Below are 57,671 nucleotides of genomic sequence, written 5' to 3'. Positions count from 1 at the left end.
ATCGACGATTCGTTTCCGAACGCGACCAAGCGGGAGGGCAAAGCGCTTATTCAGTCGGTAAAAGATGCCGCCTACAAAACGCTCCGGCTCAATCCCGAGATTCCGCAGGAGGCCCGCATTGCCCTCGACAACATCGAGAGCCCCATGTTTTTGCTGCACTTCCTGTCGTCGAATATCAACGCCGAAGTAGCCGACAAGCAACGCCTGCTCGAAACCCTGGAGGGTGCCCCGCAGGCTCAACTGCTGCTGGAGTACATGCTCCGGGAGATTCAGTTGCTCGAACTCAAACGCGAGATTCAGTCGAAAGCCAGCTCGGACCTCGATCAGCAGCAGCGCGATTTCTTCCTGCGTCAGCAGATTAAGGTGTTGCAGGACGAACTGGGCATGGACAGCCCCGACCGGGACCTGGAAGAGATTCGGGTCAAAGCCGATCAAAAACGCTGGTCGGCCGAGGTGCGGGCTCATTTTGACAAAGAACTAACCAAGCTTCAGCGGATCAACCCGATGGCCCCCGAGTATCCGGTCACGCTCAACTACATCGAGCTGTTGGTCGATCTGCCCTGGAGCGAATACACCAAAGACAATTACGATCTTAAACGCGCTCAGAAAATTCTTGACTCCGACCATTTCGGGCTGGAGAAAGTAAAAGAGCGTATTATCGAATACCTGGCCGTACTGAAGCTTCAGAACGACCGCCGGGCCGACGAAACTGCGGCCCCAGCGGCCGAAGCCACCCCAGTTCCCCGCAAAGCGGGCAATAGCCGGGCTACAGCCGGGGCCAAGCCCAATCATGCCGAAGGACTGAAAGCACCGATTCTGTGTCTGTACGGCCCTCCGGGGGTGGGCAAAACCTCACTCGGGCGCTCTATTGCCAAGGCACTCGGCCGTAAGTACAGCCGGATGGCACTCGGAGGTGTGCACGACGAAGCCGAGATCCGGGGACACCGCAAAACGTACATCGGCGCCATGCCGGGTAAGATTGTGCAAAACATTCGGAAATGTAGCTCATCGAACCCAGTCTTTATTCTGGACGAGATCGACAAAGTGAGTTCCGATTTCCGGGGCGACCCGTCGTCGGCACTGCTCGAAGTACTTGACCCGGAGCAAAACTCCACGTTCATGGACAACTATCTGGAGGTTGAGTACGACCTCTCGAAATGTCTGTTCATTGCCACGGCCAACACCCTCGATACCATTCACCCGGCCCTCCGCGACCGGATGGAGATCATCGACATTGCCGGGTACACCGTTGAAGAGAAAGTACAGATTGCCAAAAAGTATCTGTTCCCGAAGCAACGCAAAGACCACGGCCTCAAACCGAAAGACCTTCAGATTGAGGATAAAGCCATTCTGCGCATCATTGAAGGCTACACACGGGAATCGGGCGTGCGGAATCTGGAGCAGAAAATCGGCGCACTGGTACGGAAAATTGCCAAGTCGATTGCCATGGAGGAGGAATACCCCCGGACCATCAAAGCCACCGATGTGCGTAAGCTGCTGGGTGCCGAAATTTTCGATAAAGACCTGTACAGCGACGACGACATTGCCGGCATTGTAACGGGCCTGGCATGGACACAGGTTGGGGGTGAAATTCTGCTGATCGAGTCGAGCCTGAGCCGGGGACGCGGTACGCTTACCCTTTCGGGGCAACTGGGCGACGTAATGAAAGAATCGGCCATCACGGCGCTGTCGTACCTCAAAGCCCATTCTGACGATCTGAATATTGATTATCGGCTTTTCAATCATTACGATCTCCACGTACACGTACCGGCGGGTGCCGTTCCGAAAGATGGCCCCTCGGCGGGTATCACGATGGTCACGTCGATGGCTTCCATCTGTACCCAACGCAAGGTAAAACCGTTTCTGGCCATGACCGGCGAGGTAACGCTCCGCGGTAAAGTACTGCCGGTGGGAGGTATCAAAGAGAAAATTCTGGCGGCCAACCGGGCGGGCGTGAAAGAGATTATCCTTTGCTCGAAAAACAAAAAGGATGTCGACGAGATCAATGCCAGCTATATCAAGGACCTTACGTTCCATTATGTCGATAATGTAGAACAGGTGCTGGCTATTGCCCTGCTGCCCAATCAGGTGGGTAAGCCCATGAAATTTGTTTTTCCCGATGAAGACAACAACCGGCGCGACCGTGAAGCGGAGCCGCGCGGTGTAGTTACCTATTAAATGGGTTTATGGTTTCGGGGGTAAGTCTCCCGAAACCATGAATCTGATTCCACCCCATGCTTGACTTCCGCAACCTGTCTGCCGTGTACCAGGATAGCTTGTTGGGGAGTCTCGTACCCTTCTGGCTCCGGCACAGTACCGACGAGCGGTGTGGGGGGTACTTCAACAACCTGACCGACGACGGGCAGCCGATCGAATCCGACAAATCGGTTGAACAACAGGCCCGGCATACGTGGGCCTACGCGGGCCTGTACAACGCCCTGGGGGGCAGCAATGCCTGGCTCGAACACGCTCACCGGGGTGCTTCGTTTCTGTACCAGTTTGGCCACGACGAGACATTACGCTGCTACGCCACCGTCGACCGGCGGGGCCGCCCGGTAGCCCCTACAACCGATGTTTGTACCGATGCAGCCGTGGTAAGCGCGTATTGCCAGATGCACCGCGCTACCGGCAACGACGAGTGGGCCATGCTGGCCAAACAAACACTGGCGAGTTTGCTGCAACGCCGGGAGCAGCGCCGGGCTGCACTTAGCCGCACCATAGATGGCTACCGGCAACTCCTGCACCTGAGCGAGCCCGTAGCCGTGATGCAAGCCTTACTCGAGGCCAAACCCCTGCTCAACGAAGAAGACTGGAAAGACGCTGTCAAAGCGTTGCTCGATGAGTTGCTGGACGAGTTTCTGGACAAACGTCAGGATATTCTGCGCGAATGGATTCAGCCCGAGGGGGCATTTCTGAATACGCCCGAAGGTCGGCGCTTGAGTCCCGGCCTCACGTTCCGGGCAGCCGCTACCCTGCACGACCTGGCAAGCGAAACCGGTAACCGAAAGGTAGCTTTACAGGTGGCTAACTGGACTATCCGGCTCTGCGAATGGGCCTGGGACGATGCTGTTGGCGGGCTCGACCTCTGGGTCGACATCAAGACCCAACCCCTACCCTACCCCGACTGGAAACAACGCTGGGCTCCGGTGCACCTCGATTGCCTGGCAGCCCTGACCAAAGCATATTTCTATACCCGCCACCCCGACGCCCCCAAGTGGCTTGGACGCGTGCACAACTACACCATTGAGCACTTCCCCGACACTCAGCATGGCGGCTGGCACCTGGCCTTAAATCGGCAGGGGAAACCCCTTTTCCCCGCAAAATCCACCCTCACTTGCGGAGCCGGCGACCTCATAAAGCCCCTGCTCGATGCCTGGCACATGACCGAACAATGCGCCAAAATGCAACCCCTTGGCAGTTTCGGCCGGGGAATGCGGGTTGGAGGGATGTAGGAGGAGGCAAAGTGGCTAATATTGTTTTTCGAGCAACGTAAATAGGTTACGTTCTGACGGGTTTATACTTGTGATACAGTTTTCAACCTGTTTGGCCCTCACTGTTATCGTTCTAACCTATGAAGTGCGAGATACCTTACAAAGGACAAAGGGATCGCCAAACCACAACTGGCAAGGGTACCCTCACCCCTTCTCCCCCGCCCGGATACTCGCTGTCAGTAAGTCGTAGATAGCCTGCAAGCGGGGTTGGTGTCGTAACATGTCCAGATGCGTGTCGATGGTTTTTTGGTCGCCACGACGGGCCGGGCCAGTTTGTACGGTAGCCGGGTCGGCGGCGGCCATGCCTTTCCGGAACGTCTCGCGGATGAGGGGCTTGAGCAGGTCAAACTCGAGGTCGTGCGCATCGGTCAGCCCCTTGGCAATGGCAAACAAATGGTTGGTGAAGTTGCAGGCAAACACAGCCGCCAGATGAAGCACCCGCCGTTCGGCCGAGTCGACGAGGTACACAATCGAGCTGATTTCCTGCCCAAGGGCCACCAGTTGGCTTTCGGTTTCAGGGTCAGCCGCTTCAATACACAGCGGAATCTCCTCGAAATCGAGCAAACTTTGCTGGCGGCTGAACGTTTGCAACGGGTAAAACACCCCCGTATGCACGGGTACATCGCTGTACACCTGCATCAGTTGGGTCAGGTCGCCCAGCGACCGGGTACCCGAGGTATGCACCACAATGGCCCCTTCGGGTAGTACCAAACGGGCGCATACGTCAGGCAAAGCGTCGTCGGGAACGGTCAGAATAAACAGTTGCGATACGCTCTGAGCCAGATTAAAATCGGAGCGCGGCCGGGCATCGTACAATGTATTGCTCACCAACTGCCGGGCGTGACTCAGCTGACGACTTACGACCTCGTTGACATGGTGACCGGCGTTTTCAAGAGCAGGCGCCAGATGCCAGGCCACATTGCCAGCCCCAATAAAGGTTATTTCCATTACGTTTACCCATTATACCCACTTACCGGGTCGGCATTGGTCCGTTAATTGTTCCAGTCGACAAGATAAGATGCTTCCCGCAAAGCAAGGGCGTTTTCGCCCAAATGTCTGCCGAAATGGCAGTAGCCTTGCTTTATGGTGTAAATTTTGAACAAAGGATTAATTTTTGCAGTACCTCTTAGAAAACTTGTTGCTACACCATTTGTAAAGTCCCGCGCACGCTTGCAGAATTTTATCTTACTTACAATCAGGCAACTACTCGGAAGCTACACAATCACTATAGCGATTGAATAGTAGTTTATCAGAAAGGCGCTGACAGTAAACGACAAAAACTCCTTAATTTTATGGCGACCATACACGAAGTTATGTCAGATACGCCGACTCGCGACGAACAGGACCGTCCCAACGGCCCTACAGGACCAGACCAAACGCTGCCAGAAGGAGTTTCTGCCGATGGCACGCCGACGGAAGCGCCGGTACGTCGGTACACCGACGAGCAGAAATACGCGGTATTCAACAAGGAGTTTATGCCCCACATCGACTCCATGTACAATTTTGCCTTTCGGTTAACGATGGACGAGGACGACGCCAACGACCTCGTGCAGGATACCTATTTGAAGGCATTTCGATTTATTTCGTCGTTTGAGCAAGGAACCAACGCTAAGGCATGGTTGTTCCGCATTCTGAAGAACAGCTTCATCAACGATTATCGGAAGAAAAGCAAGGAACCGGCAAAAGTAGATTATCAGGACGTTGAAACGACCTACAACTCTGAAGATGCCGAGACCGAACACACGATTGACCTCCGGGCCGAATCGGTTTCTGACTTAATTGGTGATGAGGTGGCCACGGCGCTTAATTCGCTGCCGGTTGATTTTCGGACGGTAATCATCCTTTGCGACATCGAAGGCTTTACGTACGAGGAGATGGCTAAGATTCTGGATATTCCAATCGGCACGGTTCGGTCGCGTTTGCACCGCGCTCGCAATCTGCTGAAAGAGAAGCTGCGGGATTATGCCGCTTCGATGGGGTATCGGGAACAAAATGAAGAGTAGCCCGAACTTTTCTGAACCGAATAACGGTTCTCCTATCAACTTAACGTACTAATATTTTTGGAATAAATTGAATTTTTCCAATGCAAACGTCGTTGCCATCGTCATCTCCGGGCAGTATGAAAGAGCACTGTGACCATCAGGTAGATTGCCTCAAAATGATTCAAGTCATTCTCGACGGGCAAGCTACTGAGCAGCAAATCGAGCGGCTGAGAAATAACCTCCACACCTGTCAGCCCTGCATCCAGATGTATAATCTGGAGAAAGAAATCAAGCAATTGCTAAATGGCAAAATGGAGAAGAAGTGCTGCCCAGAGCAGTTGATAGCCAGCATTAAAGCGCGGATTTCACAGTTTAGTTAGTAACCTGAGAAGCGGAGAAAGTCGGCCCTGAAAGCCCGGTTTTCTCTGTTTTTATTTTTAAGATACATTGGACGGTAAGCTTATCATTTTCTCTGCCCCTTCCGGATCGGGCAAGACGACCATTGTCAGACATTTATTAGCCGAGAACAACAATCTCGGCTTTTCTATTTCGGCCTGCACCCGCGACCGCCGGGGCCGCGCTGAGGAGAACGGGAAAGACTATTATTTTCTGACCCCCGAAGAATTTAAGCACAAGATTGACCTTGGCGAATTTGTCGAGTGGGAAGAGGTGTACGTGGGGGCTTTCTACGGCACGCTCAAATCGGAAATCGAACGGCTGTGGGCCAGCGGGAAACACGTTTTGTTCGACGTTGACGTGCAGGGCGGCCTTAAACTGAAAGAATACTACGGCGACAAGGCCCTGGCCATTTTCGTGCGGGTTCCTGACGAAGAAACCCTCCGTCAACGCCTGATTGGGCGCGGCACCGAAACCGAAGATAGCCTCTCGAAACGCCTGTTTAAGGTACATTTCGAAATGAGCTTTCAGGATCGGTTCGACGTGGTTTTGATCAACGACGACCTCGAAACCTCGTACCAGAAAGCCCAACAGCTTGTCGACGAGTTTACGAAAGAAAACAAGGTTCCGCCAAAGGGAGCGATCCTTTAAAAGTAAATAGGAGCGGGGGAGTGGAGAGCCGATACATGGCCAGGCCGTTACTCCGCACTCCTCTCTCTCCTACCCACCTAAGATGAAAATCGGTCTTTTTTTCGGCTCGTTCAACCCCATTCATGTGGGGCATCTGATTATTGCCAATACAATGGCTACCGCTACCGACCTCGAACAGGTCTGGTTTGTGGTTTCTCCGCAAAATCCATTCAAAAAGACAAAGAGCCTCCTTCATGAGTTCGACCGGCTCGATATGGTGGAGCGGGCCATTGCCGACAATAGCCGACTGAAGGCGACTGATGTGGAGTTTAGCATGCCCCGGCCAAGCTATACAATTGACACATTACGGAAACTTCAGGAAAAATACCCACAGCACAGCTTTACGCTCATTATGGGCGAGGATAATCTGGAGCAGTTTGCGAACTGGAAATCGTACGAGACCATTCTGAACGAATTTACCCTGTACGTGTACCCACGCCCGCGGGCAGTGGCAAGCCCCTTCCGGGAACACCCAAGCGTTCGGCTGGTTGAAGCCCCCTTACTCGATATTTCGGCTACGTTTATTCGCGAGAGTGTACGCGCCAACCGGTCTATCCGGTACATGGTGCCCGACGTGGTTGAAGAGATGATTGAGCGCAAAAAGCACTATTTGTAGTGATGAGAGATAAGTGATGAACGATGAGTGTTTATGCATCAGTCTGCTCATCGTTCATCACTTATCTCTCATCACTAAGTTACGGTGTTCCGTTCTGGAAGGTAATCTCCGTAACAAGTCCGATAGCACTGACCCGAAACGCTACCGAACGAGCTTTGGATGGCTGCTTGGCGTCGTCGCAGTGGATACCTTTTTCTAAAAAGTAAACGTAGTACTTCTGGTTGCGGTCGGCAATCATGTTCACATCGGGCCGCCCCAAAATGCCGCCCAAATCGTTGACATGTACGCCCTTGAATTCCTGTCGGCTGGCGTTAAAATCAGTAAGCAGCGTAGCCCGCACACCATTGCACCCACCCCGGTCAGAGCGCCACTTGGCTACGTCGAGCTTACCGAAGGTATCGGGCTTTGCGTAACAGCCAGCCAGGCTAAGCAGCAGTACCAAAAAGACCAATGCTCTTTTACCGTTCTGCGTTTTCGCGTCTCCTCTATTCATTGTAAAGCGTTTGTACGAGGGTTTGGCCCACAGCCTTCAGCGTATTCCGGTCTATGTTAGCCATTGTATCGTCGTTGGTATGCCAGTCTTTAAAGAAACCGCCCGTTTGGGGGTTCGTGTGGATGATGTCGATCATCGGAATTTTAGCAATCACGTTGGGGGCTACGTGGTCGTCAGTGATTTGGCCACCCGGCGTATCCACAAAATACTGACTGTAACCTAACTGACTCGCCGTTTGCCAAACCTGATTCACAATACTCGGAGCAAACTGCATCGAAAGCCCTTCTTTGGCAAATGTAGCCCCTTTGGCCCCGACCATGTCGAGCAGAATACCGTAATAGGCTTTGTAGCCCGGCACATGCAGGTTTTTCGACCAGTATCGCGAGCCGAGGCAGAAACCGATAAAATCAAAGTCGGTACCTGGCTCTTTATCACCCACGGCTTTTTCACCGTCTCCCCAGTCTTCAGCATCGAAAAAGATAATATCGATTCCGACGTTGGGCTTGGCCTGCGCCTGCTGAATGGTGCGAGCCAATTCGAGCAAGACCCCCACGCCCGACGCCCCATCGTTGGCGGCCGGCACGGCGTCGGTCCGGTCCGTAGCCACACTATCCTGATCCGAACGGGGGCGCGAGTCCCAGTGCGAAGCGAGCAGAATCCGCTTGGTTGCCTGCGGGTTTAGGCTGCCAATAATATTACGGGCATTGAGGGTTTTGCCATCCCAGGTTTTGGCCTGAAAGGTTTGCTCCGTCACAGCGAAGCCAAACTGCTTTAGCTTGGCCACCAGATAATCGCCCGTGCGGACATGGGCGGGCGTGTTGGGTACGCGCGGCCCAAAGGCTACTTGCTGCGCAATGTAGGCATAGGCCGAGTCGGCATTGAACGCCGGGGCTGCAGCCATCGTTTGCGTCGTTTCGGTTGTGCCCGACTCGGTTTTTTTATCGGTTTTACAGGCTGCGGTGCCGATCACCAGTGCCCACGCAAAAATGAGTATGTTTTTCATGCATAGACCGACCGCTACCGACCGGGCTTTTAGCGTTTGTAGACTAAACGAAAATGAGGCCAATTATTCTTCGTACGCCCAATCAATTCGGTGCTTCATGTCTTTGATCACCAAACCCTGCTGCTTAAAGTAAGCCCGCACCTGATCCACTTTGTCGTAAAGCTTTTGCTCTTTGTACTCGCGGTAGAGAGCCAACATCCCCTCCACAACGCCGTGGCCTTCGGTTTTCTCCTCGAGCAGCCCCAGCACGTTCTCCGTAAAGTCGACAAATGAATGCTTGAGCAACGCAAACGTTTCTTCGCCCAAAGCAGCCGGTTGGAGCTGATTCATGTACAGCATGTTCACGTATTTGAGCAACGTAAACAGGTTAGCAATCCCCACAGCGGTATTCAGATCGTCGTTGAGGGCATCGTGGAAACCCTGCACCGCCCCCTGAATATCAGCCTGCTTTTTAGCATCGGGCGCCACCGACTCATCGGCCGTGTACGCCAGTGTTTTGATTACACGAAGCCCATTTGCAAGCCGACGGTACCCTTTTTGAGCCGCCCTGAGCGCTTCGTTTGAGAAATCGAGCGTGCTGCGGTAATGGGATTGCAACATGAAGAACCGCACGGTCATGGGCGAGTAAGCCTGCTCAAGCAGCGGGTGGCTACCCGTAAACAACTCACCCGGCAGAAACGAGTTACCGAGCGATTTCGACATTTTCTGCCCGTTTACGGTAAGCATATTGGCGTGCATCCAGTAGCGCACGGGGTCTTTACCGGTAAGGCCGTTACCCTGCGCAATTTCGCACTCGTGGTGCGGAAACTTGAGGTCCATGCCGCCCCCGTGAATATCGAACTGAGCCCCCAGATACTTGGTACTCATGCACGAACACTCCAGGTGCCAACCGGGGAAACCGTCGCCCCAGGGCGAAGGCCAGCGCATAATGTGCTCAGGCGAAGCATTTTTCCAGATCGCAAAATCGAGTGGGTTTCGCTTTTCGGCCTGCCCGTCGAGTTCGCGGGTTTCGTTGAGCAGGTCGTCCAAAATGCGGCCCGACAACTTGCCGTAGCCGCCCCCCTGTTCATTATATCTCAGAATATCGAAATACACCGACCCGTTCGACTCGTAAGCCAACCCCTTGTCGATGAGCGTTTTTACGGCTTCGATTTGCTCCACCATGTGCCCCGTGGCCGAGGGCTCAATACTGGGCGGTAAGGCGTTGAACGTAGCCATTACCTGATGAAAATCGAGCGTGTAACGCTGCACAATTTCCATAGGCTCCAGCTTTTCGAGCTTGGCCATCCGCCCGATTTTGTCTTCCCCATCGTCGCCATCGCCAACCAGGTGCCCCACATCGGTCAGGTTGCGTACATACCGGACTTTATAACCAATATGCGTCAGGTACCGGAACAGCGTGTCGAACGTCAGGAATGTCCGGACGTTGCCCAGGTGAACATAATTGTAGACCGTTGGTCCGCAGACATACATGCCCACATAAGGCGGGTTGATGGGCTGAAAAACCTCTTTCTGGCGGGTAAGCGTGTTGTATAATTTGAGCGGTTGCGTCATGGTCGTTACAGCACTGCGCAAGCGGGCAAGTTGGCCTTTTTCAAACGCTTGCGGGTCATTTTGTGGACGCGAAATTACAGAAACTTGCGGGAAACGAGTGCAGGGAAAATGGGCTGAAACTAAACGACAAATTTCTTTGTTTAACCAAACAAATGTCGCCTATTCATAATGACTGCCATTAACCAAACAGCGCTTGTTCTGGCTGCTTTCAAAGGCATTCCGGCCAGTTTGTTTTCAGAACTGGTCACACTGACTGGATACGGGCGCGAACAACTGGCCGAATTATTTGGGCTGTCGTTACGAACGTTTCAGCGATATGAGCGTGAAGGGCGCAACCTGAGTCCGCAAGACGGTGAACGAATGCTTAAACTCAAAGCTCTCTTCGAACAGGGCACCGATGTGTTCGGCTCGGTAGAATCGTTTCGGCGGTGGCTTGATAAGCCCGCCTACGGATTGTCAGGCCAACTTCCCTTTTTGCTACTGCACACGTCGGGGGGTATAGACCTTATTATGGACGAACTGACCCGTATTGAGTACGGTGATTTGGCCTAAAACAGGCTACTTGCCTAACCGCCCAATTAATGGACGTTTACCGAATTGCTAAAGCCCGTTATGCCGACACCCTGATGGCCTCGGGTGCCCCCGCCCGCTGGAACCTCCGGGGCCAGTTTGTCCTTTACACAGCCTCCTCGCGGTCATTGGCCTGTCTCGAAAATATCGTTCATCGAAGTGCCGAAGGTCTTCTCGATGACTTTAGGACGATGGTTATTTACGTTCCTGACGCCATTTCTGTCGAGCAGATTGCACTCGAACAACTCCCTTCTGACTGGTTTTTACCCGAACAATACAGCCTTTGTCAAGCACTCGGAAGCGCCTGGATACGGAGTATGCGCTCAGCAGTGCTGCGTGTACCATCGGCCATTATTCCGCAGGAATGGAATTATCTGCTCAACCCAGCCCACCCCGACTTTAGTACCATCCAACTCACCAGCACCGAGCCGTTTTGGTTCGATGGCCGATTGAAAGAGTAGCGTATCTTTGCCCTATGCACGTAATTGAAGTTACCACCCCCGCTCACCGCTCTGAGTTTATTCAGTTGGCCGTTCGGCTTTACCAGAACGATTCACACTGGATTCGTCCATTAGACGCTGATATCGAGAACGTTTTCGACCCGGCCAAAAACAAGCTCTTCGAACAGGGCGAGTGCATACGTTGGCTCCTGCTCGATGACCAAAAACAGACCATTGGGCGGGTGGCAGCTTTTGTCAACCGAAAAACCACTAACGACAAAAAAAACGATCAGCCTACGGGGGGGATGGGCTTTTTCGAGTGCATCGACAATCAGCAAGCGGCTTTCCTACTGTTTGATACCTGCCGAAACTGGCTCGCTCAACGCGGTATGGAAGCCATGGACGGTCCTATCAACTTCGGCGACCGCGACCGTTGGTGGGGTCTATTGGTCGAGGGGTTTCAGTACGAACCCAACTACGGCATGCCCTACACCAAGCCGTATTACGTGCCGTTTTTTGAGCAATACGGGTTCCAGACGTACTTTGAGCAACACACGTTTTTTCTACCCATCGAAAAAGACCGCGTATTGGCCGGTATGAATCCGGCCGTACTGGACCGGGCCGACCGAATCCTGAACGACCCGGCTTTTTCGTTCGAGCATATCCGCAAAAACCAGCTCGAAAAGTTCGCCGGTGACTTTGCCACGATTTACAACAAGGCCTGGACAAAAATTCTGGGTACGCCCGACATGAGTAACGAGAAGGCCCTGAAACTGATGAAGCAGATGAAGCCCGTTATGGACGAAACGCTCGTCTGGTTCGGGTACCACGGCCCCGAAAAACAACCGGTGGCTTTCTTCATTATGCTCCCCGAGCTGAATCAGTACTTCAAGTACGTAAACGGCAAAATGGATTTGTGGGGCAAACTAAAATTCCTGTATCACAAAACGTTTCGGACCACGCGCAAAGCCTTTGGCGTTATTTTCGGGGTTATCCCGGAGTTTCAGGGCAAGGGTGTCGAATCGGCCATTGCATTGTCGTACCCTATGCGGGTCGGTTGGAACAGCCAACACCCGTACAAAGACCTCGAACTAAACTGGATTGGCGACTTTAATGTAAAGATGATTCGGTTCTCCAAAATGCTCGGCGGTGTAGTGGGCAAACGGCACATTACCTACCGCTACCTCTTCGACTGCACCAAAGAATTTAAGCGCCACCCGATAATTTAAGTAAGCAGTAGGCAGTAGGTACGGCTGTTACCGAAGTACTGCCCACTGCCACTGCTTACTGCTACTGCCTGCTAATCATTCCACGCCCTGCACCTGCATTGGCAAGACAAACACCGATTCCGACGCGGTGATAAAGAGCGTTTTGCGGTCTTTACCCCCAAAACAGACGTTGGCCGTCCAGCCAGCGGGCACCGGAATATTGGTTAGTTTTTTACCGGAAGGGTCGTACACGGTCACTCCTCGGCCGGTCAGGTACAGATTGCCGCGCTTATCGAGCGTGATACCATCCGAACCCTGCGCGGCAAAGAGTTGCCGATCGGAGAGCGTGCCGTCGGGGTTGATAGTGTACTTGTACGTTTTACTGTCGCGAATGTCGGCCACGTACAGGTAGCGGCCGTCGGGTGTACCCACAATACCGTTTGGCTGCTTCAGGTCAGTGGCTACGAGTACGGCCTGCTTAGCGCCTTTGGGGAGATAGTATACGTTTTGAGCCGTCAGAAAAGGCGTTTTATGGCTCCACCAGGGGCGCGGATAAAACGGGTCGGTGAAGTAGATACCCCCTTTTCGGTCGGGCCAAAGGTCATTGGGTCCGTTATGCTTTTTGCCCTCGTAATCGGTGAGCAGCACCTCTACTTTTTTGGTTTTGGGATGAATACGCCAAAGCTCGTTTTTCTCGTCGGCGCACGACAGAATATTACCCTTCCGGTCGATGTACAGGCCATTCGAACGCCCGGCTTTGTCCATAAACATCGACAGTTTCCCCTCGGTATCGTATAGCCAGATTTTGTCGTTTGGCTGGTCGGTAAAATAAATATTCCCTTTTTTGTCGACGGCCGGGCCTTCGGTAAAGGCAAACTGACCCGATACTTTCTGGAGGGCCGCACCGGGTGCAATGAGCCCGGTTGAATCGGTTTGTGCCAGCAGGGGTTGGGCGGCAATCAGCAAACAAACAACGGTCGATATAGGTCGTAAAAACATAATGGGGGCAGCAGTAATGTTCGCACCTATAAGCAGGAAGGGGTGGCATTTTAACCACCCCGTCAGTCTGTCAGTTCATCATCTTCGTACTCCCCGGACTCTTGCCGACGGCCATCGGCGTGATACAGTACCCCGAAACCGTTACGTTTCCCGTCGCGGAATAAACCCACAAACCGGTCGCCATCCGAAAAATAGTACGTGCCTTTACCATTGGGGGCGCTATCGGAAAACTGCCCCACGTAGCGGTCGCCATTACGGAAATAGTACGTACCGAAACCAGCCCGTTCGCCCTCGGCAAAGGCTCCCTTGTATTTGATTTTTCCGTCGGGATAATACTCAATGCCCTGCCCGTGCCGGGCCCGCTCGGCAAACTCACCCACGTATTTCTCGCGCGTGGTGCTGACAAAAACACCAAACCCATTCTGACAGTCGCCCGACAAACAACCCACCCGACTCGCAGCCGACGCGGCCGGTTTAGCGGGTACGGGCCGGGCCGCCGGGACCGAGGCATCGGGGTTACGGGTTGCTACAGAGGGCGCGTTGGTTGTTGGGGCAGCTACCGGACGCTGAGCTACTGGTCCGCTGGTCTTTGGCTCGGCAGGCTTGCTTACACGCCCTGAACCCGTGAGCCGGGGATACAGTTCTTCGGCTTCGAGCCAGCCTTTCCGAATGGCCTCCATACGAGCCGCCCGCGCCGGGTGCGTAGGGGTTGGGTGCTCACTACCCAGCGCACGGATAGCCGCATACGACTCTTCGAGCGAGGCTCCGAGCTGATGCAGCACAAAGCCCGAAAACTTATCGGCTTCAATCTCTTTCTGGGGCTGCCCGCCCTTACCATCAATGGTATGGCCCTGCAAATGGTGCCCAATTTCGTGGGCCATAATACTAATAGCCGACCAATCGGTGTCGGTTACGGTTTCGATGCGTTGCATAAACGCACCATCGTAAATAATGAACCGTTGCCCCTGCAAAACCGTCGCAAAGCAGTTTTGCGTGTTGGTGCACTCCATAATCTTGAAATTCCGCATGAGCCCAATCGGCTTCAGAATCCGGTCGACTACGCGCTCGGCATGTCCATTGGAGCGACTGATGAGCTGATCGCAAACCACCTGCGGAGCCCGTGCCCCGGTGTAGTTGCAGGTAAAGGAAGGATGGTCTGAATGAGGGTTGTGAGACGAGGGGGAGGCCAACAGTTTTCCGGCACTAACCAACCCTACTACCAACCAAGGAAGCATCCGCATAGCCACAAAAAGAGTGATGATTTCGTTTTGGTTAGATAACGAAAAATCACCCTTAAAATGTACGCCGACCCACGCGCCCTTTGGCCCCAACAGCCCAGCAGGTGTTGCCCTGACAAGAGAGGGCGTGGAAGGCTTCGGTGTCGAGAAGCTGCCAGGTTTTACCCTCATCGGTCGAGAGGCTCGTGCCCGATGGCCCTACCAGCACCCAATGGCCGTTTGTCAGCCGACTCACCCCTTCTTTTAGCCCACCCTCCGGGCCGGTCGAAGCAACCGCCCAGGTTTGGCCACCGTCGCGGGTGAGAGCCACGTTAAGGCCCGGCTTTTTCTCGTTGCGATAATCGCCCCCAACGGCGATGCCCTCACGCGGGTTTTTGAAGTATACCCCAAACACGCCCTTGCTCGAATCGGCGGGGAGGCCCGTTGCGGCCACTGCCCACGATTGCCCACCATCGGTTGAGCGAAAAACGCGGCCGCCACCTACACCACCTGATCCAATCCAGACGTGCCGACTGCCGTGTACAGCAATACTACTCCCACTGGCGGCAAAAGCAGCTTCGCCCCCATGTACGGTCATTCCTTGTGGAGCCGTAATGGGTTGCCACGACTGCCCCCCGTTGTTTGTTTTAAGCAACACATACTTACCCGCCACGGGGTCGCTAAAGGCAATGCCCTGCTTATTGTTCCAGAATGCCATCCCGTCGAAAAACACACCCGGCTGGTTTGTCTGATACGTTAGCGTCCAGGTCTGCCCGCCATCCGTAGTGCGGTAAAAGCGGGCTTGCCCCTGTTCGGCCGGGCCGGCGCTCATCAGAACCGCCGTTTGGGCATCTATGGCCTGTACATCGCGAAAATCGCACGTTTCGGCACCGGGTACCCGCCCCGTCTGCCAGGTTTGGCCCCCATCGGTAGTCCGCAGAAATGTCCCGCCCGAACCACCCACCCAAACAACCCGCTCGCTCACGGCACTCACCGCCCGAAAACTCGCCGTTGTTCCAACGGTTTGAAGGGTCCATTGTGCCCAAACGGGCGTTGTCAGGAGAAGCAGAAGCAAGGTAAGGCGCATAAGAAGCTGTACAGAACGTGTTTGTACGGCTAAAAAACAAAAAAGCCCCGACTTCGCCAGCAAATCGGCCCTGAAACGCCCCCCGAGTGCCGAGTCCGCTCGCATCCTGCCTATTTTTGTCCTTCCATGCACGACAAACTCGCTTTTCTGGATGCCCGTTTGCAGCAACGCCAACAAGCTGGGCTACTGCGAACCTTACGGCCCAATAGCGGCCTAATCGACTTTTGCTCGAACGATTACCTCGGCCTGGCGCGCTCGGCCACGCTACGGGAAGCGATCCGTGAAGCCGAACGCCAATCGCCCGATCTGGCCAACGGGGCCACGGGCTCGCGGCTGCTCGCGGGGCATACACTACTGGCCGACGCCGTGGAAGCCCAATTAGCGGCTTATTACCAAACCGAAACCGCACTTGTCTTCAACGCCGGCTACGACGCCAATATCGGCTTACTCTCGGCCCTACCCGGCCGTGACGATGTGCTCCTGACCGACGAGCTCATTCACGCCAGCATGATTGATGGCGCCCGGCTCTCGTATGCCACGCGCCACCGGTTTCGGCACAACGACCTGACCCATCTGGACGAATTGCTCCGGCAGGCGCGGGCACGCACACAGGTTGGCCAGCAGGTCTTTGTAGCTGTTGAGTCGGTGTATTCAATGGATGGCGACCTGGCCCCCTTGCCTCAACTGGTTCAACTCTGCGAGCAGTACGAGGCCCACCTGATTGTCGACGAAGCCCACGCGACGGGCGTTTATGGTTCAACCGGAGCCGGGCGCGTGGCTGAGTTGGGTTTGTCGGGGCGAGTGCTGGCCCGCGTGCATACCTTTGGCAAAGGTCTGGGCGTACACGGAGCCGCTGTTGTTGGCCCCCGGCTGCTTCGGGATTACCTCATCAACACCGCGCGGTCGTTTATTTATACCACGGCCCTCCCACCCCACAGCCTGCTGGCTATCGGGTGCGCTCACGAGCAGGTATCAGGAGCAACGGCCGAGCGTCAGTATCTGCACAGGCTCATCGAACTATTTCGGCAACAGGCCGCCCAGAAACTCCCCCATGCCCGTTGGACCGATAGCCCCTCCCCCATTCAATGCTTACTAATCGGAGGGAACGAAGCGTGTCGATCAGTTGCCACCCGTGCTCAGCAGGCAGGGTTCGATGTACGGGCTATTCTGAGCCCCACAGTGCCGGTTGGGCAGGAACGACTGCGCATTTGTCTGCACAGCTTCAATACCGAAGCCCAAATTACCCACCTGCTCGACTCGCTGACGATTGGCTAGTTTGCCAGGATAGTAGAACAAGTTTCTTTGACCGCCCGGCAGCCCGGAGGATTACAGGATAAACAGGATGTTCTCTGGCATAAGTAGTCAGACTGAATGAAATGTATAATGGACAATGCAAAATTTACGTTTAAATGACTGATTTCCAGTAGGTAATACAATTGTTCATTATGCGTTTCACATTGTTCATTCGCTTAAATGAATCCTGCTTATCCTGTAATCTTGTCAAAGAAATTTATCCTACTCCCGTTCGCTGTGGGCAAATCCCTAATTTTTCTGAATCATCAACTACCATAGTATTATGAACATCGTTGTAGCCGGTATCGGCACTGAAATTGGCAAGACGGTTGTTTCGGCAGTTCTGGTCGAAGCGTTACAGGCCGATTACTGGAAACCCGTACAGTCGGGTGCCCTCGAAGACTCCGATACCGAAACCGTCCGGAGCCTTATCAGCAATACCCGGTCACGCTTTCACCCCGAAGCGTACCGCCTGCGCGAGCCGCTGTCGCCCCATGCCGCAGCCGACATCGACGGGGTACGTATTGAACTGGACCAAATTGTGGTGCCCCAAACCGACAATCACCTCGTGATCGAACTGGCGGGCGGGCTTATGGTGCCCCTCAATCACCAGCAACTCAACATCGACTGGGTGCAGCAGCAACAGTTGCCCGTTGTGCTGGTCTCACGAAACTACCTCGGCAGCATCAATCATACGCTACTTTCAGTTGAGGCCCTGCGCACGCGCAACATTCCTATCCTGGGGCTGATCTTCAGCGGCCCCACCGTACCGGCCTCCGAATCGGTCATTTTGGGCATCACAGGGCTATCTTGCCTCGGCCGGGTAGCGCAGGAACCCGAACTAACGCAGGCCCAAATTCGGCACTACGCCGAAAAGTTTTTGCCCAGCCTTAATAGTATGCGTGCATAACATCTTATATTTGTCTGTAATTATTCCGGCAGAAAATTGGTTTTAGGTATAGCCATTCGCCTGCCGGAGCTATTTTATTGACATTCTAAAAACCCCATATACATGGACGCATACGTTGTTGCTGGCTACCGTACCGCTGTTGGTAAAGCCCCGCGCGGTGGCCTTCGTCTTACTCGCCCCGACGATATGGCGGCCGAGGTCATCAAGCATTTGCTGGCACAGGTGCCGCAGCTCGACCCCGCCCGCGTAGAAGATCTGATTGTGGGTAATGCCGTACCCGAAGCCGAGCAAGGCATGCAGATTGCCCGGTATATTGCCCTGCTATCGTTGCCTAAAACGGTGCCGGGTATGACTATCAACCGGTACTGCGGTTCAGGCCTGGAGGCTATTGCCATTGCCTCGGCCAAAATTCACGCTGGCCTGGCGGACTGTATCATTGCCGGAGGAACCGAGTCGATGTCGCTGGTGCCAGTAATGGGTTGGAAAACAGCCCTCAACTACGACATTGCCCAGAAAAACCCAGATTACTACATCGGCATGGGTCTTACGGCCGAGCAGGTAGCGCAGCAGTTCAATATTAGCCGCGACGAGCAGGATCAGTTTGCCTACGCATCGCATCAGAAAGCTTTAGCGGCTCAGGCTGCAGGCCGGTTCGACAAGCAAATTGTGCCGATTGCGGTGAAGGAAACCTACTTCGACGCCAACAGTGGCAAGAAGAAAACCCGGGAGTGGACGGTAAATAAAGACGAAGGCCCCCGCACCGACACAAGTGCCGAAGGGCTCGCCCGCCTGAAGCCAGTATTTGCGGCAGGTGGCTCAGTTACGGCCGGCAATTCGTCGCAAACCTCCGACGGAGCGGCTTTTGTAATTGTCATGTCGGAGCGACTGGTGAATGAGTTGAACCTGAAGCCGATGGGCCGGATGGTATCATATGCCTCGGCCGGTGTAGAACCGCGCATCATGGGCATTGGCCCGGTGGCGGCTATCCCGATTGCCCTGCAAAAAGCCGGTTTGCAGCAAAGTGATATTGATCAGATCGAGCTGAACGAGGCATTTGCTGCTCAGTCGTTGGCTGTGATCAAAGAGCTTGATCTCAACCCTGAAATTATTAACCCCAATGGTGGGGCCATTGCTCTTGGGCACGCCCTCGGCTCAACCGGGGCGCGTTTGTCGGTTCAACTCCTAAACGAGATGGCCGAGCGCAATCAGAAATACGGTATGGTATCGGCCTGCGTAGGCGGTGGCCAAGGCGTTGCCGGTATTTTTGAACGGCTCAACTAAAAACGAGTTTAGCCTTTATCGTTTTGGGTTTATCGTTGCCCTCTGATTAGGTAAGCACTCATTGACCAGTGAGCGCTTACCTAATCAGAGGGCTTTTCAATTTTCTACAACTCACCGAAGGCGATGTCGTCGCGCTGAAGTACCTCCCGAATACGGGGGCTATCTTCGAGCACCACATAAAATTCTTTACGCTCCATCAGCTCGTCGTCTTCTACCCACTTCCAGTCTTCGGCGGTGGCGTCAAATATTTGCAGGATACTGCTCAATTTGATAGGGTCACGCTCTTTGCTCACGAAAAGATCGGTAGCGGTCACGTAGAGCACAATTTTCACATCTTCGAGCCATTGCAGGTCGTTGAGCGAGTCATTGAGGGCATCCAGATTATAACCCGAAACCGGAAACTCCAGCACGTCGGCTATTTCTTCGTAAAACTGGCGCAACGTAATCGCTTTCTGCCCGTCGATATGGGCAATGAAGTAATCGTCGCTTCCGAAGCGCTTAGCCAGGGCGTCTTCCGACCGGCTGAGCCAAATATTAGGCGTTGAGGCCATGTATGGGTTTTAAGTTTTGGGTTTATCGTTTAGAAACAGGCCGAGTCCGCACAACTACGACCACAGGGCTGCTCTATACTGCCTCCGCACGGATAAACGCATTGTAAACAAACAGGTATTAAATAAATGAACAATGAATAATGCACAATGGGTATTAAACCATTAATCAACCTGTTCATTGTTCATTGTTCATTGTTCATTGTTCATTGTTCATTTTACACTATACTTTTACTTTTGACTCAGTACTTACTTTATCTCGGTAAACGTATTGTAATGATCGAGGGTGTACCAGGCGCGCCCGTCGGAGCTGGTTACGAGTCGTTCGGCACCTCGGTTCCGGCCGTTTACCCGCGGGTTTACGTCCCATTCGCGGTAATCGATACGGCCACCTTCCAGGCTTTGCCGGGGCAAATGACCCTCAAAATTACCAAACCGTCGACCACCCACGTAGCCTTCGGGCGCGCGATTATACTGCCGGATATGAGCCAGTACCTCCAGCGCCTTTTGGGGAATCCGCCCTGTCTGAGCTTTTGAAGACCGATACTCGTCGCCTTGCTGCTTCGCGTTTTTACGTTCCTTGGCATGGTATTTGTCAAAGGAATTATTGTATCGATCATCGGCTTTACGGGCCCTCCGATCTTGCCAGTTTCGTGAAGGCTCCTGGGTTCGGGACTGATTCTGCTCCTCGCTTTTGCAACACGTGAAAGCCGAACAGAGTAAAACTAAAAGCAAGTAAAAAAGTCGGGCAAACGATTTTGGCATCTGTTAGATCTGGATTAAAAAGTGAACACTAAGTCTATTGGCCAATCAGAGAAATAGGGCTTACTGTTTGAAAATTACGCATCTGGACTGCTTAAGGGACTTAAATAGCTAAAAACTATATTAAAAATCCCGGCGTTAACTTGGCATTGTATAATATCAAGTTTAACTTTGAATATCATGAGAACAAAAAAGAGACACAATCTATGATCTGTTTTCCCTTTTTATTCTCTGATCCTAACTGAGAGAGTAATTTCAACCATTGTTAAAGGGTTCAACTTAAAGATGAGAAAGTTTCGCTTGTATATGCTGTTTCAATGGGCTTTCTTCCTGCCCATCATTCTTCCCGTGTGTCTCGCTTTCGGAGCAATTCAAGGTGCGGTTAACATGGCTGAGCGGGTGTTCAATCAAATGATGACCGATGTTGCCGATTCGCAGCAGGCAGAAACGAGTGCTTCGCTGGAGTAAACTTACAAGACATGAATCATACAGTACACAAAAGGCCCCGGCTTTTACCACTTGGTACAGCCGGGGCCTTTTTGTGTATATCAACGGTTTGATCCCCTACTCGTACAGGAAATCAATATTCTTATCTTTGATTTCTTCTTGATCAAGCTCCAGAAACTCCTCCCAGAACGGATCGCGTGGCAAACCCGCTTTGCAAATCAGGGGCTCCTTCTTAACAGGATGCTGAAAGTAAAGCCGACGGGCGTGCAGGTAAATTTTCTTATCGGGCGTGGGCCGGTCGTAACCATACTTAATATCACCCCGAATCGGGCAACCCATCTCGGCCAATTGCGCCCGAATCTGATGCGGACGGCCCGTAATGGGGTCTACTTCGAGCAAGTAATGCTCATTGATTTTGCCCAGTACGCGGTAGTTTAGTTCGGCCCGCTGCGACCCTGCTACCTCGTGGGTGTAGGTAGTCACCTGATTTTTGGCTTCGTCTTTTACCAGCCAGCTTATCAGTTTACCACTTTCTTCAGGGGGTTTGCGCCGAACCACAGCCCAGTAGGTTTTTTGCACCTGCCGTTTCCGGAAAATCTCCATCATCCGCTCCAGGGCTTTTGAAGTGCGGGCAAACACCACCAAACCACTCACCGGCCGGTCGAGTCGGTGCACCGGGTGCAAAAATACATCGCCCGGCTTGTTGTATTTCTCCTTGATATAGTCGCGCAGGATTTCGACCAGCGATGCGTCGCCGGTGCGGTCACTTTGCACCAGAATCCCCGGCTCCTTGTTGACAATGAGCAGGTGGTTATCTTCGTAAACGACCTGATAAGGAGGCAGTTTCTTTTTCATAATATGTAATGATGAATGCGAAATGCTACCGGGTTTAACCAGAAAGGTACGGGCCTTCAGCACGACGCATTACTCACTAACTTAGTAGGCTTCTTTTTCGTTCGGGAAGTCTTTGGCCTTTACATCGTCGACGTAATGAGCGATGGCTTCCGTCATCACCGTGTTCAGGTCGGCATACCGACGCAGAAACCGGGGCTTAAACTCCTTGGTAATGCCCAACAAATCGTGCAGAACCAGAATCTGACCGTCGGCGTCGGGGCCTCCGCCAATCCCAATTGTTGGGATAGAAAGTGCCTGGGAGACCTGCCGGGTGAGAGCGGCCGGAATTTTTTCGAGGACTACCCCAAAGCAACCCACCTCCTGAAGCATCAGCGCGTCTTCCATCAGTTTGGCGGCTTCGGCATCTTCTTTAGCCCGGACGGCATAGGTACCAAACTTGTAAATCGACTGCGGAGTAAGCCCCAGGTGCCCCATAACCGGTACGCCCGCGCTCAGAATCCGAACAATCGACTCCTTGATTTCCTGACCCCCTTCGAGCTTGACGGCATGTGCCCCCGACTCTTTCATAATCCGAATGGCCGACCGCAGGGCTTCTTCCGAATTGCCCTGATAGGACCCAAACGGCAGGTCAACAATAACCAATGCCCGCTTAACCGCCCGCACCACCGAACTGGCGTGATAAATCATCTGGTCGAGGGTGATGGGCAGGGTAGTTTCGTGCCCGGCCATCACGTTGGAGGCCGAATCGCCCACCAGAATCATCTCGACACCGGCAGCATCGACCACCTGCGCCATGGAGTAATCGTAGGCTGTGAGTGCCGTGATTTTCTCCCCTCGGTTTTTCAGTTCCTGAATGGTATGCGTGGTAACGCGTTTGATATCGGGGTTGTGAATGGACATTATATTGAAGTTTACGGTTTACCGGGGTGCCAGCCACGTTTCAGGGTTCATTTTGGCAAACTCTTTCCAAACCTGAAACTGGAGTTCTGAAATCCCTTTGGCGTCGGTAGCCACCACACCGATAGGTTCGCGGGCTTTGACCCGCTGCCCCACCCGTACCGACACGCTTTTGAGCTTGGCGTAAATGGTGAAATAGTCGCCGTGCTGAATAGCTACCACGTTGTTGCTCCCCATTACGTACTCGACGTTCATGACTACCCCCTCGTACACCGACCGCACGGTTTCTCCGGCGTTTGTCTGAATATCAATTCCTGGATTTGAGATGTTAATGCCCAGCACCGGGTGTTTGTGCACCCCAAACCGGTCCGACACAAACCCGCGCTGTACGGGCCACGGCAACCGCCGACGCGAAGCCGCAAACGACGACGCCAGGGCCATTTCGGCATCGTTGAGATTGTTATCCCGGCGGGCATCCACCTCGGCTTTCTCGGGAACGTCGACCTTAGCGACCTCTTTCTCGGGCGCGGGTTCGGTAATGGGACGGTCTTCGGTCGGTTTTTCTCGGGCGGCAGCCTCTTCAGCACGTTTGCGTTCGGCGGCTTTTCGGGCCGCTTCAACGCGCGCCAGTCGTTCGCGCTCGGCCCGTTCGCGGGCTTCACGCGCGGCTCGTTCGCGGGCCTCCCGCGCAATAATGCGGGTAATCATACTCTCCAGACGCGCCACCGACCGACGGCTTTCGGCCAGTTCGTCGCGGAGCTGACTTTCTTTCTGGCTCAGTTGCTTAACGACCTTATCCTGCTCGCCTTTGAGGTTCTCCAGCTTTTTCGACTCGCTTACTTTGGCAGTAATCGTGGTTTTCTGCTGGCGTCGCTTACGCTCAGTAGCAACCTGTTTACCCTTAATCTGGGCCTGTACCTCTTCAATTTGTTTGACCTGCCCCTGCCGGGCGTTGGAATACTGCTTGAGGTACCGGTAGCGGGCAATGAGTTGGTTGAAGTTATCGGCCGCGAACAGAAAGCCGAGCGGGTTGAGTTGCTGCCGACGCCGGTCGGCGCGGACAATCATATCAGCGTACTGCTTTTTCAGCCGGGTGAGGTCGCCGGTTAGTTTCTGACTTTGCTGACGGAGTTCGGCAATTTCAGAATCAGTCAGTTGCAGATCTTCGTTGAGCAGTTCAATTTGCTCTGTTTGGGCCTTAATCTGCTGGTTGAGTGCTTTCAGCTGCCCCAACGTCACTTCTTTCTCCGAGGTGGTCTTTTTCAGCACCGACCGGATTTCGGCCATTCGTTCCAGATTCTGCTTTTTCTCCCGCTCCAACGCCTGCCGATTCCGTTGCTGCGCCTGGGCAGGCAACACCATTGCCGGCAAGAGAAATAAGCCAAGAACGAGAAAACGCAACGTACGCAAAATAGTCAATAGTTTAGGGTTTGTAGGTTCCGGGTAATGGCGGGAATACCGTTCCCAGCCAACCGCATCAAACCAGAAACAGCACTTAGGGCCGCCGGGTATATTTGGGCGGAATGCTAAACGGAAAACCGGGGTCTTTGTCCACCAGCTCTACTTTGTTATGCCGAATTTGCAGCAATTTCTGGTAAAACTGCCCATCGGCATTCGATTTATAATCTAACGTAATCAGACTGGTGTACGGAAACAGAAAGCTATTAAGGGCTTTAAAATCCGCATAATCAAGCCGGAGCGTGTTTTTGGTGGGCTGTTCGGTAACCATCAGCTTTTTCAGTTTCCGGTCTTCCTCACCAATATAATTTTCGAGCATCACCTTGCCTTCGCTCTGCCGCAACAGAAGGTAGTCTCGCTCATTCTTGATTTTCTGAGCAGGCCGTTTAGGCAGGGGCAAGTTACCCACAATGAGCGCCTGAAGCAGATCGAAGTTCAGTTCGAAATTAAACTGTCGGCTCAGACTCGGAAAGTCGTACACCGAGTATTCACTGTGAATCTTATCCAGAATAATGATACTGTCGCGGGTGGCAATGCCCCGAGCGGCTTCGATACCGAGTTTCTGCACCGAGAACCAGATAAGGCTGTCTTTCCGAACCCGGATATTCATGTTGGCATTGTCGGTATTCTCATCCTGACTCTTAATGCTCACTTTCGAGCGGGCGGTCAGGTATTTGAAATCGATTTCGGCGACATTGGCGCGGGCTTCCTCAATACCGGGTCGGGGCCGGGGTGGCTCGGCAGCCGACACACTCGCGGGTGCAGTGGCACGGGCCGAATCCGGGCGGGCAGCGGTCGTATCAAGCGGGATTGGCTTCTTGACGATGGCTACCGAGTCGGCCGACAAAGACGGGGGGACTTGCTGCAACATTCGCCGTCGGCGGCACCCTTCCGAACTCAGAAGGGACAGCATGAGCAAGCCGGGCAAGAGTACTTTATTCATATAGTTTGCCAGAAGCGATTTTCTTATCCAGCTGCTGGCTGTTTTCACCTTTTTGTTTTGCCTTTTTCCACTGCTCAACGGCCTTATCTTTTTCGCCTAACTGAAACAACACATCGCCGTAGTGTTCGAGAATAGTGCCACTTACACCGTTGGGATCGGCGGCAACGGCCTTCTCCAGAAACGTGCGGGCCTTGGCGTATTCCTTCCGAACATACAGCACCCAGGCATGCGTGTCGAGATAGGTAGGGCTGTTGGGGTTACGCTCAACGAGCATTGTCGACATGGTCAGGGCCCGGTCGAGTTTGTCTTTGCGGAGCGACAGAAAATAGCTGTAGTTATTCAGAACGTGCTCGTTGCGGGGGTCGTCTTTGAGTACCAACTCGTAGGCCTCGTCGGATTTGGCATGGTCGCCGATGCCATTGTAGGCATCGCCCAACTGCGCATTCACGGCTTTCATCAGGCTTTCCAGCTCGGCGGTGGTGGCATTAGCCAACAACTTGCGGCTTTCTTCGAGCGACTCAACAGCCTCGGGGTACTTCCGTTTGTACAGGTTGGCCGTTCCGTTGGAATACCAGAACAAACCCTGATTCGGAAACAGTTCGAGGGCTTTCTGCGAGTGTACCAGCAAACTATCGACCTGGTTAAGCTCGCCATCGAGCTGCAGCAAAGCGCCCCAAATTTCGTACGTAGAGCCATCGAGCTGAGCGGCCTTAGCGTACAGATCGCGCGCTTCGGCTTTTTTGCCCTGCTGCACCAGCAGGTCGGCCAGCATCAATTGCGAGCGGGCATCGTTCGGATGCGCTTTGGCCAGTTCCTGCGCCAGTTTGAGGGCATCCTGTTGGGCATTGGCGCTGTTATCCGACAACCCTACGTAGCTCGACAGAATCCGGGCTTTCAGGCCCGCTTCGAGGTTGGGGTTGGCAAACACAAAATCGAGCTCTTTTCGGGCCCGGGTCATATCGCCTTTTTTCCGGTAGATTTCGGCCAGCAATACGTGTGCCTGCGGTAGTTCAGGGCTGAGTTTGAGCGCCCGTTCGAGCCAGCCAATGGCCTGATCGTCGCGGTCGTTAGCCATGAGCAGTTCGGCTCCTTCAAGCAGGTAGTCGGGGTCGCCGGGTTCGTAGGCCACCAGCTTCTCGGCTTCTTCTACAGCCTTATCTATTTTATTCTGCTTCAGATAGATACGCTGCTTTTGTCGCGTAATCTCTTCATTGAGACCCAGCGCCTTTTCTACCCGGTTGTACGTTTCGAGGGCTTTATCGGGCTTCTCGTCGAACAGGTAGATTGCCGCCAGCTCCACCCCGTACTCCATATTCTCGGTGCTTTGCTTGAGCAGGTCTTCGTACAGGCGTTCGGCTTCGGCGTAGCGTTTCTGTTTTACGTACAGTTCGGCCAGCAGCAGATTGTAGTATTTGTTTGTTTTTTCGGCTTCGTACGCTTTCAGGGCATACGGGATGGCCTCAACCACCTTGCCGGTTTTCATCAGAGCCTGCGCGGCTGCATACCGGGCGGCCGCGTTGTTGGGCTTTTTTTGAAGGAGTTTCTCGAACTGAGCCAGGGCTTTGGTTGGCTCGTCGGTCATCATAAACTTCATCCCATCGGCAAAGAGCGTTTCCTCTTCAAGCCGGGCACGGGTTTCATCGACGGGAACCGGGGCGGTAAGCGAAAGCGGGGGTGCGGGGTTCTGCGCCTGCACGGGTGTCAGCACCAGGCTTGCCATCGTGCCCAACAGTCCGGCAAACCATAAACCATACCGCCCGGAGTGGGTTCTTGGCGAAGGAAGAAGGGACAGAGTCGGTTGCATATCAATTTATTACCTGAAACGTTTCTGCTGGCGTTCTATTGCCAGAAACGACCCATTTTGGCGCAATAGACAAAGGTAATACAAACCGTCAGCTTTCGCTTAGGTTTCATAGCCATTGGTACCTAACCCGCTCGGCGGCAGGGTGTCTGCGGGGCGCACTGGTACTTCTATACCGGCGTACTTTGGGGCACTGGAAACGTCATCTCAAAATCATCAACCACAAAGGTGCTCAGCACCCGCCCCTGGCTAATATCAGGAAAATACGCCGGGTTTACCTTCACCTGTTTGAGCGACCCCAGCCGGGCGCGGCCGGTAGCCTCGGGCTGGGTCAGCAACCAGGTTTTTCCGTCGTGCTGCTGCATAATCCGAAACGGGGGCAACAGCCGGGTCTTGACGGGTAAACGCGGCCCCCACGGCTTTACTTGGGCCGAAAAGAACGGTTCGCCCTGCTGACTTACGGCAAAATGCCGTGTGCCGTCGGGTCGGGTGGTCAACTCAAAATCGGCCAGTTCTTTCGGAATCCCCCAATTCTGAATGCCGTTCCAGACGCTGTCGTAGGTGGAAACGTAGATTTTAGAGATCGAAAACACCGTTTGCCCGTTCAGACGAAACAGACCGGGAATAAAGAGCAGCTCACGGTACGGCCCCACCCCCGATGTTCGATAGTCGACCAGCATCACCAACCCCACGTATCCCCGGTAGCCCTTCTGCTGGGTCGGATTCAGAAACCCGTGCTTGCGAACGAACGATTCCGAAAAATGGGCAACCATCACGATACCCTCACCGTGCAGGGTCCAGGGCGGGGGGGCTATTTGAGCAGGCGTTGTCACGGGGTATATTGATTTTGGAGCGGCAAAACTGGCTGTTTATCCATAAACCCAATGAGCAGGTCGTGGGTTATACGGGTATTACTCAACACTCGTTATGCGCGCTTTTCTCTTCTTTATTCTGCTGACCGGCTTCACCGGGCGGGTATCTGCTCAATCGGAGTCACCTCCATCGGCGGCCGACACGCTGCAACCGGGTGAAAACGAACGTCCTGAAAAGCCGAAGTTCATTGCCGAGACCGACCAACGGTTCTTTTTCTTCAAAAACCCCGCCACAAACGTACGGGCCCAAACCAACGTATGGGGTGCCCGGGCGGGCTTTCTGTTGCCCATCAACGTGAAAGTAGGCGTTGGCTACTACTTTACCAATCAGCGTACCCACGGTAACTGGGACGGCTACAACCTCCGCGCCCGCCGACTTTCGTACGGCACCCTGTACATTGAACCGTACTATTTTCGGCGAAAATACTGGGAGTTGAGTTCGCCACTTGAAATAGGGGCTGGCACCGCCCGCTACGAACTCGACCGGGGGCTGGCCGACGAAAATCCGGCGGAAATCCGACGCATGCTGGCTTTCCCGCTCGGGCTGGGGGCTTCGTTCTCCGTTAAGTTCCCACCGCTATGGGGGTTCAAACCCACCCGTTGGTTTGGTATCAATTTCATGACCGGCTACCGCTGGACCATTCAGCAACGGGTACCAAGCAACCCGAATACGTTCAACGGATTTTACTATTCCATTAGCCCGGCTATTTTCCTCGATCGCTTTTACGAAGACTTCAAGGTCTGGCGCAACCGTAAGTGAGGCTTACCACCAGGTTTCGTAACCAGCCACGGGTTTCCAGTTCGACTTTGGCTCAAAATGTTTCCAGAGCCGGGCCCCCACCGCACGGAGCAACGCGAAACCTTCATTATTACGCTCCCAGCTTTCATCCTGCGCGTTTTTGGTCATCAGGCAGTACACGTATTCGCCATGGGGCGCGTGTACCAGCACCACCTCCGACCGCGACCGGTTTACGGCCCCATTCTTACTGGCTACTTTAACCTCAGGCGGCAACTGCGAAAGCCCGTCGCCATCCCAGTATTGCCGGCACAGATTACGATACATGCGGTCGCTGGCATCGGGCGAAACAGCCCGGCCCGCCCGGATGTACGCCAGCAACTCGGCTAGTTCGCGCGGGGTGGTCTGGCCCCAGCCGTACTGTTTCTGAAAAGCCGCCCGGCCCGGTGTTCGTGAGTTGACGCGGGTCTGGGTAAAGCCGTTGGCGTTGAGCCAGGCGTTAATGGCCGCCCCGCCCCCAGCCATGGCCTGGCACCACAGACTGGCCGTATTATCAGAGGTGGTTTCCATGAGCATGACCACCTGCGAGAGCGGCAATCTGGCTCCATCTTTGAGTTGGCCCACAATGCCATCGTCGTAATGCAGCGAGTCTTTGTACACCAGCTCTGCCCCGTATTTGAGTTCGCCCCGGTGAATCTTATCGAACAAACCGCACTGAATCGGAATCTTGATCGTGCTGGCCGTCGGGAACAAGGTGTCGGCATTAATAGCAACGGTCTCGCCCGTACGCAGGTTGCGAACATACACGCCCACATCGCCCCGAAAGGCGCTCAACATAGCACGCAAGTCGCGCTCAAGAATGGTTCGTTTCTGGGCATCTGCCGTACCGAAGCTCCCCAATAAGATCAGACCGAGTAGAATGGCTTTTTTCATGATTTTGCGTTACTTGCCCGAAAGATACTTGTTCGTATGCGTTTGCCCGCTTCTTCCCACGCCTTGCTGCCATATACGTTTCTGATGCTGTTTCTCGTCAGCCTTCTGTCGGCCTGTGGGCCTCAGAAAAAGAAAACCGAGTCGGCCGAAGCTTCATCATTACCCAATGAGGCTGTTCCGTACGATCTGGCCAACCCCACCGAACGCTACACACTACCCAAAGAACTGCGCGAAGTGTCGGGGCTGAGTTATTACAAGCCGGGCAAACTGGCCATGATTCAGGACGAACTGGCGGTGGTATTTATTTATGACCTCACCCGCAAACGGGTCACCGACGAGCATGTGTTTGGCGGCAAAGGCGATTACGAAGGCGTTGAGTTTGTGGATGGCACCCTGTACATGCTCCGCTCTGATGGCGAACTCTACCACTTCAAACCGACCGATGGCGTGAAAATTCTGGGCGGTGGCGTCGATATTCACCACATCAAAATCGAGCTGGCCGGTAAAAATGATGTGGAAGGTCTCGGGTACGACCCCAAACTGAATGCCCTACTGCTGGCGACCAAAGACCCCTCGGCCAAGATTCAGCCGGGCGGAGGCAACGACAAACCCATTTATTTCTACGACCTAAAACGGGCCACGCTATGGCGCGGGCCTGTGCTGCGACAAGCCGTACTGGCCGACATGGAGGGCGATAAACCCACCGAGCCCGTGAAGCCATCGGGTATTGCAGTACACCCCAAAACCGGCGACTACTACGTATTGGCAGCCAACGGGCACCGGCTGGTGGTCATGGACCGCAATGGTAAAATTCGCTCATCGGCCGCTCTCGACCGGGCGTTGTTACCGCAGCCCGAAGGCATCTGTTTCGCGCCCGATGGCACACTATACATAGCGAGCGAGGGCAAAAAAGGCGTACTGCTCCAGTTTAACAGCCGCTAAACGGACTCTTTATCCTCCGGCATCAACCCCATCACCAGTTTCCGGTGCGAAGCCCGAAAACCCGTTTGTTCATAAAACCGGATTGTATCGGTCCGGCGGGCGTTGGTGGTTACTTCCAAATTAATGAACCCTTCCTGTCGGGCAATCTGAACCACCTCGGCTACTAACTGATGCCCAATGCGCTGGTTTCGGTAGTCGGGCTGAACGTACAACTCCTGGATTTCGCCCACCCGCCCCGTATGGTGCAACAGCCACTGCGCATGGCAACTCACAAACCCGATCACCTCCGCACCGACTTCGGCGACCCGGTACCAAACCGACGGGCTGGTTGTATTGCGCGCAAACACGGCCCCAAACGCCACTGGGTCTAGGGTAGTTTCTTCCAGATCACAGAGAAACCGGTACACGACCGGGCAATCATCGAGGGTGGCAGGTCGGACACTGACCGACGTGGTTGGTTGCATAAACAGGCGAATAGATAGCGTCTTCTTTTCTCTTTCAAGATACAACAAGTTGCACAACTGAGTACTGGGTAGCGTACACAACGAGTACATGTTGAAACGCTAAACGGGACTGTCGGGTCGCTAAAACACACTTGAAGAGCCCTTCATATTAAATTTGCACTAAAATAGTTAAAAGATATGTCCTATAAATACAATCGGATGATACGGGTGCGTAACTTTGGATATACCGTTTTCACCGTAACTTGTATATTTCTGATGAATACGCTTTCTGGTGTGGCACAACCGGCAACCGACCGCACCCGTACTCCCTCGACGTTAGCCTTCAATCCGCCAGCTACTCCGCTGATTACGATTGACCCGTACACCAGCATCTGGTCATTTGGCTCCAAACTCAACGCCGACCCAACCCGGCACTGGACCGGTCGGGCCCATCAGCTCAACGGCCTGATTCGGGTCGATGGGCGGGTGTTCCGGTTTATGGGTAAGCCTACGTTCCCAGGCGATACGCTGGTTCACTCGGCCCTGCAACACCCCTACGAAGCCCGGTATACCACCAAGCACCCCGCCGACAATTGGGCCTCGCCCGATTTCGACGACAGCCTGTGGGCGGCCGGAGCCGGTACGTTTGGTAGCCGCGATACCGACCGCACGCACTGGACCTCCTCGGATATTTGGGTACGCCGGGTAGTCGACCTGCCTTCCATTCCCGACGGGAATCTGCTGGTTAGCGCCATCTATAATGACAATTACGAGCTGTTTATCAACGGGCAGCGCATCGCCGGCATCGGTGGGGTATCGCCCAACTACGAGGTAACAGCCACCCAACGCCGAATTCGCGACGTGCTCCGGCCCGGCCTGAACCTGATTGCGTTTCACAGCCAGAATTTCAGCGGCCCCGGCTTTGTGGATCTGGGCCTGCTCTCGGAGCGTGAACTAAACATGGACGTGGCCGAGCAAACGAGTCAGCAGATGACCGCTACGCAGTCGACGTTTACGTTTGCAGCCGGTGGGGTTGAGCTGACCGTCCGGTTTACAGCTCCCCTGCTAATGGATAACCTCGACGTGCTGTCGCGGCCGGTGCAGTACATCACCTACACCGTACGGGCCACCGACGGCAAGGCGCACTCGGTACAACTTTACAGCGATGCCTCCACCGATATTGCGGTCGACTCACCCGATCAGCCGGTGGTCTGGCGCCGGGGGCGCACGGCGCAAAACGGCCCTACGCTCAACTGGATGCGGGCAGGTTCGGCCGCGCAGAATGTGCTGGGCCGCAAGGGCGACAATGTTCGCATCGACTGGGGCCACCTGTACGTAGCCGCCGAGGCCAACGGCCAAACCAGCAACCGGATTGGCTCACTGGCGGGTGCCCTGAATCAGTTTGAACGCGAAGGTCGGGTGAGCGATACCCCCGACGAAGGCCGCCCGACTATTGCTCTCAACAACCCCACGGTGCTCTCGCTGGCGTTTGATCTGGGGACGGTGACGGGCAAAGCCGAAGAGCGGCACTGGCTGCTGGCTTACGACGACCTGAAGTCCGTTGAGTATTTCGGGCAGCCGTTGCGGGCGTGGTGGCGTCGGTACAGCAAAGACTCCGATGGGCCCGAAGCGGCCATTGAGCGGGCCTTGCAAGCCGCCGAAACCGATTACCGGCAATTGCGAAATCAATGCGACCAATTTGATACCCAGCTCTATGCCGACGCCCGGCAGGCTGGGGGCCGTTCGTACGCGCAACTGTGCGTGCTGGCGTACCGACAGGCTATTGCCGCGCACAAGCTCGTAGCCCGCGCCGACGGCACACCGTTGTTTTTCTCGAAAGAGAATTTTTCCAATGGCTCCATCGGCACTGTCGATGTGACGTACCCCTCGGCCCCGCTCTTTTTGCTCTACAACCCTACCCTGCTGAAGGGGATGATGGAGCCTATTTTTGAGTATTCTGAAAGCGGCCGATGGACCAAACCGTTTGCGGCCCATGATGTTGGCACTTACCCGCTGGCCAATGGCCAAACCTACGGCGAAGATATGCCAGTGGAAGAATGCGGTAACATGCTCATTCTGACGGCGGCACTCGCGGCCGTTGACGGCAACCCAAATTACGCCCGCAAGCATTGGCAAGTACTCACCACCTGGGTGCAGTACCTGAAAGAACATGGTTTCGACCCCGAAAACCAGCTTTGTACCGATGACTTTGCCGGACACCTTGCCCGCAACGCCAACCTCTCGGTAAAAGCCATTCTGGGTATTGCCAGCTACGGGTATCTGGCCGGGCAGCTGGGCGAATTGCAAGCCGAGAAAGAATACCTGACTCTAGCCCGCGAACTGGCCCGCAAGTGGATGGTGCTGGCCGATAAAGGCGACCACTATGCGCTGACCTTTAACCCTAACGGGGGCAACACCTGGAGCCAGAAATACAATCTAGTGTGGGATAAACTGCTGAAACTGGACCGTTCGGGCGAGTCAATCTTCCCCAAAGAGGTAGCTCAGCGCGAGGTTTCGTACTACCTGCTGAAGCAAATGCCGTTTGGTCTGCCGCTCGACAGCCGCCGTACCTACACCAAATCGGACTGGATTATCTGGACAGCTACCCTCGCCGACCGGCCCACCCAGTTCGATGCCCTGATTGAACCCGTGCTGCGCTTTGCGAATGAAAGTCCCGACCGGATTCCGCTTTCTGACTGGCACGAAACCACCGACGGCCGCCACGTTGGCTTCCGGGCTCGCTCAGTCGTGGGTGGCTATTTCATCAAAATGCTGGAGAAAAAACTGAAGTAAGACCATCAAGGGGATTACAGGACAAGTTTCTTTTCGGACAAGATTACAGGATGAACAGGATTTATTTAAGCCAAAAAAATTCTTGTTTATCCTGTAATCCTCCGGGCCGCCCGCCGGACGGTCAGAAAAACGTTTTTGGCAAACTTGTCGTAATGAATTTATCTTACACCTGAAGCAGACCCGGCGGCCGGTTGAATAGTAAGAAAATAGCGCCGGGTCGCCCAAAAACGGGACATTAATCCAAATTTTGGAATCTATTTAGGTAAGCAGACTTACTTTGTGCCCGAAAGATGACATCTCCCTAAACGAGATGTCATCTTTTTTTGGATTTACTCTTCAAAAGCAATCGACATCAGTGCATCCAGCTCAATGTATTGCAGAGCTCGCTCATGCGTGCAGGCCAGCAATGCGGGCGGAGCTACGCCAGCCTCGTAGGCTTCGCGCCAACGCAGGGCGCACAAACACCAGCGGTCGCCGGGCTTGAGGCCGGGAAATTGGTATTCGGGCCTCGGCGTTGACAGATCGTTGCCGCGCGAGCGGGTGAATTGCAGAAACGGTTCGGTCATAATTGCGCAGACCACATGCCGACCCTGATCATATTCGTCGGTACGGCAAAAACCATCCCGGTAAAAGCCCGTCATGGGATTGGTGCAGCAGCAGGCCAAGGGACCACCGAGTACATTTTTAGGCATGTAGTAGTTTTGGGTTTATAGTTTAGCGTTCATAGTTTTTGCGGTCGGCACTCTGTTTCGGGCAGCCAAATCCGAAACGAATTCCTGTTGCTGAATAGCTGGTAAGCCTAATCCAGTAACAAGCAGCCTCGACTACCAAAAACCATAAATGAAAAACTATGAACGACCAATTGAGTCGTGTTTACGCACAAAAAAGGGCCCGGAATCGTAAATAATCAACGATTCCGGGCCTTTTTGCTCCACATTCAAGCGGTTCTACTGCTTTTTCTTCCTCCAGTCGATCTGGTAAAACAACCGGGCACCGGCACCGGCTGTTGTTACATTGAGCCGACTTGGCATACTGCTCATAGGCGTTGACGCATACGAGCCAAGCTGCAAGGCCCAATCGCCCCAGTTCTTTTCCAGATAGAGCGCCACCGAACCAGCGTGCATCATCTGTTGGGCAGGTCGCCAAACCGTAGTGACAGGTTCCACCATGCGAGGGCCGCGCAAGTACGTGAACCGGGTTTCTTCGCGGTTGCTGACACTCAGGGCGACACTCGCCGATGGCACCAACGACCAGCCCTTGGCCAGCCCGATTCGGTAACTCAAACTAATGGGCACCTGCCAGGCAGAGCCACTCAGTTGGATGTTGATAATATCGTGGCGCGGGTCGATACCGGGCGCGAACTTGCTCCGAAAATCCTGTTTCATCCGACGACCATAATCGACATCGGTCAAAAACGAAGCTCCCTGTAAATCGAGTGCTGTGAGGCCCAAACCAATCCGCCAATGGTTGTTGAGCCGTAGTTCGCCAAACAAACCGGCGCCCCACTGCCGCCAACCTACGTTGGCTCCGGGACCCACGCGTACCTTCCAGTCATTATCGGAGCGGTCGGCAATTACACTTGCCACAGCCGTTGGTGTAGGTGCCGTCAGGCCAAACATCCGACGAATCCGGCGATTGGCCCGGGCCATCCCTTCCTGATAGTAAGCGGTGTCGCGCACAAACGGGCGGCTTGCCAAATACTCCAACTGCACAACGCGACCCGTTGCGGACGCATTAGCCTCCGTAGTCGGCTGAGCGCCTACGTACGGGTTCTGCCCACTACCTGCACCCGTTGGGCCGTTAATGCCGGAGCCGCTGTTTTTCCCGGCAGCCGCGTAGTCCGAACGGTTAAGACGCTGCGAACCAGACACGCCAGTCGGGCTGCTTGAACGATTGGGCCGATCAGACCGGGTTTTAGCGCCCAACAGGCGATTAGTTGAAGTAGTTGTTGTTTCAGTAGCGTAAGGCGTTGTAGGTGAGTTGGTGGTATTCTCGGCCGATGCGGGCGTACTGGCCCAATCCGCTTTATCGGGGGTGGTACGGGCGGTTTCGGCGTCAGTATTAGCCGCCGATTCCGTCGCTATGCCGGCTACTTGTTCGGTCGGTGGGGTACCTTTATCCGGGGCCGAGGTTCCGGGGCGAACACGGTCTACTGGCACCGCTACGTACCGTATCACGTCGCGGGTAAGGTACACGGTATCGGGCGGCAACGGAGCCGCAGCCGCCGTGCGTTCGGGTCCGGTTTCCCGGAGCACTTTCACCGTCTGCGTGAGGGTTTTCACCTCTTCGCGGAGTTCCTGATTGGTCCGGTATTGCTGGTACGCCACACCCCCAAACGCCATCACGGCCACCATGCTGGCAGCAGCCATCAAGCCGGCTTTGGTCCCAATGGCATACACGGGTGTCGAGTGCCCAAGCACCTGTTGCATTCGGGTCCAGTCTTTTTCCCGAAACTCAGGCTCGATACCTTCCAGCTTCTGCCTGATCCGGTCGGAGAAGTTATCGGGTTTCATAATAGCCAAGATTAGATGAAGTTATTTGTGGATAGTGCTGTTTGACCAACTGCTGGAGCCGTTGACGCCCCCGCAGGAAATGCGACCGAATGGTTGCCTCGTTGGCATCGAGCATTTCGGCGATTTCGCGGAGGCTGTAGCCATCTACCACATGCAGGTTGAATACAGTACGCCAGGCAGAGGGTAGCTGTTGAACAATCGCCAGAATTTCGTCGGCCGTGATTCGATCCACAATTTGATCATCGAAAGGAGCCTCTGGTACGTCTTCCAGCGCCAGATTGGCCTGATGTTTGTGATACCGTCTGTAATTGCTGATGGCCGTATTGACCATGATGGTCCGTAACCAGGCCTTAAAGGGCAGGCTCGTGTCGTACTGGTGTAAATGCTGAAATACTTTCAGAAACCCTTCGTTGAGCACCTCTTCGGCTTCTTCGGTGGTTGCCGAATACCGGAGGCAAATGCTTTTGGCGTAGCTGAAAAATTTCTTAAACAACACCCGTTGCGCCTGAGGATCCTGTAAGCGGCAGGCTTCGACGATGCTCAGCAAATCGTCGTCCGAGAAAGATCGCTTCCTGAACAGCAACGTTTTGTTAGTTAGAGAGTTGAACCTACAAGTAATTTCCGGTTTACCAGAAAATCATGTATTAAACTAAGGTACGTGGAAGCTTACCCGAATGTTGCAACGCAGGGTCTTTTTAATTCAAAATAAACAGAATGGAAAAGACGCAGCCTAACAGACATGTACAAGCCTTCATTATTAGTACCTTTACTCTTCTGATTTGATTGACTAATTATAAATGCCCTGAATGCAACGTAGTTTAACGCACCGGCGTATAAACAATCAGGCAGGTGGGAGCATCGCCAAATACACGTGGGAATGAAACAGCAAACAGTGTCGATTTTAATAATCGGGGGCGATGCCTCAGCCGCGATCAATCTGAAATCGCGGCAGGGCTATGTTGCCCGGTTTGTTCATCAGTTGCAGCAGGCAGGTTGGGAGGCTCGGGTCGAATTACACACGCCCGTTAGCCTCGACACGGCACTGCCCTTACTGTACCGTTTAAACCTGAACCGATTTGATTTAATTGTACTACAGCTCGACCACGCGACCCTACAATACCCCGCTACCCAAAAAGCCATTAACGCTGCAACGCCCGCTACCCTTTCGGGCGTATATGCCGATAATACAATGGCCTCGCAGTATGGTTTTGCACCGGCCCCGGTAGCGGCCCAATCTCGTTGGTGGTCGCCGTGGGTAGAGTGGGCAACGCTCGGAAAACTAAAGCTCCGCAAAGCACTAAACCGCTCGCAACCACTCGAAACGGTAGAAGCCCGACTCGAAGACCTGCTGTATTATCTCGAACCGTTCCGGCGTCGGCTGGTTGTTATGACGCCCATGCCGCACCTGCACCCCATCAGCGGGTGGCTCCGTCGGCAAGGCCGGTGGCTTTTCAGGCAGTTGGGTCGGCAACACCTCATTTCGGTGTTCGACTCGGCAAGCGTGATTCAGGAACGGGCCGAATATTTTGATGACAATAACGGAGGGAACCTCAGCTCGGTAGCACACGACCTGCTGGGACAAGCTCTGTACGAATTTATTCAGATCAACGCCTTATTGCCGGAGCGCTCCAAGCGACACCCCCGACAGCATTAACGTCGAACCGTCGAACCGTGGCACATAGCTTGATCGTATTACCCAATCGCTCACTTGTGCCATGAACCGATTCCAGTTTTTGAAACATCTGGGGCTGTCTGGAGCCGCCCTGTTAACGGCGCTCACTGCCTGCCAAACCGGCGAGGTTGCCCCTGTCGGCCCCGTTGATTTTGAGGTTGATCTGAATGATCAGGACAGCCTGCCCCTCTCACGCGTTGGCGGATTTATTGTTCGCAATGGCGTGGTGGTAGCCCGCACTACGGCCAATACGTTTGTGGCCGTCACGCATACCTGTAGCCACGAAGGGCGCCAGCAGGTTACGTGGCGAAACGGTGAATTTTACTGCACGGCCCACGGTGCCCGCTTCAATACAGAGGGTAAAGGCATGAATAAAGAAGGACAAGGCGGCCTGACCGTGTATTCGATTGAGCAGAAAGGTAACTTACTGCGTATTCATTCGTAAAACGACCGCCTGCAACGTTGGCTACACATACAAAAACCCGCCGATTGGCGGGTTTTCTGGTTAAAGGGGCAGATAGAATTAGTGACTGTGCTGGGTGCGACAGTTCCAGATATTGTAAAGGTGCGAGCCCACCAGACCCAGTGAAGCTACGTACGCTGCGTATTCGAACAACTCACTTACGTCTTCCAGAATAATACAAACGGCAAACAGGCCCAAAAAGCCCCACAAGGCCCGGCGTACCCCAGCGGGCGCGTGCCGGGTAGCAAAGAAAACCGCCACAATATTGACGCCAATAAAGATGTAATCTAAGCTCAGGTAGCTCGTTCGAACAACATCGTTCTTGAGTAACGACGACGTTACGAGCAGTACCGGGGTAATCAGGCAATGAATGAGGCAGAGCACCGAACCGGTGATACCAACGTAATCGGCTCTATGGGAGGTAAGACTGCTTTTCATGGGCAACAAATTGCGTTCAGCTTGGTCAGACGTGTAGGTGTCTAACCACAATTGTTGCAGCAAAGTTGCAAAAACTTACGCACAATTCAGAATATCTTCGTCAGAACCGTGTACGCCATTAGCTTGCCACTTTTGTTGTACGTCTCAGTCCGAACATCAAAAATAGTTTTGTCGCTGCGGTAATTCACGCTTTTCATGCTTACAGGAATACCGATGCCCATGACCCGGTTTTTCATGTCGAAATCCGACGATACTTTGTACACCTCAAACGTACCGGCCGGGGTGGTCAGCGTCTCTTTCCCGTCGACCTGCCGATTCGTCATCTGAATACTTGACTCCATCATGAGCGAGCCATTGGTGTAAAACTCGGCTTCCATTTGCCCATCGGTCAGTTTCTGACCAACGCTCATCTGCCGGGGGTACGCCAACTGATTGGCTTTCATACGCATTTCCGCGTCTTTAAACGCCTGATTTTGCCCCGACGCCAGCATACCCGACAGGTCGGCTACGAGTTGGTCGCCGGTGCAGGTGTATTTAATCAGACTCGGGGCCTGCCGACTTTTACCCTTTTCATCGAGCGACTGAAACTCCAGCTCAACAATGGTATTGCCCCCCTCTTTCCGCACAGTTTTTACGAGGTACGTCATACGGCCATTGGGTTTGTCTTTGGCCGTGTAGCTCTGCATTTCGTAGCCCATACCGGGCTTGAACGTCAGGCCAAGGCAGTCTTGCGCCAGCAGCCGAAGGGGCAGCAGGCCCAGAAGTAGCAGAAGTAGATTTTTCACGATACAGTACGGGTTTGCGTTCAAATCACTAAAGCTAACTAACCCGCCCGAATGGAACATAAAGCTTTGAGCCAACGGACTTAAACCCAGATCATACTGCTCACACCCATGAGCATAATCGCCTTGCATAGCTGACTCAGAAACGCAAAATCACGCTTGGTATCGGCCCGGACCAGCCGGTACACCAGCCACGTAATGGGCACCAGCATGACAAAAAAGATAACATTCAGATTGGGGTTTTTCAGGTCGCCGGCTACAATGAACAGGGTAGCAATAAAGCTGGCGATTAGCACGTACAGAAACGCTTTGGTTCGGCGAATGCCCCAAACGATGGGCAAAGTTCGGCAGCCGAACCGGGCATCACCCCGCACATCTTCCATGTCTTTGATGATTTCCCGAACGAGCGTAATCACGAACGCAAACGCGGCATAAATAAGGAGTAAATCCACATTTTGCCGGTAATAAACCGCCAGCACCAGCAACGACAGGGCCGTCAGAAACGACACAATCAGGTTGCCAATAAACGGTTGCCGCTTAAACTGAGCCGAGTAGAACCAGAGCAACGTAGCCGACAATACGTTGACCACAAACACCCATTTGTCGACGTACAACCCTACGGCGCAACCCGCCAGATTAAGCAATTGGTGAGCCCCCATGGCCACTCGTCGCTTCAGGTAACGCCCAATCACTACGCGTTCCGGCTTATTAATGATGTCGATTTTGATATCGAAATAATCGTTAATGATGTAACCCGCTGCGGCAATGCAAACCGTGGAAAAACAAAGCAGCAGGATGACCGGATCGAGCAGGGCCTCCCGCAATGGAGCCCCAGGGGCGGCAATGATGCACACGCGGGCCAGATACTGCGTCAGCACGATAATCAGTAGGTTTCGGACGCGGATCAGGCGCACGAATCCCAGCAAAAACGCCCAAAATGGCAGACGACGGGTCATGATCGGTTTGGAAGGGCTCGTTAAGGGCATCAAAGGTAGAAAGTTTAGGTACGTTGGTAAACCCCGTTTTATCAGCTGGACACAATGTTTTGCCCTGTGCGGGAAATCATTTGCGGGAGAAACGATGTTGTCGTGTAAAACCGTTCGCACAAGCGGCCCATTCGTTCTCCATGAAAATAGGTATAGTCTGTTATCCCACGTTTGGGGGCAGTGGTGTTGTCGCCACTGAATTAGGTAAAGCGCTGGCTCAGAATGGCCATCAGATTCACTTCATTACCTACCAGCAACCCCCCAGGCTGGATTTTTTCAACGAGAACGTTTTCTACCACGAGGTCAATATTCCGGCCTACCCACTCTTTCAGTTCCCCCCCTACGAAACGGCTCTGGCCAGCGAAATGGTCAATGTGGTGCTGAACGAGAACGTCGATCTGCTGCACGTACACTACGCTATTCCGCACGCATCGGCGGCCTACATGGCTAAAATGATTTTGCGGTCACAAGGGCGGCATGTGCCTGTTGTGACTACCCTACACGGTACCGACATTACGCTGGTGGGCAAAGATGCCTCCTACGAACCGGTCGTAACGTTTAGTATCAATGAATCGGACGGAGTCACGGCGGTTTCTGAAAATCTGCGGCAAGACACCTACGCCCATTTCAACATTACCCGTGAGGTGGAGGTTATTCCGAACTTTATTGACCTGACCCGCTTCAAGCGCCAGAACAAAGACCACTTCAAAACGGCGATTTGCCCCAACGGCGAGAAGCTGGTGGTGCATACTTCTAACTTCCGGCGGGTGAAACGTATCGACGATGCCGTGATGACGTTTTACCACCTCCGTCAGCAGATTCCGGTGAAGCTACTTTTGGCCGGCGACGGACCCGAGCGGACCCGTATTCAGCAACTATGCCGCGAACTGGGGATCAGCGACGATGTCCGGTTTCTGGGCAAGCTCGATGCCGTCGAGGAGATTTTGTCGGTGGCCGATCTGTTTCTGATGCCTTCCGAAAACGAAAGCTTCGGGTTGGCCGCCCTCGAAGCCCTCGCCTGCGAGGTGCCCCTTATCACGTCAAACGCCGGTGGCCTACCGGAGCTGAACATTCAGGGCGTAACGGGTTTTCTGAGCCCAGTTGGCGACGTGGCCGACATGGTCAAAAACGCGTTGTACATACTCGACGACGAGAATCTGCCGCGTTTTAAAGAGAATGCCCTGGCCCGCGCCCGCGAATTCGAACTGTCGAAAATTCTGCCCATGTACGAGCAGCATTATGAGCGCGTTTTAGCAACCAACAGTGGACAACGGACAATGAACAACGGACAACGAACAACCAGCAGGTAACTACTACCTACTGTTCACTGGCAATTGTTCACTGTTCACCCATAACTGAATTTATGAATCCAAACATACCTCAAACCGGACAGACGCGCATCGTGATCGTAGGCGCGGGTTTTGGTGGGCTCCGACTGGCCCGGATGCTGGCTGATCGGCGCGAATTTCAGGTGGTACTGGTTAACCGAACCAACTACCACGAGTTTCAGCCGCTGTACTATCAGGTAGCCACCGCCGGGCTCGAAGCCAATTCCATTCTGTTTCCGCTGCGGGCTGTGTTTGCGGGTTATAAAAACGTACATATTCGGGTTACGACGGTCACGCAGATTCGCCCGGCCGATAAAGAAATCGATACCGAGTTAGGTCCTATCTCCTACGATTATCTGGTCATGGCAACCGGGGCCGACACGAATTTCTTTGGGCAGCAGAACATCATTGAGAAAGCTTTGCCGATGAAATCGGTATCCGAAGCGATTGCGCTCCGCAACCGGATTCTGCAAAATTTTGAGGATGCCCTGAGCGTCGAGACCGACGATGAACGCGATGGCCTCATGGACGTGGTGGTAGTAGGCGGTGGCCCCACCGGTGTGGAGCTTTGCGGCACGTTGGCCGAAATGAAACGCACGGTATTGCCCAGCGACTACCCGGAGCTGGATTTTGAGATGATGCAGATTTTTCTGATCGAATCGGGGGGTGAACTGCTGGGACCCATGTCAGAAAACTCACATAAGAAGTCGGAGGAGTACCTGCGCGAGCTGGGTGTGGATGTCCGCCTGAATACCCGCGTCAAAGATTTTGACGGCCGTACGGTGCACATGAACGACGGCACCAGTTTGCGCACCAACAACCTGATTTGGGCTGCGGGCGTGAAAGCAACACCTTTGGCGGGTTTGCCACCCGAAGTAATGGGGCGCGGAGGCCGGGTGCTGGTTAACCGGTATAGTCAGGTTGAAGGCTTCACGGATATTTTTGCACTGGGCGACGTAGCCCTCATGGCCGAGGGTGAGACCTGGCCCAACGGGCACCCCCAAATAGCTCAACCGGCTATTCAGCAGGGGAAGCATTTGGGCAAAAATCTGATGCGGCTTATCAAAAACCAGCCACTCGAACCCTTCACCTACAAAGACCTCGGCACCATGGCAACCATTGGGCGTGGGCTGGCCGTTGTCGATTTACCTTTTCTGAAATTTAGCGGTGTTCTGGCCTGGCTTACTTGGCTCATGGTTCACCTGATGGCCATTGTGGGGGTGAAAAACCGGCTCCTGATCCTGATTAACTGGATGTGGAACTACCTCACCTACGACAACTCACTCCGGCTCATTATCCGGCAAAAACTCCCAGCCGGAAATTTTTCCAATATGCAGGAGAGGGTAGCCGACACCTTGGTTGTCAACAAGCAGAGTTAACCTATTTTTTTCACTAAAATAAGTTCTGTTTGTATGTTCTGCCCATTCCATAATCTTCGCTGAACCCAGAGGTGGTCAAGTGAGTTTACCACATAGTTTTGCGCACTATTCTACTGTACCAAGCATGTGCAGGAGGGCCATTGCGAGCGCACAACCGTGTTACAGCCTCTTGTTCAACCGGTTATCCTCGTTTATTAGCCAGCCTGCATACCAATCAACAACAACCTTATTATGCAAGCTAAAATAGACGATTTCCGCCCGGGCTACCATGCTCGTCCTAAAAACAACGGTACCAAACAACTTTTCGACAATCCCATTCTGGAGGCTCTTTCACGCACCCACATCATGGTGCCGATCAGCATGTGGCTGGTTTCTTCGGTCGTGCTGATGTGGTATGCCTTCACGTACACCGATATGTCGAACAGCGCCATTGGCGGGTTGTTTGTAGGTGGTTTTTTCATTTTTACCCTGTTCGAGTACATTCTGCACCGGTTTTTGTATCACCTGGAGCCCAAAACCCCGCAACGGGCCAAAATCCAGTATACATTCCACGGTGTACACCACGAATACCCGAAAGACAAGACTCGTTTGGCCATGCCGCCAGCTCTGGCTATTTTCATGTGGCTGGCTTTTTTTGGCTTTTTCTTCCTGATTATGGGAGAGGCTTCGTACGCGTTTTTTCCGGGTTTTCTGGTAGGCTACTCGGGCTATCTGGCCATTCACTTCATTGTGCACGCCTACGCTCCGCCTAAAAACTTCTTCAAGTGGCTCTGGATCAACCACAGTATCCACCACTACAAAAACGAAGACAGCAACTACGGGGTATCATCGCCCCTCTGGGACCACATCTTCGGGACGTATCAGAAATAAAGGAGAAAAGGAGTAAAAGGAAAAGGGAAAAGGGAGGCTGACGCACCGGATATGTAGCGTCGGCCTCCCTTTTCCCTTTCTTCCCCTTCTCCCCTAATTTATATACGAATCCCCTGCCTGCTCAAACAGAACCGGTACCGACACGTAAGCGTCGAGTTGCTCGTTGAGCACCAGTACGCTGATGATCGAGTCGGCACTGGCCAACAAGGGCCGTTGGGCGTCGGCCAGTTTTCGCGCACCGGCCCGGGTTACGGCGTAGGCGTGGGTGCAATCGTGCAGACCCGCCCGACGCAGATTGGCCGAGTACGTCCGGGGCAGGTAATTACGAGCCTCCCGGCGCGACCACCGCAACACCCCCAGCGGGCTCACCAGATTATAAAACCACTGTTTCCGACGTTGAGCCTTGTTTAGCTCCTCGTTTTTGGTGTAACCCAGATAAAGCAGGTCCCAGCAGGCGGGTAGTTGTTCGAGCACCTGGGGCAGTTGGTTGAGTCGGTCGGCGCAGGGCACCACATCGTCCTCAAAAATGAGGACCCGCTCGTACCCTTCCCGAACCATTTCCTCGTAAATAGCCCGGTGCGATAGCGCGCAGGCAATCTCACCCGTCATCAGTCCGTCGGGATGAATGTACCGGGGTTCGCGCACAGTCACGTCGTCAATGAGCCCCTGCCGAATCATATCGTCGCGGTCGATGTCCAGTTTATCGACGGCCCAGTAAATGTCGTAGTTCAACCCCCGCAAAAGCTCCTGAAAGCGGGCGTGTCGGTCGGTAGCCCGGCGCAGGCTGATTACATATATTTTGTCGAAATAATCGTTCAATGCCGCCCAGGCATCACGCGTAGCAGAAGCAACAGATTCAGCAGCCATTGGAGCGTTTTTGATAGAGTGTAACCGACAAACTTACGGTAATTAAAGCGAATCCTCCCAAATTCCCGACTCAACCGTGTACGACAAGTTCATTACGGCAGGTTTGCCAAAAAAGTTTTCTGACACAGGATTACGGAATAAACGAGATTTTCTCCGACCTGAATAAATCCTATTTATCCTGTAATCCTCCGGGCCTCCGGGCGGTCAGAAAACCTTTTCGACAAACCTGGCTCAAACTACCGCAGCAACCTGTCAATCAATTTGGTAAGCTGGGCGTTATTATCGGGCAAAAATGTGTTGGCACGGGCGGTTTTGCCGTCGCGGTTTAGCAGAAACGCCCCCGTAAACTGACCGGCCCCCAAGCGCCCCATCAGCTCCGGCAGCTGACTGGCGGTGGCCAGTATATGATCGCCCCGCAGGTTGTTTCGGATCAGGTATTCGAGCAGTTGCTCACGCTCGGCGGCATCGCCCTGCGCCGTAACGTACAGTAAAGACAGTTCGCCCGGTGCGTACTGCTCACGCAATTGCTGAGCCAAGGCCGCCAGCCGCCGGTTTTCCTCATCACTGAGTGTCCACAAGAGCACATAGACCAGCCGACTTCGGTTGCGGCTCAGCCAGGTCTCAAGCAGGGCCCCGCCCTTCTGGGTGCTGCTTTCCGAAATCAGGATACCCGTAGCCAGCTCGGCATTATCGTTGGTTTTAGGATTGATTCCCGCAATGGCCCGCCGAATCCGGGCGCTGTCGGCCACGGCCAGGTTGTACAACTCATCGAGCGACTGAATCACCCGCGCATCGGTGAGTTGCGGACGCCCATACTCGTACAGAAGTCGACTATTTCGGATGCTCGATGTCTGAAAACCGTTGGCGAGCCAGGTAGCCATCACCATTTGCACCGATGGCGTATCAATCAGGCTCCGGGCTTTATCGGCCATTGTCTCAAAACTTACCAGCCGTTGCAGCGTATCGGGGCTACGTTGCAAAATCCGTTGCAGGTAGCGCATATCCGAAGCCCGCGCCGAGTTAGCAGCCTGCCAACCGGCCAACCGACTCTTTTCTTCATCGGTCAGGTCGCGGCCGTACCGTAGCATAAGCGATGCCAGCCGCCCCACCGGTAGCGAGTACGTCTGAAATGGGTCGTGTTGCACCACATAACTCGCCAGCCGACCCACCGACACCGCCCGGGCCGCCGTCAGAATCGGGTCCTGAGCCGGGCGCAGGCTATCGGTTAGCGTTGGGGGTATCTTCCGGTTTTCGGCACTGGCCATGTCGTACACAAACGAAGCCGCGTTGTAGCGATTGGTATTGCTAATCCATTGCTCCACCAGCGGAAACACAGCCTCTCCCCCCTGCTGCCGGAACTTGCGAAACGGAGCCGCATATGCCGTGTACACCCGGCTGAACACCGACGCGGGCGACTGCCCCGATACCTGCTCAGAAAGCCGCGTGGCATCGACTGGGCTTTGCCGGGCTTCGAAGGCTTTGTAGCGGGCAAACTGCCGGTTTACCTGCGCATTAACACCCCCAAACGTAAACGGTACCGCCGACCGGAAGAGCGAGTCGGCATCGAGGTTGATTGTGAGCGTGCCGGGGGCAGCCAGAAACGCCGTGCGGACCGGCCCAAATGCCAGCGACATTTCTTCCTGATCCAAAACAAGGGGCATTTTTACGGCAAACGTACCATCGGGGTTAAGCGGAGCCGGCCGGATGAGCTCGGCCTCCGACCGAAGCATATTGTTGCGGCTGATGAGCACATTGGGCGACTGCCGGTAGAGCTGAGGGGTCAGATTACGGATACGGCCCGAAATCAGAACCGAGTCGGTCTGAGCCCAGGCTGCCGGTGCCAGTAACCAGATGAAAAGCAGATAACGGAGCATACGTGATTGAAGCGTTGAACAGAAACCGGTTCGGGAAAGACGGCCCCAAAAATAGACAAGTGGCACCTATTCACAAGGTGCCAACAGAAATGGTTATCTTTGCAGAAATTCAGACAGTAAACGAACCGACGGTAGACAGCAGACGAACTACCTGACGTTTCTTTGTCCAACGTCGTAGAGACCATGTTCGAAAATCTTCAGGATAAACTCAATAAGGCCATCAAGACCCTCAAAGGGCAAGGCCGCATCACCGACATCAACGTAGCGGCCACCATCAAAGAGGTACGCCGGGCCCTGACCGATGCCGACGTAAACTACAAGGTAGCCAAAGAAGTAACCGACCGGGTAAAGGAAAAAGCCCTCGACCGCAAGGTACTCATTGCCGTAGAGCCGGGTCAGTTGTTTGTGAAAATTGTTCAGGAAGAACTAACCGAACTGATGGGTGGTCAGGCGGAGTCGATCAATACCAAAGGCGACCCCGCTGTTATCCTGATTGCGGGTTTGCAGGGGTCGGGTAAAACCACATTTTCGGGCAAACTGTCGGCTTATCTCAAAAAACAGGGCCGGGGTGTGCTGCTCGTAGCCGCCGACATTTACCGCCCGGCCGCTATCGATCAGCTCAAAGTGCTGGGCGAGCAGGTGGGTGTAGAGGTGTATGCCGAGCCAGAAAATAAAAATGCCGTTGAGATTGCCCGCAACGCCATTGCCCACGCGAAGAAAACCGGCAAGAAAATCGTCATCGTCGATACGGCCGGTCGTTTGGCCGTCGATGAGCAGATGATGCAGGAAATCGAGAACGTAAAGGCGGCCATAAATCCCTCAGAAACCCTGTTTGTCGTGGATTCGATGACGGGTCAGGATGCCGTAAACACGGCCAAAACCTTTAACGACCGCCTGAATTTCGATGGGGTGGTGCTGACCAAACTCGATGGTGACGCCCGAGGTGGGGCCGCACTCTCGATTCGGTCGGTAGTGGAGAAACCGATTAAGTTTATCAGCACGGGCGAGAAAATGGAAGCCCTCGACGTGTTTTACCCCGACCGGATGGCAAGCCGGATTCTGGGCATGGGCGACGTGATTTCGCTCGTTGAAAAAGCCCAGCAGGCGTTCGACGAAGACGAAGCCAAGCGGATCAACGCCAAGATGCGGGCAAACAAATTCGACTTCTCGGATTTTCTCTCGCAGTTGCAGCAGATCAAGAAGATGGGTAACATCAAAGATCTGCTCGGCATGATTCCGGGCATGGGCAAAATGATCAAAGACCTCGACATCGATAACAACTCGTTTGCCCCGATCGAAGCCATCATCAATTCCATGACCCCCAAAGAGCGGTCGAACCCCGACCTGATCGACGCGAGCCGTAAAAAGCGGATTGCGGCCGGTAGCGGCACCACCATTCAGCAGGTAAACAACCTCCTGAAGCAGTTCGATGAGATGCGGAAGATGATGAAGAAAATGAACACCATGCAGGCATCTGGCAAGCTGAATAAGATGATGAAATAAACCCATTGAGTGAATGAGCGAATGAGTGACTGGCTCTGTCTGAAATTCACTCAATCACTCATTCGCTCATTCACTCAATCGATATGAAATCAATCGCCCTTTCCCTGTTTCTGTTTTGCCCATTCATCGCCTTTGGTCAGGCTTCGGTGGCGTATTATCCGTTCAACTCGTTTTTGTCGGTGAGCACTAATCCGAACAAGCCCGTTTGGTTCGATGCACGGGTGCAGACCAACACGTTGTTTGGCTCGTTGAGTACTACGTTAGCGCCCATGATCAACGTTCGGCAGACCACCACGGCCAATTACTACGTTGGAGCCAGCGCGCGGTTCAACGCCCTCAACTCACTCGCTGACACCGATGTGCTCGAAGGATACGCTCTGCACGTAGGCGTCCGGGTGGTTCCGCTTACCATTCTGCCCAATGTTCGGGTCGCATTTGAGTTGTCGCCGTTTGCGCGGTCTAATTTCAAGAGCGGCATTTTTTACTCGTATCTGGGGGTAGCGTACCAGTTTAACAAGCGAGTAAAAAATCAATAGATTCTCGGCTAAGCATTCCTCTACGTAGTTTAACGTGAATTATGCATAATGGCTGACGCCAGAGCCTTCGACAGGCTCAGGCTGACTGGCGGCTCTCAAGTTTATAGTCAGCCTGAGCCTGTCGAAGGCCCTGGCGTCAGCAATCATTTGTTCAACAGCTAGTTGTAATACAAATTATCCGTAAATCACGTTAGTTTACTACTATAAAAACCCGCCCGAAATCAGTTTAAAACCTGACTTCGGGCGGGTTTCGTTTGAAGCGGTCTCCTTAACGAGCCAGTACGAGTTTGGCTCCACTTCCAAAGCGTAGCAGCCCGCCCGCTTCATACCGAATCTGAAGCGCTTCGCCCATACCCCGATCCGGGATCATGATCACGTGCCGAATCAACACGGGATCCGTAATGAGCGGTACCCGATCACACGACCAGATGGCGGGGTTTGTCCAATCGCCAGCCTGAATTGTTACCATTCCGTTGCACGGAGGGGCAACGCCCAGGGTACGGAAGGTAAGCGGCTGATTGTTGATGGGGGCCACATTGCCATTGCCACAATCATAGAAAACCATCCACTCGTAGGCGGTTCGGGGGGTAAGATTGGTCAATGTGTAGGAGACAGGATCGTACGTAGCCTGATTCGAGACCAATACGGTAGTCCAGGTACCGCTCCCGGCGACCCGATACTTAATTACCGGTAGAATACCCAATGGCCGGGGCGAACTGGCGTGGCTCCAGGTTAACCGGGCGGCTGTTTCACTAATTCGATCGGCATACACCCGATTCAGAACCGGACAAGACGTTGTGATATAACGTGGCGGAGTCCAATCTGAATACAGATCATTACCACAGGCATTTCTGAACTGGAGCTCATAAGTTGTGTTGGGCGTCAGCCCGGCTAAACTATTAGCAGCCCCTGTAAACGACCGCGTTGTCCACGCATCCCTGCCAATCCGATACCGAACTTCGTATATATTGGGCTGCACGATATACAGTTTGATGGTATCGGCCAGTGCCTGAATCGAGCTAATAAAAAATGTTCCGCTACAACGTGTCCGGAAGAATGAGACAGGACTAAAGTCATTTGCACCCGCGCATGTGCTACGCACTTTCCATTCAACTAGCGCATTGTTGGCAAGCCCGCCAAGCGTAAAGTTTGTGCCCGACACCACGATGCTATTCCAGTTCCCGCCTACAACCCGCCACTGTAGCTCTGATGTCGCATTTGTGGTGCGCCAACTGAGCACCGCCTGATTAGCCGACACCGTTTGATTCAGATCGCTAACCAAGGTACAGGAAGCAGGGCCCGGACAGGCTGAGGCCGAAAACTGATACGTATTTGACGTACTGGAACTAATACCATTACAATTGCTCTGCACGTAATATTCAATCCAGGCCCCAGAGGGCAGATTATACAGGTAGTACGAATTGTACGGTGTTGAATACGCTGTCCATTGACCATAATTTACCCGAATCCAAACCGTATACGTGGTTCCGGGCGAACAGCCCCCTCGCCATTCAAGGGCGGTGGAGTTACAATCTGAGCGAGCCGTGAGTGCTGTTGGCTGGCTACACTGCGTGTAAAAGGTTTGCGGTTGACTAAAGGCCGCGTTGGCCGACGTCGAACAAACCGCCCGTACCCGCCATTCATAGTTGGTAGCCGGAGCTAAGCCCGTCAGCGAGTGGATGTATGTTTCAACTTGTGTGCTCGACCAGTTAGCCGCCCCAACAGCGCGCCAGCTTACTTCATACTGACCATACACAAAGTCGCCTACGGGGCCCGCCCAGGCTATTGAGGCCTGATTTGTCCCCACGCAAAGGGTACTTAGTCGGGTCGGGGGCGCACAAGACGTGGTGAACGATTGCAGCGGCCCATACGACGGTGCCTGACCGCTCAAGCAGTGCACCGCAACTTGCCATTCGTAGGCCGTGTTCTCGGTTAAGCCTTCCAGACTGACGACACTCTGAACGTTCACATTAGCGATAGTATTCCAGACCGATGCCCCCGCCGGACGCCAGCGTACGTCTGCGTTAACGAATGCCGAGTAAGACAACAGCGCCCGGTTTGCTTCCGCAATGGCTTTATAACTAATGTAGCCTGTCTCACAATCATTTACTACAAATGATTTGCCGCCAACAAAAGCACTGGTTGCCCCATTGATACACACCGACTGCACCTGCCATTCGTAGGTTCCGGCGGTAGCAAAAAACTGCCGTGAACTAGGTTGAACATCATTGGCCACCTGCCATTCTGTTAAGCTCTTGTTATCGGCCGTAATAGGCCGCCAACGAAGATTATAACTTGTGTTTGGCGCGGTGGTCCAGGAAAAATTCTGATATGGCACCGATTCGTAGCTGTAAAACCCCGTAGCCGACAAACCCGTTGGGGCCGAGCATATCGTTTGAAACGAACTGACGGAAGAATAACCCGACTGAAGATTATTGCATTGCGCCTGGAGCTGCACCTCGTACGATGTATTATCGACTAATCCGGTCAGAACGTAAGGCGACTGCGGCAGGTCTGCTACGGTATTCCAGAATGTACTACCGGCAGGTCGCCATTGCAACGTGTACCGCGCATTTGTTACCCCGCCGGGATTCCAGGCGATCGTGGCAGCATATGAGCTACCGGCCGTTATGGACGTAACCGTCGGGGTAGAGCAGTACGTACTAAAGGTTTGAATAGGAGAAAAATCTGAGTTGAGCCCGCCGAAACAGCCGGTGGCCACCCGCCATTCGTAGCGACCTGCCAATCCGGCTACATTGATCGACGACGCCCCCGGAACCGCAACCGAATTCCAGTTGGCTGTACCCTGCAATCGATACTGCAACGTGTAACCGGCCACATTTCGGTTCTCCTTCCAATAAAAATACGTCGATGTACCGCCGGTGGAAACATTCAGATCGGTAGGTACAAAACAATCAGAGTTGAACCGTTGGCTCGGAGAAAAATCACTCATCACCTCACTTGAGCAGAAAGAGGCAGCCTGCCATTCATAAGCTGTGTACGGCGTTAAACCCGTAAGCGCATACGGCTGATAGGCAAAAGCAGGAGACAGAATCCAGTCAGTGGCTCCTACTACCCGGTATCGAATCTGATATTTGTTCCGATAGTCGCTGTCTGAAAAGTTAAGATCGGCCCGGGTAGGTGTAACGTTCTGGCTGGCAAAACCGTAAAGTGCGTTTCGGCAGGTTGTTGAAAACGAACTACCACTGGTAAAGGTACTGCTATTACTCGCCGAACACTGGTAGGCTACACCCCACTCGTACACCGTATTCGACAGTAATCCCGTCAGACTCACAACTGGCGAGTACGAGTTAGTACTGATCGGTACTGTAGTCCATTCGGCCCCCTGTGGCCGGTAGCGCACCGTATAAGTACGGACGAACCACTCACTGGAATAGTAATTGTCCCAGCGCAACTCAATCGACCGTATGGTATTGTTGTTTGTTCGCAAGTACGAGGCTGGATTCAGGCAGGCTGTGGTGAACGTCTGCAGAGCCGTATAGGAAAAAGACGTGGGCGACTCGGTGCAAACAGATGAAACCTGCCATTCATACGCTGTTTTTTCCTGCAATCCCGTCAGGCTCAGATATTGACTAGTTTGCGGTGGTAAGGTTGTATACGTAGCCGTTCCAAGCGGGCGGTAGCGAACCGAGTACAGACCAACCACCGGACTGATCTCGGACCAGTTTAATCGGGCCGATGTATTTTCTACCTGCGCGGTATATGGGTTCACAATTCGGTTCAACGCACAGGCAGCCGTTGTGAAACTCTCGGTGCCCGAGGGTGCAGAAGCACTGGTTGAAACCGTACAGTAGGTAATCACACGCCACTCGTAAACGGTTTCCGGTTTGAGATTCTGTATCTCCTGCGACGAATTGCCAGTATAGACAGATGGCCCAATCGTACTCCAGGAGGCAACTCCAGAGGGTCTAATTTGTACAGCGTAGTAATTATCGTAAGCCGCATTCCAGCTAAGGTAAGCAGCCTTGAAAGTATAGGTTGCCGACGACCGTAGGTTGGTAGCTGTGTTTGTACAGCTTTGGGTTGTAAAACTAACCGGGGGATCTGTGTACCCAGATACACTTGTATTCTGGCAGTTAGTCTGTACACGAGTTTCGTATTCGGTTTCTGGTGTCAACCCAGACAGGTTTATGGAATAGTCGTAAGGCGTATTATAATTTGGATTGGAGTACACCGAAGACGTTACCCACGGTGAATCAGTCGGATTTTTTCGCCGATACTGTACCTGGTATGAATAGCCATAATCTGCTACGCTGTAGGCACTTTTCCAAACAATCGTAGCCTGCGTTGCCGAAGGAGCCAGGAAGCTCAAGGACGCGGGCCGATTGCAACTTGCAGTAAACGAAAGCGGAGCCGTAAATGACCCTGTCGTATTACCACATACGGCCTGAGTCCGCCATTCATACGTAGCGTTAGGCGTCAGGCCAGTCAACGAATAGCTCATTGTGGAAGCATACGACTCGGACTGTAATACCGAAACCGTTGCCCAATCTCCTCCCTGGGGCCGCCATTGCAGCGTATAAGACGCCCCGAGTGTCACTGGCCAGCGTAAAACGGCCTGCGTTGGCTGCGGCTCCTGCCGGGGATTCAGCACCGTACAGGCTGGCGTGGCAAACGTAGCGGTTGTGGAATACGGCGAACAAACCGACCTAACCCGGTATGTGTAGGTTGTTCCCGGTGTCAGACCCGATAATGTATAGTAAGTGGTAGACCCCGAGGAGCCCGTTATACCGCTTACACTGGACCACGATGCCGACTCACTCGTTTTCAGGTCCACTGTAAACTGCGTAGTTCCTGATGAGCCACTGTAAAAATACCAGCTCAGTGGAGCTGCCGTAACGGATACACTAGATGGCGTGTTGAGGGAAGGGGGCGAACAACCATACGTGGTGGTGAATGAAACGGGGCCACCGTACCACGTTGCTGACCCGGTCGGACGCATCTGCCATTCATAAGCCTGCCCGTCGGTCAGGCCGGTTAAGCCAAAGGTAGTCGTGGGTATTTCCGACGAGATAATCCAGATAGAGGCCCCCTGCTGTCGCCAGCGAACATCGTATGTAGTTGGCGAGGTGGCAGCTATCCAGTTTAACTGAGCCGATGTAGAGCTAATCGTACTCGTGAATGGATTGTATGGAGCGCTTTGGGCAAACGTGTGCTCAATATGGAGCAGAAGCAACCCTACAATTAAGCAGTATGTCAGGTGTGTAAAAAGTTTCTGCATGCAGAAGGGTTCGGTTACTATCGTAGCTATACGGAAAGAGCACGAATGGTTGAAAATTGAGAATTAATTTCCCAACATTCAACCATTCGTGCTCTTTCCGTAAAAATAAAGTTTACTTACATATCCACCGAAAAGGCCGACAGCTTGACAAACTGCCCAACCCGGTCCTGAATTTCTTCGGGCGTGAGGTCAATAATCCGCTCGGCCCCGAATTTCTCCACGCAGAAGCTCGCCATTGCCGAGCCGTAAATAACCGCCCGCTTCATGTTGTCGAACGAGGTGTCGTCGGTTTTGGCGAGGTAGCCAATAAACCCACCGGCAAACGTATCGCCCGCGCCCGTGGGGTCAAACACTTCTTCGAGTGGGAGGGCTGGCGCAAAGAAAATCCGATCGTCCTGAAACAGCAGGGCACCATGCTCGCCTTTCTTGATAATCACGGTTTTGGGGCCCATTTTTCGGATGGTGGCAGCCGCCCGTACCAGCGCATAGTCGCCGGTGAGTTGGCGGGCTTCTTCATCATTCAGCACCAGCACGTCCACCAGGGGCAGCAACGCCTTCAGGTCGTCGTTGGCAATGTCGATCCAGAGGTTCATGGTATCGAGCACAATCAGCTTAGGCCGCTTGGTCAGTCGATCAACCACCATTTTCTGGATAGCCGGCGAGGTATTACCCAGCATCAGGTACTCACAATTCTGATACGATTCGGGGATAACAGGGTCAAAATCACCCATTACGTTTAGCTGTACCTCTACCGTATCGCGGGTGTTCATATCATTGTGGTACTTACCCGACCAGAAGAACGTTTTCTCGCCCTGCCGAATCTGAAGGCCCTCGGTATCTACACCGTGACCCTGGAGAATGTCGATCATCGACTGCGGGAAATCGTCGCCCACAACGGCCACCAGATTATTGGGCCGCACAAAGTACGAAGCTGAGAGGGTGATGTAGGTGGCGGCTCCACCAATGATTTTATCTGTTTTGCCAAAAGGGGTTTCGAGTGCGTCGAACGCAACGGACCCGACCGTTAGTAAACTCATCCGTTTCTTGCTGTTAAAGGGACAAAGATAGGGATAGAATCAACCCGTTCACCGACACCCGTTTAGGAGCCGTTGGGCAGCCGCACCCCCAATCCGTACAAAGGCCCGCCCGTTGTCAGTATTTCCGATGTCCAATCCTCTTTTTCCTTCACAACCTACGGGTGCCCCACGGCCCCTCAACTATTTCTCTCCTATGCCCCAATTCTCGTTTAACCGGCGTCAGTTTTTACAGGGAACATCGGCCTCCCTGGCCCTGACGGCCCTGGGTTTCGATGGCCCAGCCATGCCGCTGTCGCCCAATGCCAAAACCTACCGGGTATCGCTCATCGGCACCGGTTGGTACGGAAAAAGTGATCTGTTTCGCCTGATTCAGGTAGCACCGGTTGAGGTAGTTGCCCTCTGCGACCCCGACCGGAATCAGCTCGAAAAAGCGGGCGAGCTGGTGAGTCAGCGGCAGGCATCGAAGAAAGTACCCAAACTCTACGGCGACTACCGCAAGATGCTGGCCGAACAACCCGCCGACATTGTCCTGATTGGCTCACCCGACCACTGGCACGCCCTTCAGGCTATTGATGCCGTGAAAGCCGGGTCGCACGTATATGTGCAGAAGCCCATCAGCGTCGACGTGATCGAGGGGGAGGCTATGGTAGCCGCAGCCCGCAAATACAACAAGGTAGTCCAGGTGGGTACGCAGCGGAAAAGCACTCCGCACCTGATCGACGCGAAGAAAAACATTGTGGATGCCGGTTTGCTGGGCAAGATTTCGCACGTAGAAATGTGCTGCTACTTTCACATGCGCGCCAACGGCAACCCGCCTACCGAGCCCGTACCCGCCTTTTTCGACTACGAAATGTGGACCGGCCCCGCCCCCATGCGCCCTTACGATGGGCTACCGCATATCCGCTGGTGGCGTACCTTCAACGAATACGGCAACGGCATTATGGGCGATATGTGCATTCACATGTTCGATACCGTTCGGTGGATGCTCAAACTCGGCTGGCCCAAGCGCATTTCCTCAACGGGTGGCATTCTGGTCCAGAAAGAAGGCAAATCGAATATTGCCGACACGCAATCGGCCGTGTTTGAATACGACAACCTCAACTGCGTTTGGCAACACCGCTCCTGGGGCACTCCCAACAACCCCGAATACCCGTGGTCGTTTACGCTTTACGGCGACAAAGGCACGCTATGGGCCAGCACCATGCAGTACGACTTTGTACCCGTCGATAAAAACGGCCCCACCAAAGGCGAGAAGATTCACAAAGACGTGGTGTACGAAAAAGAAAAGTACCCCGAAGACCTGAAAGAAGAACGGATTGAGCTCAACGCAGCTCCGGCCACCCGCCTGCATATGCTCGACTTTATCAAAGCCATCGAAAACAACAGCCGCCCGGTAGCCGACATCGAAGAGGGCCACATCTCAACGGCAAGCTGCCTGCTGGCCAATATTTCGATGAATCTGGCCGGCCGGCCGCTTGTGTACGACCCCAAAAAGCGGGTTGTTGTGGGCGACAAAGAAGCCACTGCCATGTTGCAACGACCCTACCGCAAGCCCTGGCAACACCCCGACCCTAACCGGGTATAAGCGGGTTTTCGCGCCCGAACGTGGGTTTGTAAAGAGGAGCGGGTAACTTTGTGGCGGCTGGTAAAGCCGATAGAGCCGCAACGTTACCCGCTCAATTTATGATCACAGAAACCCCTTCCCACTACGACCACCTGGAACAGATGTCGGTACACGACCTGCTGGTTGGGATCAATAACGAAGACAAAACGGTACCCTTAGCCGTTGAGAAAGCCATTCCGCAGATCGAAGCACTCGTGGCCGCCACCGTCGACCGGATGCGGGCCGGTGGGCGGTTGTTCTACATCGGTGCGGGTACAAGTGGCCGCCTGGGTGTGGTCGACGCGTCGGAGTGCCCACCTACGTATGGCGTACCGTTCGACATGGTTATTGGCCTGATTGCCGGGGGCGACGGTGCCATCCGCAAAGCCGTTGAATTTGCCGAAGATGACCCCCAGCAAGCCTGGCACGACATGCAGGCTTATAACCTGACCCCGCAGGATGTAGTGGTGGGTATTGCGGCTTCGGGTCGTACGCCCTACGTCATTGGCGGGTTGCAGCAGGCCCGCGCGGCCGGTTGCGTTACGGGTTGCGTGGTGTGTAATCCGGGCTCGGCAGTAGCGGCCGCCTGCGAGTTTCCGGTGGAAGTGGTAGTAGGCCCTGAGTTTGTCACGGGCAGCACCCGCATGAAATCGGGCACGGCTCAGAAACTGGTGCTCAACATGCTGTCGACGAGTGTCATGATTCAGCTCGGCCGTGTGAAAGGCAACAAAATGATTGATATGCAACTGAGCAACCATAAGTTGCAGGACCGGGCCGCCCGCATGGTCGAAAACGAGCTGGGTGTATCGCGCGAGGAGGCCGAAGCCCTGCTGGCCCAGTTTGGCAACGTCCGGGGGGCTATTGAAGGGTATCACCGGCGGTAAGCTTGCAGTTTACGGTTTAGAGTTTTTAGTTTAT

52 protein-coding genes (1 of these 52 only partly in view) are annotated in these 57,671 nt (G+C 53.9%); 25 read left to right on the top strand and 27 right to left on the bottom strand.

What is annotated here, in order from left to right; all coding sequences use genetic code 11:
* A protein-coding gene (lon, locus tag F5984_RS17070) for an endopeptidase La (protein WP_152125414.1) crosses the window boundary here: on the top strand, positions 1-2,178 show its 3' portion. It extends 438 nt beyond the left edge of the window; only the last 2,178 of its 2,616 coding nucleotides appear in the window; its start codon lies beyond the left edge, outside the window; it ends in the stop codon at positions 2,176-2,178.
* A gap of 56 nt (positions 2,179-2,234) precedes the next feature.
* On the top strand, positions 2,235-3,452 hold the full coding sequence (locus F5984_RS17065) for an AGE family epimerase/isomerase (RefSeq protein WP_152125413.1): 1,218 nt from the start codon (positions 2,235-2,237) through the stop codon (positions 3,450-3,452).
* A 183-nt stretch (positions 3,453-3,635) separates the two neighbouring features.
* Here the strand turns inward: F5984_RS17065 and F5984_RS17060 are convergent, their stop codons facing one another.
* On the bottom strand, positions 3,636-4,439 hold the full coding sequence (locus tag F5984_RS17060; protein WP_152125412.1) for a Rossmann-like and DUF2520 domain-containing protein: 804 nt from the start codon (positions 4,437-4,439) through the stop codon (positions 3,636-3,638).
* Between the two features lie 344 nt (positions 4,440-4,783).
* On the opposite strand from F5984_RS17060, the gene F5984_RS17055 reads away from it, so the two are divergent.
* The 4 genes from F5984_RS17055 to nadD all read left to right on the top strand — a co-directional run bounded on the left by F5984_RS17055 (position 4,784) and on the right by nadD (position 7,175).
* Positions 4,784-5,494, top strand: a complete 711-nt coding sequence (locus F5984_RS17055; RefSeq protein ID WP_245581659.1) for a sigma-70 family RNA polymerase sigma factor — start codon at positions 4,784-4,786, stop codon at positions 5,492-5,494.
* A gap of 116 nt (positions 5,495-5,610) precedes the next feature.
* Positions 5,611-5,853 carry a hypothetical protein gene (locus F5984_RS17050; RefSeq protein WP_152125503.1) on the top strand — a complete coding sequence of 81 codons (243 nt, stop codon included), beginning with the start codon at positions 5,611-5,613 and terminating at the stop codon, positions 5,851-5,853.
* A 67-nt stretch (positions 5,854-5,920) separates the two neighbouring features.
* Positions 5,921-6,520, top strand: a complete 600-nt coding sequence (gene gmk / locus F5984_RS17045) for a guanylate kinase (protein WP_152125411.1) — start codon at positions 5,921-5,923, stop codon at positions 6,518-6,520.
* 82 nt (positions 6,521-6,602) lie between these two features.
* A complete protein-coding gene (gene nadD, locus F5984_RS17040; RefSeq protein ID WP_152125410.1) occupies positions 6,603-7,175 on the top strand; it encodes a nicotinate (nicotinamide) nucleotide adenylyltransferase in 573 nt (190 codons plus the stop codon).
* A gap of 79 nt (positions 7,176-7,254) precedes the next feature.
* Here nadD and F5984_RS17035 read toward each other — a convergent pair whose 3' ends face one another.
* From F5984_RS17035 to cysS, 3 genes are all read right to left on the bottom strand, one after another.
* Complete coding sequence (locus tag F5984_RS17035; RefSeq protein WP_246169069.1) at positions 7,255-7,668, bottom strand: hypothetical protein; 414 nt, start codon at positions 7,666-7,668, stop codon at positions 7,255-7,257.
* Positions 7,661-8,671: a M28 family peptidase gene (locus F5984_RS17030; protein WP_152125409.1), complete on the bottom strand. Its 1,011-nt coding sequence runs from the start codon at positions 8,669-8,671 to the stop codon at positions 7,661-7,663. The genes F5984_RS17035 and F5984_RS17030 overlap by 8 nt, the downstream gene beginning before the upstream one ends.
* Before the next feature lie 63 nt (positions 8,672-8,734).
* Positions 8,735-10,225 carry a cysteine--tRNA ligase gene (cysS, locus tag F5984_RS17025; RefSeq protein WP_152125408.1) on the bottom strand — a complete coding sequence of 497 codons (1,491 nt, stop codon included), beginning with the start codon at positions 10,223-10,225 and terminating at the stop codon, positions 8,735-8,737.
* A gap of 168 nt (positions 10,226-10,393) precedes the next feature.
* Here cysS and parS point away from each other — a divergent pair, with 168 nt between their 5' ends.
* The 3 genes from parS to F5984_RS17010 are packed head-to-tail and all read left to right on the top strand — an operon-like array spanning position 10,394 to position 12,464.
* Positions 10,394-10,777: a type II RES/Xre toxin-antitoxin system antitoxin gene (parS, locus tag F5984_RS17020; protein WP_152125407.1), complete on the top strand. Its 384-nt coding sequence runs from the start codon at positions 10,394-10,396 to the stop codon at positions 10,775-10,777.
* Positions 10,778-10,806: 29 nt separating this feature from the next.
* A complete protein-coding gene (locus tag F5984_RS17015; RefSeq protein ID WP_152125406.1) occupies positions 10,807-11,256 on the top strand; it encodes an RES family NAD+ phosphorylase in 450 nt (149 codons plus the stop codon).
* A 14-nt stretch (positions 11,257-11,270) separates the two neighbouring features.
* The gene (locus F5984_RS17010) at positions 11,271-12,464 is read left to right on the top strand and encodes a hypothetical protein (protein WP_152125405.1); all 1,194 of its coding nucleotides are present in this window, start codon (positions 11,271-11,273) and stop codon (positions 12,462-12,464) included.
* Between the two features lie 75 nt (positions 12,465-12,539).
* Here the strand turns inward: F5984_RS17010 and F5984_RS17005 are convergent, their stop codons facing one another.
* The 3 genes from F5984_RS17005 to F5984_RS16995 form a co-directional block, all read right to left on the bottom strand.
* Positions 12,540-13,442 (bottom strand): SMP-30/gluconolactonase/LRE family protein, encoded by a 903-nt coding sequence (locus F5984_RS17005; protein WP_152125404.1) that lies wholly within the window; start codon positions 13,440-13,442, stop codon positions 12,540-12,542.
* A 62-nt stretch (positions 13,443-13,504) separates the two neighbouring features.
* A complete protein-coding gene (locus F5984_RS17000; protein ID WP_152125403.1) occupies positions 13,505-14,683 on the bottom strand; it encodes a hypothetical protein in 1,179 nt (392 codons plus the stop codon).
* A gap of 52 nt (positions 14,684-14,735) precedes the next feature.
* Complete coding sequence (locus F5984_RS16995; RefSeq protein WP_152125402.1) at positions 14,736-15,746, bottom strand: WD40/YVTN/BNR-like repeat-containing protein; 1,011 nt, start codon at positions 15,744-15,746, stop codon at positions 14,736-14,738.
* A gap of 126 nt (positions 15,747-15,872) precedes the next feature.
* On the opposite strand from F5984_RS16995, the gene F5984_RS16990 reads away from it, so the two are divergent.
* The 3 genes from F5984_RS16990 to F5984_RS16980 all read left to right on the top strand — a co-directional run bounded on the left by F5984_RS16990 (position 15,873) and on the right by F5984_RS16980 (position 19,230).
* Positions 15,873-17,021 carry an aminotransferase class I/II-fold pyridoxal phosphate-dependent enzyme gene (locus F5984_RS16990; protein ID WP_152125401.1) on the top strand — a complete coding sequence of 383 codons (1,149 nt, stop codon included), beginning with the start codon at positions 15,873-15,875 and terminating at the stop codon, positions 17,019-17,021.
* Between the two features lie 301 nt (positions 17,022-17,322).
* Positions 17,323-17,949, top strand: a complete 627-nt coding sequence (bioD, locus tag F5984_RS16985) for a dethiobiotin synthase (protein ID WP_152125400.1) — start codon at positions 17,323-17,325, stop codon at positions 17,947-17,949.
* A gap of 102 nt (positions 17,950-18,051) precedes the next feature.
* Positions 18,052-19,230 (top strand): acetyl-CoA C-acyltransferase, encoded by a 1,179-nt coding sequence (locus tag F5984_RS16980; RefSeq protein WP_152125399.1) that lies wholly within the window; start codon positions 18,052-18,054, stop codon positions 19,228-19,230.
* Positions 19,231-19,334: 104 nt separating this feature from the next.
* On the opposite strand, the gene F5984_RS16975 is transcribed toward F5984_RS16980, so the two are convergent.
* On the bottom strand, positions 19,335-19,781 hold the full coding sequence (locus F5984_RS16975; RefSeq protein ID WP_152125398.1) for a barstar family protein: 447 nt from the start codon (positions 19,779-19,781) through the stop codon (positions 19,335-19,337).
* Positions 19,782-20,027: 246 nt separating this feature from the next.
* Positions 20,028-20,513, bottom strand: coding sequence for a ribonuclease domain-containing protein (locus F5984_RS16970; RefSeq protein WP_246169066.1), 486 nt, complete (start codon positions 20,511-20,513; stop codon positions 20,028-20,030).
* A gap of 312 nt (positions 20,514-20,825) precedes the next feature.
* On the opposite strand from F5984_RS16970, the gene F5984_RS16965 reads away from it, so the two are divergent.
* Entirely contained in the window at positions 20,826-21,008 is a 183-nt protein-coding gene (locus F5984_RS16965) for a hypothetical protein (RefSeq protein WP_152125396.1), read from the top strand.
* Between the two features lie 96 nt (positions 21,009-21,104).
* On the opposite strand, the gene F5984_RS16960 is transcribed toward F5984_RS16965, so the two are convergent.
* The 6 genes from F5984_RS16960 to F5984_RS16935 form a co-directional block, all read right to left on the bottom strand.
* On the bottom strand, positions 21,105-21,842 hold the full coding sequence (locus tag F5984_RS16960) for an RluA family pseudouridine synthase (RefSeq protein WP_152125395.1): 738 nt from the start codon (positions 21,840-21,842) through the stop codon (positions 21,105-21,107).
* An 81-nt stretch (positions 21,843-21,923) separates the two neighbouring features.
* Positions 21,924-22,742 carry a 3-methyl-2-oxobutanoate hydroxymethyltransferase gene (gene panB / locus F5984_RS16955; protein ID WP_152125394.1) on the bottom strand — a complete coding sequence of 273 codons (819 nt, stop codon included), beginning with the start codon at positions 22,740-22,742 and terminating at the stop codon, positions 21,924-21,926.
* An 18-nt stretch (positions 22,743-22,760) separates the two neighbouring features.
* Positions 22,761-24,101 carry a murein hydrolase activator EnvC family protein gene (locus F5984_RS16950; protein WP_246169064.1) on the bottom strand — a complete coding sequence of 447 codons (1,341 nt, stop codon included), beginning with the start codon at positions 24,099-24,101 and terminating at the stop codon, positions 22,761-22,763.
* A 133-nt stretch (positions 24,102-24,234) separates the two neighbouring features.
* Positions 24,235-25,140: a DUF4292 domain-containing protein gene (locus tag F5984_RS16945; RefSeq protein WP_152125393.1), complete on the bottom strand. Its 906-nt coding sequence runs from the start codon at positions 25,138-25,140 to the stop codon at positions 24,235-24,237.
* Positions 25,133-26,860: a tetratricopeptide repeat protein gene (locus tag F5984_RS16940; RefSeq protein ID WP_394367439.1), complete on the bottom strand. Its 1,728-nt coding sequence runs from the start codon at positions 26,858-26,860 to the stop codon at positions 25,133-25,135. The genes F5984_RS16945 and F5984_RS16940 overlap by 8 nt, the downstream gene beginning before the upstream one ends.
* Positions 26,861-27,111: 251 nt before the next feature.
* Entirely contained in the window at positions 27,112-27,774 is a 663-nt protein-coding gene (locus tag F5984_RS16935) for an acetoacetate decarboxylase family protein (protein ID WP_152125392.1), read from the bottom strand.
* 94 nt (positions 27,775-27,868) lie between these two features.
* Here F5984_RS16935 and F5984_RS16930 point away from each other — a divergent pair, with 94 nt between their 5' ends.
* Positions 27,869-28,573, top strand: a complete 705-nt coding sequence (locus tag F5984_RS16930; protein WP_152125391.1) for a hypothetical protein — start codon at positions 27,869-27,871, stop codon at positions 28,571-28,573.
* 3 nt (positions 28,574-28,576) lie between these two features.
* Here the strand turns inward: F5984_RS16930 and F5984_RS16925 are convergent, their stop codons facing one another.
* Positions 28,577-29,482, bottom strand: a complete 906-nt coding sequence (locus F5984_RS16925) for a serine hydrolase (protein WP_152125390.1) — start codon at positions 29,480-29,482, stop codon at positions 28,577-28,579.
* 84 nt (positions 29,483-29,566) lie between these two features.
* On the opposite strand from F5984_RS16925, the gene F5984_RS16920 reads away from it, so the two are divergent.
* Positions 29,567-30,424 (top strand): SdiA-regulated domain-containing protein, encoded by an 858-nt coding sequence (locus F5984_RS16920; protein ID WP_246169059.1) that lies wholly within the window; start codon positions 29,567-29,569, stop codon positions 30,422-30,424.
* Here F5984_RS16920 and F5984_RS16915 read toward each other — a convergent pair.
* Positions 30,421-30,888, bottom strand: coding sequence for a GNAT family N-acetyltransferase (locus F5984_RS16915; RefSeq protein ID WP_152125388.1), 468 nt, complete (start codon positions 30,886-30,888; stop codon positions 30,421-30,423). The genes F5984_RS16920 and F5984_RS16915 overlap by 4 nt on opposite strands.
* A gap of 255 nt (positions 30,889-31,143) precedes the next feature.
* On the opposite strand from F5984_RS16915, the gene F5984_RS16910 reads away from it, so the two are divergent.
* Positions 31,144-33,660, top strand: a complete 2,517-nt coding sequence (locus tag F5984_RS16910; protein WP_246169056.1) for a glutaminase family protein — start codon at positions 31,144-31,146, stop codon at positions 33,658-33,660.
* A 329-nt stretch (positions 33,661-33,989) separates the two neighbouring features.
* Here F5984_RS16910 and F5984_RS16905 read toward each other — a convergent pair whose 3' ends face one another.
* From F5984_RS16905 to F5984_RS16895, 3 genes are all read right to left on the bottom strand, one after another.
* Positions 33,990-34,352, bottom strand: a complete 363-nt coding sequence (locus F5984_RS16905) for a DUF2237 family protein (RefSeq protein WP_152125387.1) — start codon at positions 34,350-34,352, stop codon at positions 33,990-33,992.
* Between the two features lie 255 nt (positions 34,353-34,607).
* Positions 34,608-36,173, bottom strand: a complete 1,566-nt coding sequence (locus F5984_RS16900) for a hypothetical protein (RefSeq protein ID WP_152125386.1) — start codon at positions 36,171-36,173, stop codon at positions 34,608-34,610.
* Positions 36,160-36,756, bottom strand: a complete 597-nt coding sequence (locus tag F5984_RS16895; RefSeq protein WP_152125385.1) for an RNA polymerase sigma factor — start codon at positions 36,754-36,756, stop codon at positions 36,160-36,162. Before F5984_RS16895 ends, F5984_RS16900 begins: the two co-directional genes overlap by 14 nt.
* Positions 36,757-37,050: 294 nt before the next feature.
* Between F5984_RS16895 and F5984_RS16890 the strand changes: the two genes are divergently transcribed.
* Positions 37,051-37,827 carry a hypothetical protein gene (locus F5984_RS16890; protein WP_152125384.1) on the top strand — a complete coding sequence of 259 codons (777 nt, stop codon included), beginning with the start codon at positions 37,051-37,053 and terminating at the stop codon, positions 37,825-37,827.
* Between the two features lie 61 nt (positions 37,828-37,888).
* The gene (locus F5984_RS16885) at positions 37,889-38,290 is read left to right on the top strand and encodes a Rieske 2Fe-2S domain-containing protein (protein WP_152125383.1); all 402 of its coding nucleotides are present in this window, start codon (positions 37,889-37,891) and stop codon (positions 38,288-38,290) included.
* A gap of 78 nt (positions 38,291-38,368) precedes the next feature.
* On the opposite strand, the gene F5984_RS16880 is transcribed toward F5984_RS16885, so the two are convergent.
* From F5984_RS16880 to F5984_RS16870, 3 genes are all read right to left on the bottom strand, one after another.
* Complete coding sequence (locus F5984_RS16880) at positions 38,369-38,746, bottom strand: MerC domain-containing protein (RefSeq protein ID WP_152125382.1); 378 nt, start codon at positions 38,744-38,746, stop codon at positions 38,369-38,371.
* Positions 38,747-38,832: 86 nt separating this feature from the next.
* A complete protein-coding gene (locus F5984_RS16875) occupies positions 38,833-39,531 on the bottom strand; it encodes a TapB family protein (RefSeq protein ID WP_152125381.1) in 699 nt (232 codons plus the stop codon).
* Positions 39,532-39,611: 80 nt separating this feature from the next.
* Positions 39,612-40,484 carry a geranylgeranylglycerol-phosphate geranylgeranyltransferase gene (locus F5984_RS16870; RefSeq protein ID WP_152125380.1) on the bottom strand — a complete coding sequence of 291 codons (873 nt, stop codon included), beginning with the start codon at positions 40,482-40,484 and terminating at the stop codon, positions 39,612-39,614.
* Positions 40,485-40,654: 170 nt separating this feature from the next.
* Between F5984_RS16870 and bshA the strand changes: the two genes are divergently transcribed.
* From bshA to F5984_RS16855, 3 genes are all read left to right on the top strand, one after another.
* Positions 40,655-41,824: an N-acetyl-alpha-D-glucosaminyl L-malate synthase BshA gene (gene bshA / locus F5984_RS16865; RefSeq protein ID WP_152125379.1), complete on the top strand. Its 1,170-nt coding sequence runs from the start codon at positions 40,655-40,657 to the stop codon at positions 41,822-41,824.
* Between the two features lie 53 nt (positions 41,825-41,877).
* Entirely contained in the window at positions 41,878-43,221 is a 1,344-nt protein-coding gene (locus tag F5984_RS16860) for an NAD(P)/FAD-dependent oxidoreductase (RefSeq protein ID WP_152125378.1), read from the top strand.
* Between the two features lie 231 nt (positions 43,222-43,452).
* Complete coding sequence (locus F5984_RS16855) at positions 43,453-44,091, top strand: sterol desaturase family protein (RefSeq protein WP_152125377.1); 639 nt, start codon at positions 43,453-43,455, stop codon at positions 44,089-44,091.
* A gap of 93 nt (positions 44,092-44,184) precedes the next feature.
* Here the strand turns inward: F5984_RS16855 and F5984_RS16850 are convergent, their stop codons facing one another.
* Positions 44,185-44,958, bottom strand: coding sequence for a glycosyltransferase family 25 protein (locus tag F5984_RS16850; protein ID WP_152125376.1), 774 nt, complete (start codon positions 44,956-44,958; stop codon positions 44,185-44,187).
* Positions 44,959-45,194: 236 nt separating this feature from the next.
* On the bottom strand, positions 45,195-46,832 hold the full coding sequence (locus F5984_RS16845) for a hypothetical protein (RefSeq protein WP_152125375.1): 1,638 nt from the start codon (positions 46,830-46,832) through the stop codon (positions 45,195-45,197).
* 183 nt (positions 46,833-47,015) lie between these two features.
* Between F5984_RS16845 and ffh the strand changes: the two genes are divergently transcribed.
* Both ffh and F5984_RS16835 read left to right on the top strand, forming a co-directional pair.
* Positions 47,016-48,335, top strand: coding sequence for a signal recognition particle protein (gene ffh, locus F5984_RS16840; protein WP_019988437.1), 1,320 nt, complete (start codon positions 47,016-47,018; stop codon positions 48,333-48,335).
* Positions 48,336-48,418: 83 nt separating this feature from the next.
* Complete coding sequence (locus F5984_RS16835) at positions 48,419-48,871, top strand: hypothetical protein (RefSeq protein WP_152125374.1); 453 nt, start codon at positions 48,419-48,421, stop codon at positions 48,869-48,871.
* Between the two features lie 268 nt (positions 48,872-49,139).
* Here the strand turns inward: F5984_RS16835 and F5984_RS16830 are convergent, their stop codons facing one another.
* Positions 49,140-54,113, bottom strand: coding sequence for a fibronectin type III domain-containing protein (locus tag F5984_RS16830; RefSeq protein WP_152125373.1), 4,974 nt, complete (start codon positions 54,111-54,113; stop codon positions 49,140-49,142).
* A 116-nt stretch (positions 54,114-54,229) separates the two neighbouring features.
* Positions 54,230-55,150, bottom strand: a complete 921-nt coding sequence (locus F5984_RS16825; protein WP_152125372.1) for a PfkB family carbohydrate kinase — start codon at positions 55,148-55,150, stop codon at positions 54,230-54,232.
* A 193-nt stretch (positions 55,151-55,343) separates the two neighbouring features.
* On the opposite strand from F5984_RS16825, the gene F5984_RS16820 reads away from it, so the two are divergent.
* On the top strand, positions 55,344-56,735 hold the full coding sequence (locus F5984_RS16820) for a Gfo/Idh/MocA family protein (protein WP_152125371.1): 1,392 nt from the start codon (positions 55,344-55,346) through the stop codon (positions 56,733-56,735).
* A 98-nt stretch (positions 56,736-56,833) separates the two neighbouring features.
* Entirely contained in the window at positions 56,834-57,637 is an 804-nt protein-coding gene (murQ, locus tag F5984_RS16815; protein WP_152125370.1) for an N-acetylmuramic acid 6-phosphate etherase, read from the top strand.
* Positions 57,638-57,671: the final 34 nt, after the last annotated feature.

Source organism: Rudanella paleaurantiibacter (assembly GCF_009184635.1).
Lineage (GTDB): Bacteria > Bacteroidota > Bacteroidia > Cytophagales > Spirosomataceae > Rudanella > Rudanella paleaurantiibacter.
Note: the sequence above shows the minus strand (reverse complement) of the source record. Positions and strands in the feature narration are given on the sequence as shown.

What these genes read in the sequence shown, in the direction of transcription:
- F5984_RS16880 (WP_152125382.1), bottom strand. Translation starts at nt 38,746, where the DNA reads ATGAAAAGCAGTCTTACCTCCCATAGAGCCGATTACGTTGGTATCACC.
- ffh (WP_019988437.1), top strand. Translation starts at nt 47,016, where the DNA reads ATGTTCGAAAATCTTCAGGATAAACTCAATAAGGCCATCAAGACCCTC.
- F5984_RS17010 (WP_152125405.1), top strand. Translation starts at nt 11,271, where the DNA reads ATGCACGTAATTGAAGTTACCACCCCCGCTCACCGCTCTGAGTTTATT.
- F5984_RS16860 (WP_152125378.1), top strand. Translation starts at nt 41,878, where the DNA reads ATGAATCCAAACATACCTCAAACCGGACAGACGCGCATCGTGATCGTA.
- F5984_RS16835 (WP_152125374.1), top strand. Translation starts at nt 48,419, where the DNA reads ATGAAATCAATCGCCCTTTCCCTGTTTCTGTTTTGCCCATTCATCGCC.
- F5984_RS16995 (WP_152125402.1), bottom strand. Translation starts at nt 15,746, where the DNA reads ATGCGCCTTACCTTGCTTCTGCTTCTCCTGACAACGCCCGTTTGGGCA.
- F5984_RS16900 (WP_152125386.1), bottom strand. Translation starts at nt 36,173, where the DNA reads ATGAAACCCGATAACTTCTCCGACCGGATCAGGCAGAAGCTGGAAGGT.
- F5984_RS16820 (WP_152125371.1), top strand. Translation starts at nt 55,344, where the DNA reads ATGCCCCAATTCTCGTTTAACCGGCGTCAGTTTTTACAGGGAACATCG.
- F5984_RS16980 (WP_152125399.1), top strand. Translation starts at nt 18,052, where the DNA reads ATGGACGCATACGTTGTTGCTGGCTACCGTACCGCTGTTGGTAAAGCC.
- F5984_RS16920 (WP_246169059.1), top strand. Translation starts at nt 29,567, where the DNA reads ATGCTGTTTCTCGTCAGCCTTCTGTCGGCCTGTGGGCCTCAGAAAAAG.
- F5984_RS16960 (WP_152125395.1), bottom strand. Translation starts at nt 21,842, where the DNA reads ATGAAAAAGAAACTGCCTCCTTATCAGGTCGTTTACGAAGATAACCAC.
- F5984_RS16870 (WP_152125380.1), bottom strand. Translation starts at nt 40,484, where the DNA reads ATGACCCGTCGTCTGCCATTTTGGGCGTTTTTGCTGGGATTCGTGCGC.
- F5984_RS16940 (WP_394367439.1), bottom strand. Translation starts at nt 26,860, where the DNA reads ATGGCAAGCCTGGTGCTGACACCCGTGCAGGCGCAGAACCCCGCACCC.
- bshA (WP_152125379.1), top strand. Translation starts at nt 40,655, where the DNA reads ATGAAAATAGGTATAGTCTGTTATCCCACGTTTGGGGGCAGTGGTGTT.
- F5984_RS16975 (WP_152125398.1), bottom strand. Translation starts at nt 19,781, where the DNA reads ATGGCCTCAACGCCTAATATTTGGCTCAGCCGGTCGGAAGACGCCCTG.
- F5984_RS17000 (WP_152125403.1), bottom strand. Translation starts at nt 14,683, where the DNA reads ATGCGGATGCTTCCTTGGTTGGTAGTAGGGTTGGTTAGTGCCGGAAAA.
- F5984_RS17060 (WP_152125412.1), bottom strand. Translation starts at nt 4,439, where the DNA reads ATGGAAATAACCTTTATTGGGGCTGGCAATGTGGCCTGGCATCTGGCG.
- parS (WP_152125407.1), top strand. Translation starts at nt 10,394, where the DNA reads ATGACTGCCATTAACCAAACAGCGCTTGTTCTGGCTGCTTTCAAAGGC.
- F5984_RS16855 (WP_152125377.1), top strand. Translation starts at nt 43,453, where the DNA reads ATGCAAGCTAAAATAGACGATTTCCGCCCGGGCTACCATGCTCGTCCT.
- nadD (WP_152125410.1), top strand. Translation starts at nt 6,603, where the DNA reads ATGAAAATCGGTCTTTTTTTCGGCTCGTTCAACCCCATTCATGTGGGG.
- panB (WP_152125394.1), bottom strand. Translation starts at nt 22,742, where the DNA reads ATGTCCATTCACAACCCCGATATCAAACGCGTTACCACGCATACCATT.
- F5984_RS17005 (WP_152125404.1), bottom strand. Translation starts at nt 13,442, where the DNA reads ATGTTTTTACGACCTATATCGACCGTTGTTTGTTTGCTGATTGCCGCC.
- cysS (WP_152125408.1), bottom strand. Translation starts at nt 10,225, where the DNA reads ATGACGCAACCGCTCAAATTATACAACACGCTTACCCGCCAGAAAGAG.
- F5984_RS16850 (WP_152125376.1), bottom strand. Translation starts at nt 44,958, where the DNA reads ATGGCTGCTGAATCTGTTGCTTCTGCTACGCGTGATGCCTGGGCGGCA.
- bioD (WP_152125400.1), top strand. Translation starts at nt 17,323, where the DNA reads ATGAACATCGTTGTAGCCGGTATCGGCACTGAAATTGGCAAGACGGTT.
- F5984_RS16830 (WP_152125373.1), bottom strand. Translation starts at nt 54,113, where the DNA reads ATGCAGAAACTTTTTACACACCTGACATACTGCTTAATTGTAGGGTTG.
- F5984_RS17050 (WP_152125503.1), top strand. Translation starts at nt 5,611, where the DNA reads ATGAAAGAGCACTGTGACCATCAGGTAGATTGCCTCAAAATGATTCAA.
- F5984_RS17065 (WP_152125413.1), top strand. Translation starts at nt 2,235, where the DNA reads ATGCTTGACTTCCGCAACCTGTCTGCCGTGTACCAGGATAGCTTGTTG.
- F5984_RS16990 (WP_152125401.1), top strand. Translation starts at nt 15,873, where the DNA reads ATGCACGACAAACTCGCTTTTCTGGATGCCCGTTTGCAGCAACGCCAA.
- F5984_RS16910 (WP_246169056.1), top strand. Translation starts at nt 31,144, where the DNA reads ATGAATACGCTTTCTGGTGTGGCACAACCGGCAACCGACCGCACCCGT.
- F5984_RS17035 (WP_246169069.1), bottom strand. Translation starts at nt 7,668, where the DNA reads ATGAATAGAGGAGACGCGAAAACGCAGAACGGTAAAAGAGCATTGGTC.
- F5984_RS17055 (WP_245581659.1), top strand. Translation starts at nt 4,784, where the DNA reads ATGGCGACCATACACGAAGTTATGTCAGATACGCCGACTCGCGACGAA.
- murQ (WP_152125370.1), top strand. Translation starts at nt 56,834, where the DNA reads ATGATCACAGAAACCCCTTCCCACTACGACCACCTGGAACAGATGTCG.
- F5984_RS16965 (WP_152125396.1), top strand. Translation starts at nt 20,826, where the DNA reads ATGAGAAAGTTTCGCTTGTATATGCTGTTTCAATGGGCTTTCTTCCTG.
- F5984_RS16885 (WP_152125383.1), top strand. Translation starts at nt 37,889, where the DNA reads ATGAACCGATTCCAGTTTTTGAAACATCTGGGGCTGTCTGGAGCCGCC.
- F5984_RS16915 (WP_152125388.1), bottom strand. Translation starts at nt 30,888, where the DNA reads ATGCAACCAACCACGTCGGTCAGTGTCCGACCTGCCACCCTCGATGAT.
- F5984_RS16825 (WP_152125372.1), bottom strand. Translation starts at nt 55,150, where the DNA reads ATGAGTTTACTAACGGTCGGGTCCGTTGCGTTCGACGCACTCGAAACC.
- F5984_RS16930 (WP_152125391.1), top strand. Translation starts at nt 27,869, where the DNA reads ATGCGCGCTTTTCTCTTCTTTATTCTGCTGACCGGCTTCACCGGGCGG.
- F5984_RS16905 (WP_152125387.1), bottom strand. Translation starts at nt 34,352, where the DNA reads ATGCCTAAAAATGTACTCGGTGGTCCCTTGGCCTGCTGCTGCACCAAT.
- F5984_RS16890 (WP_152125384.1), top strand. Translation starts at nt 37,051, where the DNA reads ATGAAACAGCAAACAGTGTCGATTTTAATAATCGGGGGCGATGCCTCA.
- F5984_RS16950 (WP_246169064.1), bottom strand. Translation starts at nt 24,101, where the DNA reads ATGGTGTTGCCTGCCCAGGCGCAGCAACGGAATCGGCAGGCGTTGGAG.
- F5984_RS16945 (WP_152125393.1), bottom strand. Translation starts at nt 25,140, where the DNA reads ATGAATAAAGTACTCTTGCCCGGCTTGCTCATGCTGTCCCTTCTGAGT.
- F5984_RS17015 (WP_152125406.1), top strand. Translation starts at nt 10,807, where the DNA reads ATGGACGTTTACCGAATTGCTAAAGCCCGTTATGCCGACACCCTGATG.
- F5984_RS17030 (WP_152125409.1), bottom strand. Translation starts at nt 8,671, where the DNA reads ATGAAAAACATACTCATTTTTGCGTGGGCACTGGTGATCGGCACCGCA.
- F5984_RS16925 (WP_152125390.1), bottom strand. Translation starts at nt 29,482, where the DNA reads ATGAAAAAAGCCATTCTACTCGGTCTGATCTTATTGGGGAGCTTCGGT.
- F5984_RS16845 (WP_152125375.1), bottom strand. Translation starts at nt 46,832, where the DNA reads ATGCTCCGTTATCTGCTTTTCATCTGGTTACTGGCACCGGCAGCCTGG.